Origin of the sequence: Xanthocytophaga flava (assembly GCF_030068545.1) — a bacterium.
GTDB classification, from domain to species: domain Bacteria; phylum Bacteroidota; class Bacteroidia; order Cytophagales; family 172606-1; genus Xanthocytophaga; species Xanthocytophaga flava.
This window is the reverse complement of sequence record NZ_JASJOR010000011.1, coordinates 1-57,671: the sequence shown is the minus strand read 5'-3', so window position 1 is coordinate 57,671 and position 57,671 is coordinate 1. Positions and strand designations below refer to the sequence as shown.

General features: G+C 39.7%; 56 protein-coding genes and 1 pseudogene (1 of these 57 running past the window's edge). 31 read left to right on the top strand and 26 right to left on the bottom strand.

Features of this window, described 5'->3' with window-relative positions; genetic code table 11:
* From QNI15_RS17080 to QNI15_RS17070, 3 genes are all read left to right on the top strand, one after another.
* A protein-coding gene (locus QNI15_RS17080) for an isoaspartyl peptidase/L-asparaginase family protein (RefSeq protein WP_314032722.1) crosses the window boundary here: on the top strand, positions 1 to 343 show its final stretch. Its footprint begins 569 nt before the window's first position; the window shows 343 of its 912 coding nt (coding positions 570-912); the start codon falls outside the window, past its left edge; the stop codon is at positions 341 to 343.
* 187 nt (positions 344 to 530) lie between these two features.
* Positions 531 to 1,460, top strand: a complete 930-nt coding sequence (locus tag QNI15_RS17075; RefSeq protein WP_314032721.1) for an LEA type 2 family protein — start codon at positions 531 to 533, stop codon at positions 1,458 to 1,460.
* Positions 1,461 to 2,158: 698 nt separating this feature from the next.
* Complete coding sequence (locus tag QNI15_RS17070; protein ID WP_314032719.1) at positions 2,159 to 2,479, top strand: hypothetical protein; 321 nt, start codon at positions 2,159 to 2,161, stop codon at positions 2,477 to 2,479.
* 553 nt (positions 2,480 to 3,032) lie between these two features.
* On the opposite strand, the gene QNI15_RS17065 is transcribed toward QNI15_RS17070, so the two are convergent.
* From QNI15_RS17065 to QNI15_RS17040, 6 genes are all read right to left on the bottom strand, one after another.
* A complete protein-coding gene (locus tag QNI15_RS17065) occupies positions 3,033 to 3,437 on the bottom strand; it encodes a hypothetical protein (protein WP_314032718.1) in 405 nt (134 codons plus the stop codon).
* Positions 3,438 to 3,503: 66 nt separating this feature from the next.
* Positions 3,504 to 3,743, bottom strand: a complete 240-nt coding sequence (locus tag QNI15_RS17060; protein WP_313977754.1) for a hypothetical protein — start codon at positions 3,741 to 3,743, stop codon at positions 3,504 to 3,506.
* 135 nt (positions 3,744 to 3,878) lie between these two features.
* Positions 3,879 to 4,772, bottom strand: coding sequence for a manganese catalase family protein (locus QNI15_RS17055; RefSeq protein WP_313995744.1), 894 nt, complete (start codon positions 4,770 to 4,772; stop codon positions 3,879 to 3,881).
* A 261-nt stretch (positions 4,773 to 5,033) separates the two neighbouring features.
* Positions 5,034 to 5,717, bottom strand: coding sequence for a DUF421 domain-containing protein (locus QNI15_RS17050; protein WP_313995743.1), 684 nt, complete (start codon positions 5,715 to 5,717; stop codon positions 5,034 to 5,036).
* A 6-nt stretch (positions 5,718 to 5,723) separates the two neighbouring features.
* A complete protein-coding gene (locus QNI15_RS17045) occupies positions 5,724 to 6,506 on the bottom strand; it encodes a DUF421 domain-containing protein (RefSeq protein WP_313995741.1) in 783 nt (260 codons plus the stop codon).
* 293 nt (positions 6,507 to 6,799) lie between these two features.
* Entirely contained in the window at positions 6,800 to 7,243 is a 444-nt protein-coding gene (locus QNI15_RS17040) for a hypothetical protein (RefSeq protein ID WP_313995740.1), read from the bottom strand.
* 601 nt (positions 7,244 to 7,844) lie between these two features.
* Between QNI15_RS17040 and QNI15_RS17035 the strand changes: the two genes are divergently transcribed.
* Positions 7,845 to 8,042 (top strand): hypothetical protein, encoded by a 198-nt coding sequence (locus QNI15_RS17035; RefSeq protein WP_313977764.1) that lies wholly within the window; start codon positions 7,845 to 7,847, stop codon positions 8,040 to 8,042.
* A 95-nt stretch (positions 8,043 to 8,137) separates the two neighbouring features.
* Complete coding sequence (locus QNI15_RS17030) at positions 8,138 to 8,620, top strand: hypothetical protein (protein ID WP_314032717.1); 483 nt, start codon at positions 8,138 to 8,140, stop codon at positions 8,618 to 8,620.
* Positions 8,621 to 8,667: 47 nt separating this feature from the next.
* Here the strand turns inward: QNI15_RS17030 and QNI15_RS17025 are convergent, their stop codons facing one another.
* On the bottom strand, positions 8,668 to 8,901 hold the full coding sequence (locus QNI15_RS17025) for a copper chaperone (protein WP_314032716.1): 234 nt from the start codon (positions 8,899 to 8,901) through the stop codon (positions 8,668 to 8,670).
* 1,134 nt (positions 8,902 to 10,035) lie between these two features.
* Here QNI15_RS17025 and QNI15_RS17020 point away from each other — a divergent pair.
* Both QNI15_RS17020 and QNI15_RS17015 read left to right on the top strand, forming a co-directional pair.
* The gene (locus tag QNI15_RS17020) at positions 10,036 to 10,548 is read left to right on the top strand and encodes a hypothetical protein (RefSeq protein ID WP_314032715.1); all 513 of its coding nucleotides are present in this window, start codon (positions 10,036 to 10,038) and stop codon (positions 10,546 to 10,548) included.
* Between the two features lie 178 nt (positions 10,549 to 10,726).
* Positions 10,727 to 11,173, top strand: coding sequence for a DUF305 domain-containing protein (locus QNI15_RS17015; RefSeq protein WP_313977772.1), 447 nt, complete (start codon positions 10,727 to 10,729; stop codon positions 11,171 to 11,173).
* A gap of 423 nt (positions 11,174 to 11,596) precedes the next feature.
* On the opposite strand, the gene QNI15_RS17010 is transcribed toward QNI15_RS17015, so the two are convergent.
* From QNI15_RS17010 to QNI15_RS16995, 4 genes are all read right to left on the bottom strand, one after another.
* Positions 11,597 to 13,771, bottom strand: coding sequence for a family 1 glycosylhydrolase (locus QNI15_RS17010; protein ID WP_314032713.1), 2,175 nt, complete (start codon positions 13,769 to 13,771; stop codon positions 11,597 to 11,599).
* Positions 13,713 to 14,903, bottom strand: a complete 1,191-nt coding sequence (gene glf, locus QNI15_RS17005) for a UDP-galactopyranose mutase (RefSeq protein WP_314032712.1) — start codon at positions 14,901 to 14,903, stop codon at positions 13,713 to 13,715. The genes QNI15_RS17010 and glf overlap by 59 nt, the downstream gene beginning before the upstream one ends.
* A 113-nt stretch (positions 14,904 to 15,016) precedes the next feature.
* Entirely contained in the window at positions 15,017 to 16,291 is a 1,275-nt protein-coding gene (locus QNI15_RS17000; RefSeq protein WP_314032710.1) for a glycosyltransferase family 1 protein, read from the bottom strand.
* Positions 16,292 to 16,496: 205 nt separating this feature from the next.
* Positions 16,497 to 17,180, bottom strand: coding sequence for a DUF4142 domain-containing protein (locus tag QNI15_RS16995; protein WP_313977778.1), 684 nt, complete (start codon positions 17,178 to 17,180; stop codon positions 16,497 to 16,499).
* 1,091 nt (positions 17,181 to 18,271) lie between these two features.
* On the opposite strand from QNI15_RS16995, the gene QNI15_RS16990 reads away from it, so the two are divergent.
* The 5 genes from QNI15_RS16990 (at position 18,272) to QNI15_RS16970 (ending at position 22,989) form a co-directional block, all read left to right on the top strand.
* A complete protein-coding gene (locus tag QNI15_RS16990) occupies positions 18,272 to 20,110 on the top strand; it encodes a glycoside hydrolase family 2 protein (RefSeq protein ID WP_314032709.1) in 1,839 nt (612 codons plus the stop codon).
* A 194-nt stretch (positions 20,111 to 20,304) separates the two neighbouring features.
* Positions 20,305 to 21,087 (top strand): SDR family oxidoreductase, encoded by a 783-nt coding sequence (locus QNI15_RS16985; RefSeq protein ID WP_314032708.1) that lies wholly within the window; start codon positions 20,305 to 20,307, stop codon positions 21,085 to 21,087.
* Positions 21,088 to 21,098: 11 nt separating this feature from the next.
* Positions 21,099 to 21,536: a DUF2147 domain-containing protein gene (locus tag QNI15_RS16980; protein ID WP_314032706.1), complete on the top strand. Its 438-nt coding sequence runs from the start codon at positions 21,099 to 21,101 to the stop codon at positions 21,534 to 21,536.
* 187 nt (positions 21,537 to 21,723) lie between these two features.
* Positions 21,724 to 22,077 (top strand): hypothetical protein, encoded by a 354-nt coding sequence (locus QNI15_RS16975; RefSeq protein ID WP_314032705.1) that lies wholly within the window; start codon positions 21,724 to 21,726, stop codon positions 22,075 to 22,077.
* 12 nt (positions 22,078 to 22,089) lie between these two features.
* Positions 22,090 to 22,989, top strand: a complete 900-nt coding sequence (locus tag QNI15_RS16970) for a helix-turn-helix domain-containing protein (protein ID WP_313977787.1) — start codon at positions 22,090 to 22,092, stop codon at positions 22,987 to 22,989.
* A 127-nt stretch (positions 22,990 to 23,116) separates the two neighbouring features.
* Here QNI15_RS16970 and QNI15_RS16965 read toward each other — a convergent pair whose 3' ends face one another.
* The 3 genes from QNI15_RS16965 to QNI15_RS16955 all read right to left on the bottom strand — a co-directional run bounded on the left by QNI15_RS16965 (position 23,117) and on the right by QNI15_RS16955 (position 25,956).
* Positions 23,117 to 23,548, bottom strand: a complete 432-nt coding sequence (locus tag QNI15_RS16965) for a DUF1810 domain-containing protein (RefSeq protein ID WP_314032704.1) — start codon at positions 23,546 to 23,548, stop codon at positions 23,117 to 23,119.
* Between the two features lie 263 nt (positions 23,549 to 23,811).
* A complete protein-coding gene (locus tag QNI15_RS16960) occupies positions 23,812 to 24,678 on the bottom strand; it encodes an SDR family oxidoreductase (RefSeq protein ID WP_313995717.1) in 867 nt (288 codons plus the stop codon).
* A gap of 75 nt (positions 24,679 to 24,753) precedes the next feature.
* Positions 24,754 to 25,956 carry a PQQ-dependent sugar dehydrogenase gene (locus QNI15_RS16955; protein ID WP_314032702.1) on the bottom strand — a complete coding sequence of 401 codons (1,203 nt, stop codon included), beginning with the start codon at positions 25,954 to 25,956 and terminating at the stop codon, positions 24,754 to 24,756.
* 959 nt (positions 25,957 to 26,915) lie between these two features.
* On the opposite strand from QNI15_RS16955, the gene QNI15_RS16950 reads away from it, so the two are divergent.
* Entirely contained in the window at positions 26,916 to 27,137 is a 222-nt protein-coding gene (locus QNI15_RS16950) for a hypothetical protein (RefSeq protein WP_314032701.1), read from the top strand.
* Between the two features lie 3 nt (positions 27,138 to 27,140).
* Here QNI15_RS16950 and QNI15_RS16945 read toward each other — a convergent pair whose 3' ends face one another.
* Positions 27,141 to 27,815: a hypothetical protein gene (locus QNI15_RS16945; RefSeq protein WP_314032700.1), complete on the bottom strand. Its 675-nt coding sequence runs from the start codon at positions 27,813 to 27,815 to the stop codon at positions 27,141 to 27,143.
* Positions 27,816 to 28,898: 1,083 nt separating this feature from the next.
* On the opposite strand from QNI15_RS16945, the gene treZ reads away from it, so the two are divergent.
* Entirely contained in the window at positions 28,899 to 30,803 is a 1,905-nt protein-coding gene (gene treZ, locus QNI15_RS16940) for a malto-oligosyltrehalose trehalohydrolase (RefSeq protein WP_314032699.1), read from the top strand.
* 696 nt (positions 30,804 to 31,499) lie between these two features.
* Here treZ and QNI15_RS16935 read toward each other — a convergent pair.
* From QNI15_RS16935 to QNI15_RS16920, 4 genes are all read right to left on the bottom strand, one after another.
* On the bottom strand, positions 31,500 to 31,997 hold the full coding sequence (locus tag QNI15_RS16935; RefSeq protein ID WP_313977801.1) for a YciE/YciF ferroxidase family protein: 498 nt from the start codon (positions 31,995 to 31,997) through the stop codon (positions 31,500 to 31,502).
* 223 nt (positions 31,998 to 32,220) lie between these two features.
* Positions 32,221 to 32,889 carry a DUF6766 family protein gene (locus QNI15_RS16930; RefSeq protein WP_314032698.1) on the bottom strand — a complete coding sequence of 223 codons (669 nt, stop codon included), beginning with the start codon at positions 32,887 to 32,889 and terminating at the stop codon, positions 32,221 to 32,223.
* Positions 32,890 to 33,063: 174 nt separating this feature from the next.
* Positions 33,064 to 33,501, bottom strand: coding sequence for a response regulator (locus tag QNI15_RS16925; protein ID WP_314032696.1), 438 nt, complete (start codon positions 33,499 to 33,501; stop codon positions 33,064 to 33,066).
* Between the two features lie 118 nt (positions 33,502 to 33,619).
* Positions 33,620 to 34,045 (bottom strand): response regulator, encoded by a 426-nt coding sequence (locus QNI15_RS16920; protein ID WP_314032695.1) that lies wholly within the window; start codon positions 34,043 to 34,045, stop codon positions 33,620 to 33,622.
* 512 nt (positions 34,046 to 34,557) lie between these two features.
* On the opposite strand from QNI15_RS16920, the gene QNI15_RS16915 reads away from it, so the two are divergent.
* Both QNI15_RS16915 and QNI15_RS16910 read left to right on the top strand, forming a co-directional pair.
* Positions 34,558 to 34,998: a response regulator gene (locus tag QNI15_RS16915; RefSeq protein WP_314032694.1), complete on the top strand. Its 441-nt coding sequence runs from the start codon at positions 34,558 to 34,560 to the stop codon at positions 34,996 to 34,998.
* A gap of 718 nt (positions 34,999 to 35,716) precedes the next feature.
* Positions 35,717 to 39,952 (top strand): PAS domain-containing protein, encoded by a 4,236-nt coding sequence (locus tag QNI15_RS16910; RefSeq protein ID WP_314032693.1) that lies wholly within the window; start codon positions 35,717 to 35,719, stop codon positions 39,950 to 39,952.
* Positions 39,953 to 40,024: 72 nt separating this feature from the next.
* Here QNI15_RS16910 and QNI15_RS16905 read toward each other — a convergent pair whose 3' ends face one another.
* The 4 genes from QNI15_RS16905 to QNI15_RS16890 form a co-directional block, all read right to left on the bottom strand.
* Positions 40,025 to 40,507, bottom strand: a complete 483-nt coding sequence (locus tag QNI15_RS16905; protein WP_314032691.1) for a hypothetical protein — start codon at positions 40,505 to 40,507, stop codon at positions 40,025 to 40,027.
* 312 nt (positions 40,508 to 40,819) lie between these two features.
* Entirely contained in the window at positions 40,820 to 41,122 is a 303-nt protein-coding gene (locus tag QNI15_RS16900; protein ID WP_314032690.1) for a hypothetical protein, read from the bottom strand.
* Between the two features lie 53 nt (positions 41,123 to 41,175).
* Complete coding sequence (locus QNI15_RS16895) at positions 41,176 to 41,592, bottom strand: hypothetical protein (RefSeq protein ID WP_313977816.1); 417 nt, start codon at positions 41,590 to 41,592, stop codon at positions 41,176 to 41,178.
* Between the two features lie 100 nt (positions 41,593 to 41,692).
* Entirely contained in the window at positions 41,693 to 41,884 is a 192-nt protein-coding gene (locus QNI15_RS16890; protein ID WP_313978522.1) for a cold-shock protein, read from the bottom strand.
* A 395-nt stretch (positions 41,885 to 42,279) separates the two neighbouring features.
* On the opposite strand from QNI15_RS16890, the gene QNI15_RS16885 reads away from it, so the two are divergent.
* A complete protein-coding gene (locus QNI15_RS16885) occupies positions 42,280 to 42,732 on the top strand; it encodes a cold-shock protein (protein WP_314032688.1) in 453 nt (150 codons plus the stop codon).
* A gap of 44 nt (positions 42,733 to 42,776) precedes the next feature.
* On the opposite strand, the gene QNI15_RS16880 is transcribed toward QNI15_RS16885, so the two are convergent.
* Positions 42,777 to 43,868 (bottom strand): 3-oxoacyl-ACP synthase III family protein, encoded by a 1,092-nt coding sequence (locus QNI15_RS16880; RefSeq protein WP_314032687.1) that lies wholly within the window; start codon positions 43,866 to 43,868, stop codon positions 42,777 to 42,779.
* A gap of 573 nt (positions 43,869 to 44,441) precedes the next feature.
* On the opposite strand from QNI15_RS16880, the gene QNI15_RS16875 reads away from it, so the two are divergent.
* The 10 genes from QNI15_RS16875 (at position 44,442) to QNI15_RS16830 (ending at position 52,888) form a co-directional block, all read left to right on the top strand.
* Complete coding sequence (locus tag QNI15_RS16875; RefSeq protein WP_314032686.1) at positions 44,442 to 44,810, top strand: hypothetical protein; 369 nt, start codon at positions 44,442 to 44,444, stop codon at positions 44,808 to 44,810.
* Positions 44,811 to 45,848: 1,038 nt separating this feature from the next.
* A complete protein-coding gene (locus QNI15_RS16870; protein WP_314032685.1) occupies positions 45,849 to 46,025 on the top strand; it encodes a hypothetical protein in 177 nt (58 codons plus the stop codon).
* 61 nt (positions 46,026 to 46,086) lie between these two features.
* Complete coding sequence (locus QNI15_RS16865) at positions 46,087 to 46,344, top strand: hypothetical protein (protein ID WP_314032684.1); 258 nt, start codon at positions 46,087 to 46,089, stop codon at positions 46,342 to 46,344.
* Positions 46,345 to 46,700: 356 nt separating this feature from the next.
* Entirely contained in the window at positions 46,701 to 48,200 is a 1,500-nt protein-coding gene (locus QNI15_RS16860) for an acyl-CoA dehydrogenase family protein (protein WP_314032683.1), read from the top strand.
* Positions 48,201 to 48,358: 158 nt separating this feature from the next.
* Complete coding sequence (locus tag QNI15_RS16855; RefSeq protein WP_314032682.1) at positions 48,359 to 49,702, top strand: hypothetical protein; 1,344 nt, start codon at positions 48,359 to 48,361, stop codon at positions 49,700 to 49,702.
* Between the two features lie 89 nt (positions 49,703 to 49,791).
* A complete protein-coding gene (locus QNI15_RS16850; RefSeq protein ID WP_314032681.1) occupies positions 49,792 to 50,502 on the top strand; it encodes a hypothetical protein in 711 nt (236 codons plus the stop codon).
* 41 nt (positions 50,503 to 50,543) lie between these two features.
* Positions 50,544 to 51,425, top strand: coding sequence for an alpha/beta hydrolase (locus tag QNI15_RS16845; RefSeq protein ID WP_314032680.1), 882 nt, complete (start codon positions 50,544 to 50,546; stop codon positions 51,423 to 51,425).
* 271 nt (positions 51,426 to 51,696) lie between these two features.
* Positions 51,697 to 52,095, top strand: coding sequence for a hypothetical protein (locus QNI15_RS16840; protein ID WP_313995683.1), 399 nt, complete (start codon positions 51,697 to 51,699; stop codon positions 52,093 to 52,095).
* Between the two features lie 44 nt (positions 52,096 to 52,139).
* Positions 52,140 to 52,358 carry a hypothetical protein gene (locus tag QNI15_RS16835; protein WP_313977837.1) on the top strand — a complete coding sequence of 73 codons (219 nt, stop codon included), beginning with the start codon at positions 52,140 to 52,142 and terminating at the stop codon, positions 52,356 to 52,358.
* A 155-nt stretch (positions 52,359 to 52,513) separates the two neighbouring features.
* On the top strand, positions 52,514 to 52,888 hold the full coding sequence (locus tag QNI15_RS16830) for a hypothetical protein (protein WP_313977839.1): 375 nt from the start codon (positions 52,514 to 52,516) through the stop codon (positions 52,886 to 52,888).
* Between the two features lie 259 nt (positions 52,889 to 53,147).
* On the opposite strand, the gene mreB is transcribed toward QNI15_RS16830, so the two are convergent.
* Positions 53,148 to 54,170 carry a rod shape-determining protein gene (gene mreB, locus QNI15_RS16825; protein WP_314032679.1) on the bottom strand — a complete coding sequence of 341 codons (1,023 nt, stop codon included), beginning with the start codon at positions 54,168 to 54,170 and terminating at the stop codon, positions 53,148 to 53,150.
* Positions 54,171 to 54,485: 315 nt separating this feature from the next.
* Complete coding sequence (locus QNI15_RS16820) at positions 54,486 to 54,728, bottom strand: hypothetical protein (protein ID WP_313995678.1); 243 nt, start codon at positions 54,726 to 54,728, stop codon at positions 54,486 to 54,488.
* Positions 54,729 to 55,228: 500 nt separating this feature from the next.
* On the opposite strand from QNI15_RS16820, the gene QNI15_RS16815 reads away from it, so the two are divergent.
* From QNI15_RS16815 to QNI15_RS16800, 4 genes and pseudogenes are all read left to right on the top strand, one after another.
* The gene (locus QNI15_RS16815; protein ID WP_313977847.1) at positions 55,229 to 55,789 is read left to right on the top strand and encodes a helix-turn-helix domain-containing protein; all 561 of its coding nucleotides are present in this window, start codon (positions 55,229 to 55,231) and stop codon (positions 55,787 to 55,789) included.
* 606 nt (positions 55,790 to 56,395) lie between these two features.
* On the top strand, positions 56,396 to 56,728 hold the full coding sequence (locus tag QNI15_RS16810) for a hypothetical protein (protein WP_313977849.1): 333 nt from the start codon (positions 56,396 to 56,398) through the stop codon (positions 56,726 to 56,728).
* An 83-nt stretch (positions 56,729 to 56,811) separates the two neighbouring features.
* The gene (locus QNI15_RS16805; protein ID WP_313977851.1) at positions 56,812 to 57,141 is read left to right on the top strand and encodes a hypothetical protein; all 330 of its coding nucleotides are present in this window, start codon (positions 56,812 to 56,814) and stop codon (positions 57,139 to 57,141) included.
* A gap of 111 nt (positions 57,142 to 57,252) precedes the next feature.
* Positions 57,253 to 57,671 (top strand): annotated as a pseudogene (locus QNI15_RS16800) (hypothetical protein); the annotation flags it as partial.

Here is a 57,671-nt window from a genome sequence, read left to right as displayed (position 1 = left end):
TACGAATCAGATGAAGGGCCGTATTGGTGATAGTTGTATGATTGGAGCAGGTTGCTATGCCAACAATATCACTTGCGCAGTTTCAGGAACTGGTGACGGAGAGTGTTTGATGCGCAAGGTAGCTGGCTATTCTGTTTCCGCGTTGATGGAATTTGCAGGGAAAGAACTACAGGAAGCGTGTGATTTTGTAGTATTTAAGAAAGATAAACATGTCCTGGGTGACATAGGTCTTATCTCGATGGATGCTTGTGGCAAAGTGGTATTCTCCTTTAATACAGAATGTATGTTTCGGGGATGGATAAGTAGTGATCTGGACTTTACACAGGTTGCTATTACCAAATAACTATTTTTTGCAATCCGGAAGCATTTCTCCTTCCCTATCTGTTTACCGCCAATTCTTATTTCTTTAACGCTGGTGCGTGCCTGATCTATCAATCTTCAATGTGATAACGGGCAGGTATAGGTGGTCTATTGCCATCTGTGTAGGTATATATTGATCCATTTAAAAGAAAAATTTAACTATATTTTATATGAAAAGAACAGGTTGGATAGTACTGGTATTGATACTGGTACTGGCAGGGGGCTATCTGGTTTTCCGCTGGCAACAGCGGTCTCAGAAAGATCCTGAGGCAACATTTATTAAGCCTAGGATCGAAATGGTTGGTATGCAAATCCTTCATATAGACAAAGACTATACGAAAGGAAATATGAAAATACTGATTGACAATCCAGCCCCGGTGGGCTTTGAAGCTGATAGCCTGGCTTATCAGTTGTACATTGCAGGCGTAAAAGTAGTGCAGAGCTCCTATCCCAAACATGTCGATATCAATAGCAATGACAGTAGCCTGATAATTCTGCCGGTGACTATTAAAAATGAGGAACTGATCCAGACATTGAAACAACTGGAACAGAAGGGACTGGATAGCACAGAATACACGGCAAAAGCAAACATTTATACAGACTTACCCTTTCTAAAAAAGAAACCTGTTGAACTGGAAGTCTCAAAAAAGCTTCCTCTTTTACGGCTTCCGGAGCTAAAACTTGTTGACGCAGATCTGGATAAGCTTGGATTCAAACAGACTAAATATTCTGTTCGTACGGAAATTACCAATAAAAACGTATTTCACTTCGTACTACATAATGCCCGCTTTCAGGTGAATCTGAATGGGGAAAAATTTACCGAAGGAACCATGCCAGAAGTAGTTAATATTCCAGCTAAGGGTAAGGCAACAATAGAAGTACCGATGAGTATAAAACCCAACCAGCTGATGGAAACTGGAATAGACTTGTTGAAGAAAGATAAAAAGAACACCTATCTATTTGTCTTTGAAGCCAATCTGGTAGACAAAGAGGACAATAAAATGTTTGATAATAGTAAATTAAAGATGGAGAGTTCGGGTGATCTGCGTGAACTAATAAAAAATACCCGTGAGGTTATAAAAGAGAATAAGAAAAAATAGCATAGGAAGATTCAGAATGAATGTTCCAAATATTACCAGTGGTATTCTTTTTTATAGAATATTTACTAGCTGACCTTCATAAAAAAGCCTTTCTGAATCAGGAAGGCTTTTTTGCGGTAGAATGTATTATCAACTTAAAATAATAGCTTAAGAAAGCCAACGTAATTGTATAGTATGCGTTTCAGGAATAAATCAGTAATAAGTGGGGTAGTTATCGTATTCCTGCGAAAAATAATTACAGTTTATTCCTGAAAGTTTTTAGTATCTGGTTTGGATAACCTACCTTCAATTTGTTGTTGATACATACTCCGAACCTGATTTTGTAAGTCTATTAGCTAGTAACAGATTTATTATCTGAGAAGCAGAAGCAACACCTACAAATCGGCTATCTATGCGAAGAATGTTCCGGTTTATTCATAAAATTTTAAAAGGTTGCTCGTAAATCACTTGTATTCATTTATTAATCAGAACAATATAAAGTTGCACAAGAAAATAAAATTCTAAAAGAGGATAAATACCTGTTTTGTAAATTGCGTATTTATCCTCTTCTCTAAAAAGTATTCATTTCAGATTTTTGTTGTAAATCAGGAAACCACACGAAAACAAGAGAAAAATAAAACCCTATTCCATCTAACCCCACTCAGTTTAGATGTACTAATTGATTCTTTCCTGTTTTTATACATTTTTTTACCTTTATTATGTATCAAAAATTAATAGACCGCACCTTATTCCAATCCGTTAAACTACTTGTTCAGGACCCGGAAGTGCATTTTTTGTTCTGTGATTATTTGCGACATGTTGTTATCTATAAGCAATTTTTCTTTTTCCCAGTACCTGCAAGCCGGATAGCAGATCTTGAGAATGCAAAAGAGGAGTTGATGATAAGCCGATACATACTTCGCCTCCATCTGAAACTGTATTCGAAGCTTCGATCACAGGGGGTGTTCATCCGGAAACTGACCCGGCTTCCTGTTTCAGAAATCGAAAAGCTTCTGGACATTTTTGACACGACCCGATAAATTTTTCGATTGCTGACATTGTTTTTAGACAAGTATCACTGTAAAGACACATAGTCTGATATCTACAAGATAGACACCTGTCATTCAAACGGTTATACACAAAATACTCATTTATAATATATAATAATGAGTATTTTGTCTCTTTTTCGGGTAAAAGTCTTTTCCAACCTTTATGGGCTGCCTATTAATTTTTACGGGCTATGGTTTCTGTCAGTATTTCAAAAGATCAACTCAAAATACCGGAAGTAACTCGGAAAATGGATTTAGCAACAGCGTATGTATATAATCTCTATTACAGTTTACATCCTTTGAAGGCAAGCCCTCTGTGGATCTTTAATTGTTTTCAGTTAAACTTCATTCAGAATTGCAATACATCAGGAGAAAAGTAAGATACATTCTTAAGCTGTCAGGCTTAAGCAGATACTTATGCGAGCCAAGATCTTTCTTACCAAAAAAGCCACTCTTAAAAAGAATGGCTTTTACTACATAACGAGTTAATTAGTACACTAAATCATATCATTCCTTCTTTTATGGCGAAGATCTTGAAACTATCTTATTCTGTATGTATAAAGGGTGTCGGCGACGGGGCTTTGAACTTGTGATACTCCCGGACAAAAATATAGATCCACGTCAACAGAAACAGTACCTGTACCCATCCATCTACTATATAGATATCCGAAATGACATCACGTAACGGATAATAGAAGTCCACAAAGGCAAACGCCAAAGCTGTACTTCCTCCAAGTACAAAAGCAGGTCGGGAGTCGGTACGGATAAAAAGATAACTCAGCAGAGTCAAGGCAACAGGTATGCCCAACGCCCCTACCGTTTTGACTAGCCATATATCTGTCTTGTAGCCTGTTACCTTCATAAAGCTATCTATATGTACAAGCGGCCATATGGCTATGATCAGTATATACAGGCCTTGTATCCATAGGAGTGATCTAAAAACTTTCATATCTATCTAGCCGTAATAAAGAGAACTTACATCAGGTTCTACAGACCTTTCATTTGACAACATTAATTATTTACTAGTATCTGCAAGCAAGACAGAAGTCTGCTGTTCTGTTTGCTTTGAGTTATTAATTAACAAACTGAAAGAACGTTTTTCTAGTCTCTCCTCCTCCAGTAATATGTCTAGTTCTTTGCGGCACTGACCTTGTATCTGAATCAGTTCACTGATGACATTACTCTGGGCTGCAATTTGTTTTCTCTTTTCCTGAATCCGCACCCGGATTGGCTTGATAGCAGTTTTTGAGATCATGACAACTCTTAATTAAAACGTGAAAGGGCACCTGGCAATTAGTAAAGTCGTATAGTATCTGTATAGCCATGAACTAACCTTCCGGATTGAAAGATTTTAATTCATGGCTACCTGTCAACTTTTACTTTTAAAGCCTTAAAGCTTTTTACCTACCTCACTAATAAATTCACTAATCTTTCCACCTATTCCCGTTGATCCTTCCATTTGCTCTACCTGAGCATGTCCTTCCGGTTTGGGTGGATTTAATACAGGTTCTTCTCCATACGGTTGTGCCTTTTCAAAGATAAACTGGCCTTTGCCGTCTATAGAGGTTCCTGAAGACCAACGCTGTCCCTGCTGAGAAGCTCCATCCGCAATGTTTGTTGAAACAAACGTATAGCTGAACTCCTGTTTTTCCTGCGTTTGCCGGAAGCTGTTTGGAATCGGATGTACATTCTGTACGCCTCCCAAATCCTCTAATACTGCCAGCCACTGATTCTGGTGCATTGTATCACGGGCAATCAGAAAGGATAACATATCTTTCATACCTGGATCGTCGGTTAATTCCCAAAGGCGGGTAGCCAATAATCGCCCTGTTGACTCAGCCATTACGTTGGCATACATATCTGCAGCCAGATTGCCGCTGCCTACCACCCAGGAACCGTTGAAAGGTACGCCATTGGCATCTGTTGCCATGGCTGCCATACCCGACGAAAGAATATGGCGAACATCCATTCCACCCATAGCTGCACCTACCAGTGGGTTATCGCGTGCAATCTGATCTTTCAGCTCATTGGATGCTGTATCCAGATTCATCGCTACTGCAGTGCAAAGCATTTCAATGTGAGAGATTTCTTCTGTACCAGTCTCCAGAAGCATATCTCTGTATTTAGCTGGACCACGTGCTCCCCACGCCTGAAACAAATATTGCAAACATACACGGATCTCACCTTCGATGCCTCCAATTGCCTGTTGAAGCATTCTGGCAAACAAAGGGTTGGGCTTTTCTACCCGAACGGTAAACTGGAGCTTTTTATCATGATAAAACATAGCTGTAAGGGTTTAGGGAAGTGAACAAAAAGCACTGCAGCAGCCAGTTTTTGAAGTTATACTATCTCTACTCTTTCACTTCTCAAACTGGCTTGCCCGTGCAAATCAACCTGTTACAAAAGTGGCTATCAGAATCTGACCATAAAAGAGAGTAAATACCCAATTTTAAAAATAAGTGTTTGCCACATAAAAGGTATGAGAGTCATTGTTTGAACCGAACCCATCACCCACTTCTTCCCTCCGTTCGGTTCTTATTAGTCCTTACGAAACTATCGCTTCCTCCCACTTGTTGTGACTACAAACCGGACAAGTTTGTTTGCCAGCTGGTTGTGGACTTCCGCACTGAGAGCAGACTTGTACATTGGGTGCTTTTTTTTGCTGATCCCGAAACTCTCGATCCCATATAGGTATCATTGACAGGCCTGGCTTAGCCTGTTTGTTTTCTATAATGGTAAAAGTGCCATCGGCTTCCATATAGAGTCGTTCAATCGTACCCAGATGTGCAATCCCACTCTGACGAATAGACGCCACAATCCGTTCTTTGGGAAGTCCGATTTTACGTAAAGCTTTCAACTGCAATACGCCATCTTCGACCAATGTTGAATACTTGCCATTCACTACATTAGAAAACTTTTCATTGGAAAAAGCCCAGAGAGAGACCAGTCGTTGAATACCTACAATGACAATTGCCACTATCAAGGCAGGTATAAGTCCACGGGAAGGTTGTTGCAACGGAACCCCAATGGCAGCTGCCAGCGATACCAGGGCTGCCAGTTCTGAACGATTGCGAGACAACACCTGCGACTTACCCGATAAACGCAAAGCCACAACCAGAATAATAAAGATAATCAGGAAGCGAATGATTACCTCTATCAGAAAAACAGGAGGCGCATCGCCAAAAAAGATCCGGGTAAAGTCGTCGATTTTAATATCTTCAGCTTTCATACTAGCTTAGTGTTTATACGATGAAAAAATAATTTTCTGAGAATCCTCATTGGCTTCTTCAAAGACAGGACTTCCATCCTTAGATGGTGGAACTTCAGTAATTAAGGCCTTTGTCCAACTATTAGCCTGACAATTGGGACAAGATACCTGTTGATCCGTGTCCTTTTCTCTGATTACCCAGCCGCAACTATGACATGCCAATAACGCATCTGAACTGGATTGACGGTCAACAATTACTTGATCAGTGAAGGGTAAAAGAGAAAGTCCAGGCTTGGGCTTGTCACTGTGATAAATACTCACTATTCCACAAGCTTCCAGATATACCCGTGAAAGCTGGCCCAGATGAGTTATTTTTTTTGAACGCAGATGAGCAAAGATCTGCTCCCGTTCAAAGCCTTCCTGACGTATCTGATTGAGCTGGAGAACACCATTTTTTACAAACAGACGGACATCTCCTTGTACCAACCGTTCCACTTTTGCATAGGCAACAGAAAGTCGGTTCACTCCTCTTAGTGCAACAAACACACAAAGTAAAATCACAACTCCTGGCAAAAGACCTCGTATCGGATCTTGCATTGGAGCGGAAACAATAGCACCTAGCATGATCATAATCGACATCTCGGTAAGGCTTAACTGGGCGTTCATCCTCTTTCCAAGCAATCGGACAATCACCAGCAGAAACAGAAAAATAAATACCGACCGTAAAAAGACCTCTACCAGAAACACTACCGGTGCGTCACCCAGCAGGATGCGCTGTATATCCCAGAGATGAATATCTTCTTTTTTCATATAGTTCTTGTATTGGAGTTTAGTTGCAGAATGATTTGGTTGTAAGTCAACTTCTTTCTATTGATAATTACTGTTTATAGAAGGGTACGGTAGTAGAGGATGCCACAATGGATCGAACAAATGATTAATTTTAGACACTGATCTGGCTCTATCCTCTTAGTTGTAAAAATTGAATCCAGTAGCTGTTCCTGATTTACACTTTCAGTCAGAATGATACATGGCAATGTACTAGCACATAGTAATCGTATCGAATCGAAAAAGCCAACCTCCCAGTCATGGCGGGAAAAAAGTAGTTACTTACTATCCTCATTCAGTTTTTGTTCAGCACAAACCAGTGTTAACCCCAACAAAATGATTTGAATAATGTCATTACAGCAAGAAGCCTGACCTATCTGAGATCGAAGATAAACCCATTGTTCTTGCAGAAACTGAACTGCGGTATCTCTACTCTCACCATCCAGAATCAATAGGTCTGTATCAGGCATGTCCACATTGTGGTGACGCATAGTATAGGAATAGTTCCCAGACAATTCATCCCAGGCATTTTCTGTATCAGATTTGATAATGGTCAGCAACTTGTCAAATAGCTCTCTATCCTCTTTCCAGTCCTCTACCACAATCAGTTCCATCATCCGACCCGGATTATAGTTTTGTAGCTGATGCGGTTTATCAGCAAAGGCACAATGAATGAAGTGTTCATACATTCTGCCGCAAGCAAGCTGAAAGTGATTAATCATACTTTTGTCTCTTTTATACCAGAATCTGTTTTTGTTACTCTCTAGCATATAGTTTTCTGCCGGTTCGCTTTCAGACTTACAAAAAAACCTTCCTGAAACAGAAAGGTTTTTGCTCCTAAGTTCTCGGCTCGCTAAAGCCAGTAATATGAAACAGCCAATATGATCAAAGACCATATATATTTTTTCCCAGAAGTTACTCTACATTGGCTAACTCTCTAGGGTTATGAAGTAAGATGTTACAAAGTTTGTCAACAGAATATTCTTATAAAAGAGGGTTAATACGCAATTTAACAATCGCGTATTTGACGCATACAGGTACATAAATGTTCTCAAAAACAGAAGAGATACATCCATTTTCGGGCCTATTGAGCCATTTGCATAGTATAGCTTCCGTAAAAGAACCTTCCACCTCAGAATAGAATCAGGATTAACACCCATATAATCTACTGAATACCAACAAATTGTACTAAATACTTATTTTAACAATTAGGTATTAACTCTCTTTTGCAGCGCAATCAGATTGGTAATCTTTGTATTCTGTTGACACTTTATTCACAAGCAAAGTAAGTCCGTCTCCAGATTTACATAACTCCTCCAATCAATGAAAAAGACAATTAACCATTCAACTGTACTCCAAATGTCTACAGAACGAAAGCATACGATAACTGTATTACGTGCTCTTTTGGATAGACAACAAGACCTTATCCGTCAGATTCGCCTAGAACAGAATCAGATTCGAGTCAAACTACAACGGTTACTGGAAGAAGAAAAGCATGGGTATATAAAAAGAAGGTCCTGATTATACCATCCTGGACAACCCTATAGTATAACTACCATTAGTACGAGCAACTTAATACTACAAACCAAACAATTTCCCGCCCTGATATGAAAATTATGAGAGACTTTGAAGAATTTACCATTTTCAGTCCCGGAGACATTGCAACTCGCTGGAATCTTTGTTCCAGCGTTGTTTCTTTATTATATGCAACTGCATTTCCGGCAGCCGGACGAGACTATAAGTTTGGACTTAAATTCTATCAGGGTACTCCTATATACTATGCGCTAATTGACTGGAAACTCAAGAAAATTGCACGGGTAGCTCCTATTGGACAAGTAGATGAGCTTTATCAGATGGTAGAAAAAGAAAGAAAATATAGGCGCTATCAATCAGCTGTTGCGAAAGCACTGGAAGAGATAAAAGCGGACAAGATAGAGACCCAGTTTTCTGAAGATGTGTATATCACAGTGAACCGTGTTATTGCCTATTCCCGCATTTGTGAAAGTTCAACTCTCCCTTCTTCGCTTTGTGTTGAATTTATGTACTATCCCTATTACGGATGGCAGTCAGAATCCATTGATCAGCTCATACCCCTCTAAAAAAATCTATCTGACAAGTAAAGACAGAAAGTGTACTTGTTTTTTTTTCACAAGCTACTTCCACTGGCGCCAAATACTTCAATTAGTTTTGCCTGGAAACCAGCCTGTGCCACCAGCTTTTTTACATGCTCCGGATCAAGCTCATTACCCGAAACGGTAAGCGTCTGATCATCACTGTTAATATGCCAGTGCGCGATTTTTGCATCTTCATTGAGCAAAGGGGTAATACCTGCCTGACTTTCTATGGAATAGATATCGGTTTTAAATTTGAATATCTCCATGTTGAATTTAGTTGGGAATGAGAAGATAAATAAAATAGAGGCTACCTGCATGGTAGCCTCTTGTTAGTCTTTGATTCTGCTGCTGGTTTTGTCCAGATCAGTCAGTGAGCTAAATCTCTGCGGTCTGACTTAAGACAATAAAAAACCATCCAACTGAAAATGAATGGATACATCCGGATTCATTCTCTGGTTTAGATGAATTACCTTAAACCAGTTATTTTCGAGTTTATCACTCCTTTCGCAGACTAATACGCTTATATTTTAAAACACTATGCCATACCTTGCCAGGTTAAAAAGCTCTGTTTACTGGCTGCCATTGTAGCTTTCTGCTTTTGCTGAGGAATTAATTCCTTACTATAAATCAACACTTTTCGCCATCTCTATACCATAAAATTCGTACCTCAAAATAAGAAAGTTACAATGGACGGTATTCAAAACAAGGTATCGCAGGAAAATGCTAAACCAAACACGTATTTACCACAGTCACTTGCTACCTATTGATTTCTACAGATTTGTATAAAAAAATCAGTGTATACACTTTCTACACCTATATCTGAAAGAGTGCTGATTTGTGTTAAACACCTTATTTTGAAATTAAGTAGTTGACACATAGATAGTAACACCTGCCAAACAAAGTTAAGAAGATGGCATTATTTTATCCTATGTATGATCAAAACTGAGGGAGAGAGTTTTCAGAAAAACAACTAACAACCTCACATTTTTTTGCTTGTTCTTTATCAGAATATATTCTTTTGACTACGGCTCTCTCATGAACCCTGGAGCGATAGAAGTCAAGAATCAGAAAGACTGTAGACGATAAGAATAGATGATGAAGTGATTTAAGCAATTGTAAAGCAGTTCAGAGGTCAGATAGTGGAGTGAGGCTATTTTATTTATAGTGGTTAAGTAACAGAATAGATTACAAAACCCATTTTTTCAACTCTTATAGCTCTTTAACCACTATCTGACTTTGCTGCTTTATCGAATTTGTTATTCGAGAAGAATAAATGTACTACATACACACTAGAGCTGATAAATACAAAGAAGACTTACTGTGCAATACTCTTTTTATATTCTTTTTTTCTAAAGAAAGGTTGCACAAACTGATTTAATCCAAATACCAAACTCATTGTTATGCAGCAATTCACAGATTTTATACTCATCGAGCCGTCTGACCGGCTGCCATGGGATTTAGGAAAAAGAATGAAGTCGTTGCTTTCTGCTGATGTATTTTCAGCAGGTGGAATACACTATAGATATGGGCTTAAGCTATATAAAAACGAGCCACTGTATTATGTTTTGGTAGAATGGAGCAAAAAACAAATTGTTCGGGTCTGTGAAATGGGGCCTTCGGATAACCTGTATGAAATGGTTGAAAAACAGAAAAAGTATCTGACTGCAAAAGAGTTTATTGACAGAGGATTGGTACAGCTAAGGGCCACCAAGATATATGAAAGGCCAGTTACTGATATTCCGCTAGTTGTTAGAAAACTATTTCCAGATCCGGAATCCAAATCAATGGATGGTTTACTCATTGGTAAGAAGATAGAATATCAGTACTATCCCCTGTTTGGATGGCAGTTTGAAAGAGTGACTGAGACTATTTGTTTGGTCGATACTGAGCTAGAAAGCTATTCTATTGATTAGTATCTATCTAAGACACACATCAGTAGATAGTAAGAAATTTGCGCCTCTTTTGATTGACATTGACTAGGACAAAGTAACAGGATAAGACTAACACAATTCGAATCAAGTCTTGAGATTAAGTATAAAAATGTTTAGAGATAACCTAAAAGATGTATCAATCAACAAACCTACAAATACAATGACAACCTATCAGAGATTTTTATTAATGCTGGCAATAGCCTTTTGTGTTGTGTACATGGTGCTGTATTTAGACCTAGACAATACAGACCATATTTTTCTGAGTATGCCTTATTTCTATAAGACACTTTTAATAGTATCTCCTATGGCAATCCTGGTATTGCTGATGGTACCAAAGACATATACCAGCATGAAAATGAATAATATAATTATGGGAACAAGTGGAGTAGTATTTCTTGTGTCATTGATCTTTTTACAGAATCATACATTCATGAAAGATACCCAATACCTGAAAGCCATGATTCCACACCACTCAGTGGCTATAATGACAAGCAAGACTGTAACTATCAAAGATCCCAGAGTCATAAAGCTCTCACAACAGATTCTTCATTCACAGGAAGACCAATTAGACCAGATGAAAAAACTCCTCAAGGAAATGGAGCAATAGTACAAAAGGACTAGAACATCAACAACTAGTACAAACAATCATTCGCTCTTTAAAATTGCAGCAGACAATGTTATAATCATATTTGACTTTTATCAAAGGCACTCAAAATATTCGTTACGAAAGTATTCGAACACATTCATTGACTCATCCATCATAATTATACTATGTGCCTGTTTGTGATCTTTTCATAATACATTTTTGAGAAAAATGCCGAAAGGTCTGGTTATATTAACCAGACCTTTCTTATTACTTTTCAGAAAAGTACTCATACTATATCCCGACCAGAGGCCAAAATTGTTATAAGCCACAAGTTAACCTGCTATTGAACAAAAGCTGAGAGTGAAAGATCTTGTGGCTATATGATACTTCCACCAGAGTATGTATTCTGAGAAAACAACTAAATTTTATTGAGAAAAACGTATATTAAACCGATAAGTAACGATGAGATGAAGCCTGCCAGAAAGAAGCAAGAGCATGGTCTATGTCAGTCATCAAGGATGCTTTGGTACTGGTGAGTGCCGTTGATCGGGGTGTCAGCTCTGCAAACGTTTCTTTTTGGCGTAAATACCAGTAATCAACCGATTTTTTATCAAATCCAGCCTGAAAGGCAATGCCTTTCGTAAACTCAGCCCAGCTAATCTCTCCCCTATTGGACAGATGCCAGATACCATATGCCTGATCCAGAAATAAGTCGAGGCTCTGGTGTATAAGCTCTGGCAGATAAGAAGGCGAGAAACGTAGGTGATCAGGGATAGAAAAACTTTCCTGACGAGTAAACTTTTCAAATGTGAGTTGAATAAAGTCCTTCGCATGCCAGGGATTTAACAAGGCACCTGTACGTACAACTAAGGCCTGAGAGAGATTTTGCAGGATCAGGTTTTCAGCGGCTACCTTACTAATACCACTATCACAGGCAGGTGATACAGGGTCCTGTTCATGGTAAGGAGCCCCTTTGGTGCCATCAAAGACAAAATCATTTGAAAACGCCAGTAAAGGAATTGCATTCTCCTGACAGGCTTTTACCAGAAGCGAAATATCATGTAAATGGAAATTAGTACCTGATGAGAGCAAATTCAGGTGAGTTTGGCTTTTTTCTTCTGTAGCAAGAATAACTCCCCAGGGTTTATACAGCTGAAATAACTCCCAAAGCTGGTTACTATCCATAACCAATTGCGAAGACAGAATATGATTGGCGAGTCCACGTTCCTCACATATAGTTGCAAAAGCAACCTGCATGGCCTGGCTATTAGTAAATATAAGCAAGGGCTTACAAGTCATCGAATGCGATAGGGCATCCGGTGACCTTTGCCACCAGCCTGGCTCATGAACAACGGAAGGTACAGCAGTCTGGTCTGTTAGTAACTGCTTGACCAGAAACGAAAGTGCCGTTGGACGTGGTTCTGACGAACGTACATCAAACAGTCCTGGTTCATAATAGCCTACCTCTCTGGTAAGTAAGGTATTCCAGTCAAAAGACCCCAAAGAGGCCCAGGCAGTAATGGCTCTGAAGTCTACACCTTTTGCAATAAGCCTCTGTCCGGTTTGCCAGGCCTGATAAAACCAGCGCATTTGTTCTTCACGAGTACACCCCAGATGCACTTCCGTTACAGCCAAGGGAATAGCATACCGTTCCCAGGCTTCTAACAACAGCTTTTCTCCTCCAGCCATTTCTACAGGTGCTCGTACAGCCTCTATGTCCACATACTGGTGTCTGCCGTTGCCTCCGACCAGAAAAGAAGGATATTTATTGATCTCATGATCCAGATATCGCTCACTGGTAAGGTAATAATCAAGGCCTAAGATATCCGGAGGACACGTGTTTTCAAGAAAGAAGTATAACTCCTCCGGCGGAATCTCAGAGTCAAGTAAATAATTCCAAAGCGGGTGTTTATCATCTACAAACCCACAAAGTAAATCATATCCCAACCACCTGCGTGCATTATCAAAGTCAGCTTGGTACTGGAGTTCTTTTGTGCTGTATGTAATACCTAAATCTTCAGTTTGTACCAGCTTCGCTGCAGGCTGTATCTGCCTGATTTGTTGCATAGCCAATACTATCCCTTTGCATTGATTGATCAGGATGCGACAGAATCCTGCATCATCACGTCGGTGTGGATACCAATGTCCATACAAACCCGCAAAACGAGCAGTTGTAAGCGGTTCGTTGATGGGATTATAGAGCGTCACCCACGGATAGCGTTCGGCTACATTTCTGGCAAAACGGGCAAACTGTTCCGGAAAATGAAGCTGATCAAAGGTACAGTAGGCCGGACCACTTCCATGATGAAGCAGTCCGACAATCGGATTCATCCCAATATCCTTTAAAAACTGCAATCTTTCGTCAGTCCACGACCAGTCCTGCTGGCTCGGATCGGTAGGGGCAATTCGCTCCCATAGGACCGGATAGCGGATGGTCTGAATACCCAGTTGAGCAATCTTTTCCAGATCCTGAATACGCGTTTGATGCCCGTTTTTGAGTAACTGGTCAAAATATCGGTCTTCAATGCGGTTCACAGAACATTCGATTCCTCCCCAAATCTCAGGATTCGGGAGCGGCAGGGATGGCATTGGGTGAGTAAACTCCGGGGCTCGGAACATGTCTTTTTACAGTTTGTGGATCAAGAACTTCGTTTACAGATTTTTTACCGGATAGTTTGTCATACAGTGTTAGTGCCTGAGCAACCACCTGATCCATGTTGTAATACCGGTATGTACCCAGACGACCTACAAAATGCACGTTGGGCAGCGTTTCTGTTAACAACTTGTACTGTTGATATAATGCTGCGTTTTCAGGCTTGGGTACCGGATAGTACGGATCGCCGTTCCAGCTTGGATACTCATAGGTGATACTGGTTTTGGCATGTTCCTGTCCGGTTAAATGCTTGTATTCTGTGATACGGGTATAGTCCTGGTCGTTGGGGTAGTTTACCACAGCTACCGACTGGAATTGAGGCTGATCTACTGTCTTATGCACGAATTGCAGGGAGCGGTAAGGAAGATGCCCGTAACAATAGTCGAAATACTCATCCACAGGTCCGGTGAAGATTAAATTTTTAAATCCGACATATTTCTTAATTTCTGTATAGGACGTATTGAGTGCAATATGAATATTGGGATGATCCAGCATATTTTCAAACATACGGGTATAACCATGTAAAGGCATATACTGGAATGTATCTGTAAAATACCGGTCATCACAGTCAATGCGGGTTGGAATACGCGAGGTTACCATTTTATCCAGTTCCGAAGGGTCCATTCCCCACTGTTTACGGGTATACCCTCTGAAGAAGGTTTCATACAAATCTCTTCCTACCTGGCTCAGCACTACATCTTCGGATGTACGAATAGTTTCTATCGGCTCTTTGATCTGATCAAAATAAGCAACGAGTTGTGCGGAATCAAAATTATGTCCATATAACCCATTCACCGTATTCAGGTTAATAGGAATGGGTAGCAATTTGTTCCTGACAGAAGCCAGTACTTTGTGTTCATAAGGCCTCCATAGCGTAAATTCAGACAAATAGGCAAATACCTTTGGTGAATTGGTATGAAAGATATGGGGTCCGTATTTATGAATCAGTATACCCGATTCGTTGTAGTAATCATAGGCATTACCGCCTATATGCTTACGTTTATCAATAATAAGGACTTTTTTGTTGCTCTTTTTCGCTAAGCGTTCTGCTAGTACAGCGCCAGCAAAGCCAGCACCTACAATAAGGTAATCAAACATATACAGGTATAGTTAAAAAGTGATCAATAGGTATATGTCAGGGAATTACAACTGATTGGCAAAAAATAGAATTAGGGTAATGCAGGAGGACTAGTTACTACCAGGCCAAAGTACTAAGCCATATGCCTTGTTTTCGTTTCAGCCAGCTTTGTTATCAATTGCTGCATTTGTTGCCAGGTGTAATCCCATGAATTATTTGCGAGGAACTCATCTACTCTTTGTTGCCATTGTGTATTTCCTGCTTCGTCAAGTGCCTTCTCTATCGCCTGCTCAAACTCCTCTGCTGATTCAGCAATATGAACCAGACCCACTTCTCCATAAGGACGAATCACATCTGTAATGGGAGTAGAGACAACTGGCCTGTGAGCTGCCAGATATTCCGGTGTTTTGGTTGGACTAATAAAACGGGTAGATTCATTGCGGGCAAAAAGCAGCAGGGCCACATCCCAACCTGCCAGATAGGCAGGCAACTGTTCATACGATTTCATACCCAGATAGTGAATATTCGGATTCTGAGGCAAGGTAGCAGGATCAATCTTTACGACCGGACCTATAATGATAAAATGCCAGTCCGGACGACGTTCAGCTAGATCGCGCAGCAAGTCAATATCAAATCGTTCGTCAATCACTCCATAAAACCCAAATTTTGGTGCTTCAATGGTTGCCTGGCCTGCTGGTTCAACAGCTGTATGTGCTTTAGCAAAATGATCTTTATCAATGCTGCTGGGGAACGCACGAACAAACGGATGCCGATCTCTTTTGGCTTCATACAAACTCAACCCTCCTGTATAAACAATATCTGCTTTTTGAAGTAATTGTTGTTCCCATTCCAGCAGTTCGAAAGGAGCCCCTTTAAAGGCAGAAAGTTCATCCATACAATCATAGATAGTCACTTTTGGCGTCAGATTTTGACTGAATGCCAATGCCATTGGCGTATAATACCAGGCTACATAGTCTTCAATCCGGTATTTTTCTATCAGGGTCTTCAGTATATCTTCTTGTTCTTGTCTGGCTTCTGTATGTGAAAGTGTAGCTGGAAATTGTGGAGTGATTACCCAGAGATTATTTTCGTTTCGTTCATTAAAACTGACAATCTCCTGTGTATCAGAAAATACAGGTTCTTCTACAAAGAAAACCCTCCATTGCCTTGCTGCCCGTGTCATCAAATGCTGAGGACGTTGAAAAACAAAGTCCCAGCGCAAATGGGAGAAACAGATCAGGTTTTGAACAGATATTTCTGCTGGTGTGTCTATATCTTTTTCAGTTAGCTGAGTATCAGACATATTACCAATATTACCTTGTATAGAGGTTGTGCTTTGCAATGGATCTGTAATTTGTACAACAGTAGAGGCTAGTAGACTAGATTGATCTTTCGAAACGGTCTTCATACTATGTAATGGGAGATTAAGTGAAGTATGCTGAAAAGAAGTAAGGTTAAATCAGACGCAGGATATACTAACCTTAGTATAGCAGTTGATTGCTTGCATATACTAAGGTTAGCAGATCTGACAAATCAGATAGACTCTCTCTGCATCACCATTTCCTTTGAGCTTATATCTATCTGCTACTGTGCAGATCTTTTTCCTGATTCCTTTATTTATTGCCTACCGGATTACTCATAGAATTGAGTACTTCCCGGGATACTTTCAAATGGGTACGTACAAGTGGATGGGCTGCAGCTGCCAGACTCTTCAAATTTGAATCACTGGCCTCAGACTCAACCATACTCATTACCTTGTCCAGCTTTTCATGACCATTTACGCCACTCTCTTGCATATAAAAGCGGTCTAATTCACTACCTGTTAGTTTGCCAAGCTTAGAAAGCATTTCCTGTGTTTGAGAATCTATTTCTCTGGGAAGATTAACACCTTTAGCCGAAGCTATTTCGGTTAGCTTGGCTGCCAGACCATTTTGTTCTTCTACCTCTGCCTGCGCTATTTGACGTATCTGATCATTGCTAGCTTTTTGAACAGCCAGCTGGCTGAGCATTAATTGTTGCATGCCCCCTTTGGCTACCTCCATAAATAAGGTCTGATCTTTTTGAGAAAGTGCTTTCTTATCTGCCGTAACAGCAGCTACTTTGGCAGCGCCTTCCTTGTTGATACGCTCTAGCTCTGTTCGGCTCATTCCGCCTATCATAGCAGAGGCGTCCGTCTTATTGCCAGATGCTTGATTTCCTGATTGCTGAGCAAAGCTTGTCAGAGGGATCAGTGATGTGACTGCCAGTAACATAGCACCAGCCAGGATGCAACGTAGTTTGATATTGTAGGTTGTCATAAGGGTTGTTTTGATTAAGTGATTTTTATGTCTCTCACATAGCAGAGAATTTCTGCCGGATGTAAGTGTATACCATCTGAAGATCCGTTTATCTGAACCTAGGTATGAACAGAATTTTATATTATCTGCAGGAATACTTATACAAAACAGTGCCTTGTCTAAAGAGTAGATTGATATAGGGTGCGTTAAATACCTGTTTTTAAAAAGGAGTATTTGACGCACATTGGAGTGGTGGCAGATACCCAGGTGTGAAGTTTATGAAACGAAATAGTGTGTTCTAATAGGCATAAGCCTAGCTTTTGTATACCAGGCTATGGATTGAGCCGACTGCATAAAATACTTATTTTCAATATTTTATAGCATGTATTTGTAGTTAGACTGCTGGCCGGGGCAAGAACAGGACGGCGGGGCATGGTTTTTATCATCCCTCCCCAATCTGTACAAAGCCGAGCCAGCTGAGATAAGGTGTCTACATAAATGATAGAAAAGTCCGGAATAGGATTTAAGATATATACGAGATAAGCACACCAGGAACTCTGCCGTTTCCTGCTACATTGACAAACTTTATCAGATACTATCTCAACAGTTTTTACAGGATTTGGCAAGCACCCAACATCTGTTTACAATACGACTATTTTGTATGCTGAAAATAGAAGCTGAGCAGTTCCTGCTAAAACAGAAGCCAGTAACAACAATTTGGTCATTCAGGAAAACGTACTGTGTTGCTTCCCTATAATCTATTCTAGCTGCACATAAAAGTAGCAGCTTACCACTAGGTAAACTTGCCTCAGAAGAAAAACAAAACATCAGAGCAGGAATGTTTTTTTTACTGCTATCCAGCTATCTCGTATGACTGGTCATCGGTAGATAGCAGTTGGAAACCCTATACACAACACGTTTGGCTTTCCTGGCTTGTTTGCCCAGTAAATGTCTGATCTGAATTGTATTTACTCAGAACATGTATACCAGGTATACCTTTACAAACAGGTAAAGACACTTTTTAAACTGGAATTTACAATATGTGAGCATCTGAATAGTAATAAAGACAATATCCTATTAGAATCAATATAGCTTTTACCCAATCAACTCTCATGGAAACCAATCACCCAAACTACGGACTTACAGAAATTCAGGAAGAATCAGCAGAGGAGGTACACTTTGTGAACCCTTTGCCACGGGCAGTACTTCGGCACACCCGATTTGCTCTTCTGGATGGCGAATGGAAATTTTCATTGGACAATGAAGACCAGGGGTTGGCCAACAAGTGGTATCTTGCCCATACTTATCAACATACTGCTCACTGGCCGGGTGCAGTAGAATCTCACATGGCAGAAGCAAAAGATTCCCACCCTTCCTCTTCCTGGCAGGATAAGGTGATTGTGTGGTATGAACGGGAATTTTCCTTTCATGCTACCATCGAAGAATCTATTCACTCTATGCTACAGATCACATTTGGTGCCTGTGGGTATGAGACCAGAGTCTGGCTGAATGGACTGCCTCTGCAAACCATTGATGGGGAAGAGATCCATTATGGCGAGTACACTTCTTTTTCCTATGAATTAAACCAGGAAATGCTGCGTCCTGTCAATCGGCTTACTGTCCGGATTGCAGATACAATGGATGCCGAAATTCCAAGAGGCAAACAGGAATCGCATGTGTACAAACGGGGAGGTATCTGGTATCAGACCTATACAGGTGCAGTACGCAGTATCTGGCTGGAAACGGTAGAACGCAATCGGCTTCGTTCACGAGTTGGGGTGATTAGTATAATAGAAGACAAGCTTGTTCAGTTTAATCTTACCACCCGGATTCATGATCCTGGTTGTTATACCTTACGATTAAAAGTCTACGAACGAAGCCGCAAGTCAACCGAACCCCTGGCTACATCCGACTTTCCGTTACGTCTGGAAGTTGGTCAGAAACGCCAACGCGTAGCTATTGAAGTTCCCGGAGCTGAGCTTTGGTCACCGGAATCTCCCCATCTGTATCGACTTGTTGCACAACTGATTGATCCCAGTGGCTACGCAGCCGAAATTGAGACGTTATTTGGTTTGCGTAAAATAGAATCCCGCAGTTCTAAAATATATTTGAACCATACCCCTGTCTATCTGGATGGTATCCTTTATCAACCCGGTACGGCTACTTACGAAGAAATGCAACGTCATATGCAGGCGATGAAGGAGTTGGGCTGCAACCTGGTGCGGATTCATATTACAGGCGTTGATCCAAGGATTTATAATTTAGCAGACGAAATGGGTATGCTTTTATGGGTTGAGGTACCCAGTCCACATAGTTCCAGCCAGGTAAGTCGTCAGAATCACCGGACCGAATTGCTTCGAATGCTCACACTCATTGAAACCCATCCGTCCATCATAATCTGGAGTCTGTACAATGAAGATTGGGGCGCTCAGGATATTGCTATCAATCCGGAAACCCGTCAATACATCATGGATATGTATCATTATATGCAGATTCACCATCCTCAGTTTTTGGTTGTTGATAATGATGGATGGCACCACGTTTCCTCAGAGGGACGTTTGAAATCCGATTTACTGACTGCCCATTTGTATACACCTGATCTGGACCGATGGAAACAGTTGCTGGACCGATTAGTAGCTGGTGAAATGGAAGGGGTAGCTGCGTTTCCCCTAGTGGTAGGTGATCCGTTCTTTTATCGCAAACAAAAACCATTGCTGGTGAGTGAATGGGGTGGTTTTGGCTTTGTAGATTATGGAGGGCCCAATGATGCAGAAAGCCGGACAGAGCAAATCCGACTGTTCAAACAGGAATTGCGAAAACATCCTATAGCGGGAGATGTGTATACACAGGCCATTAATATCGAAGATGAACGAAATGGCATTATCGATGCACATACCGGAGAATTACAGGTTCCTGCCAATGTGTTATCTTCCAAAGATATACAACTATAAAATATCGAACGAATATCTAGTATATGGAACAGGTTACCAGGATAGTATCGCGTTAAGAAAGTTAACACTTTTAAACGCGACTACCTGTCATAAACTTTTTATCCAATACTCCCTTTCAACTACAACAATACGACTTTTGACTAATTCCGTTTTCTGGCCTCTGTTTACCTTTGCTTAAACAAAAAATCAGAAAAATGGAATTAAAAAACAGCACCATTCTAATCACCGGCGGAACAAGCGGGATTGGCTTAGAGTTTGTCAGACAACTTACCCAACAAGGAGCTACAATCATCGTTACAGGACGTAACCTGGAGGCATTGGAGAAAACAAAAACGGCGTTTCCAAAAATTCACCCCTTCCAAAGCGATGTGAGCAAACCACAGGACATTGAAAAGTTGTACAAAGATGTTACCCGACAATTTCCTGAGTTGAATATCATCATCAACAACGCTGGCATTATGCGTTTGATTGATGTAGAGGATACTCGATTGGATCTGGAAAATATTAACCGTGAAATTGTCACCAATCTTTCGGGTACTATCCAGATGGTGCATCAGTTTTTACCGCATTTACGAACAAAAAAGTCGGCTGCAATTGTCAACGTTTCATCGGCAATTGCCTTTACGGCCTATTCTTCTGCACCTGTGTATAGTGCGTCAAAAGCAGGAGTTCACGCCTATACACAGGCATTGCGCTTGCAACTGGAAGAAACAAACGTAAAAGTATTCGAAGTAGTGCCTCCGGGTGTGAATACCAATCTTCAAAATGATTGGGTGCTACAACCAAACCCCTCTATGATGATGAATGTAGACAAAATGGTAAACATTGCCATTAAAGGACTCTTGAATGACAAACCAGAGATTAAACCTTTCCTCATTAGTATAATAAAAACGGTGAGCAGACTTATGCCCAATCTCCTGCTCAGGTTCGGACATGGCGAATTTAAAAAATTTAAACAACTGACTGCTAACTACTAAATATGGTAGAGATGAAAAAATCACTTTTAGTAGTCATCATGCTGTTTGTATCAATAGGCACTTTTGCACAGAAATTATCACCAGACCAGATAGTAGGAATATGGCAATGTGATGACTTTAAAATAGAGATCTTCAAGTCAGGTACTACTTACTTCGGTAAACTGTTATGGGCAAAAGATATGTTTGAAGCTGACGGAAAAACGTCTAAGAAAGATAGCAATAACCCCAACGAAAAACTAAGAAACCGATCCAGACAGGGTATTGTACATATTACAGAACTGGTTTACAAAGACGGCGAGTATAGAGATGGAAAGCTATATAGTGTACAGGATGGAAATACCTATAGTCTAAAAGGTGTACTTAAAAATGCGGACAACCTTGAAACCAGAGGGTATAAAGGTGTTCCAATGATAGGTAAAACGTTCACATGGAAACGTGTTCAAAATTGAGATTCAGGCAACATTTTGTTTTTCTTTCCAATGTGACTTCCCTAGGTTATTCTATCTGTTTTTTCTGTAGTTCAAGCATAGGCAGCAATACCTCAACAAATCCAAAAGAGGGTTAACAAGGTCGATCATTATTGTCCAGATCTCATTCTTGGCCAGTTATATAATCAAAAGTAGATTCTTACCTAAAATGATAAAAAACATTCTTTCCTTAGTATTATTGATCGTTAGCGTATCACTAAGTTTCAAACACGGCTGGGATACATTTCACTATAAAAACAATCCCGAATCAGTCAAAATGATGAATGACTTAGGTATCAGTGAATCGATTATTCCATTCCTTGGCTTTTTAACTATAGCTGTGGGGGTTCTGTTACTGATTCCCAAGACATTTTTCCTTGGCAATATGCTCAATGCTATCTCAATTCTTTTTATTATGGGATTGGCATTACGAGCCGGAAATGGTCGAATGGCGTTAATAGAGATTCCGTTTCTGGTAATGCCCTTACTGCTGATATGGCTGAAATATCCATTTAAAAAGTAAACTACCTCTACTATGAAACCCTATAGAATACAATCCATATCGGAAATACATCGATTGATGAATCTTCCCAAACCCCATCATCCGCTGATTGGTATAATAGATTTGAAAGGACTGAAAAATGACCCAAATATCAATGCCGTTATTTTTGACTTCTATGTAGTATCCCTCAAGAGAGGTTGTAACAACTTGTTATATGGGCAACAGAAATACGATTTTGACGAAGGATTAATGGCGTTTTTGTCGCCTGGACAGGTGTTGCGGGGTGAAGAAAGTGGTGTACCTGCAAACATTGAAGGTTGGATGCTGTTTATTCATCCTGATTTTCTATGGAATACCTCTCTTGCAAAAAAGATAAAGCAATATGAATATTTTGGGTATGCTGCCAATGAAGCTCTGTTTCTTTCAGACAAAGAAGAGACCCTTATCAATGGGATTATTGACAATATCAAACAGGAGTACCATTCAAACATTGATAAATTCAGTCAGGATGTAATCATTGCACAACTGGAAGTGTTGTTTACCTATGCCCAACGGTTTTACGAACGCCAGTTCATTACCCGCAAAATCACCAATCACAAAATTTTAGAGCGGATGGAAGATGTATTGGCAGACTATTTTGGTAATGAAGACTTGATGATAAAAGGATTACCCAGCGTTCAATACATTGCCGACAAACTGAATATTTCAACCAAATATCTGAGCAGTTTATTGAAACAACTTACTGGGCAAACTACCCAGCAGATCATTCATGAAAAGCTGATTGACAAAGCAAAGGAGAAACTATCTACCACTGAATTATCCGTAAGTGAAATTGCCTACGGACTTGGTTTTGAGCATCCTCAGTCATTTAGTAAATTATTCAAAGCAAAAACTAATCTTTCTCCTTTAGAATTCAGACAATCGTTTAATTAATTGTTTCAACTGACATCTTCCCTCCTTTTATTTTATACTCTCCTACTCGTTCATAAAAGATAGATGAGGATAAAATAAAGCATATAAATAGATACTAACCAATGATTGAAAAATAAATACAGGCGTGTTATAGATGCTCTTTTTGCAGGATGTCTAAGGTCTTCTGATCCTGTATTCCTTTAAAAAAAGTGTTAATAACATTCTTAAAAACAGGATCGGAATCTTTTACATTGGCAAATAAGGTCATGCAGGAACATAGCTTCAAATCATCCGGAGAGCCAAATATCTGGTTGGCTGTTTTTCCCTCCAGTTGTAAAACTGCCTGTGAAATTTCGATCAGATTTTTACCCAGCACCGGATGAAGCAGATAGGCTCTGGCTTGATCAATGTCCTCAATAGCATAAAATTTTGCTGTGTCACTCTTCCCCAACCCCTTAATCTGAGGGAAGACGTACCACATCCAATGGGAAGTTTTGCGGCCAGTTCTGATTTCTTGTAGTGCTTTCAGATACACCTGGTTTTGTGCATCCAGAAATCTGCTCAATGTGTCTGTTGACATGATTATGTTTTTTAGTGAACAATAAGGCGTTGTCTTTCTTTGATACCATAAAAACAGTACTTCCCCCTATTGGGCTGGATCAGACAAAGATCCTGTGCTGCTGGTAAAACGGATAGCCAGAGTCTATACAGGGATTGAAAGTTTTGCTATGAATATATGACTAATTGGTTCTAAAATAAGTTAACGCATGTGTCAACTTATTTTAGAACCAACTAAGTACTCTGCAAAACTATGAGTATTCAGCAAACTTTTCAGGTCTGATTTTATCCATTAACAACAGAGCCACCATTGACATGGATAACCTGTCCGGTAATATAACTGCTATCTTTGGATGCCAGAAACACATAGGCTGGTGCTACTTCGGATGGCTGACCTGCTCTGCCTAATGGAGTATCTTTACCAAATTTACTCACCTTCTCCGCTTCAAAGGTAGCAGGAATGAGAGGCGTCCAGATAGGTCCTGGCGCTACCGCATTGACCCGGATTCCTTTGGATGCCAGATTCTGTGATAACGCTCTGGTAAAAGCAACAATGGCACCTTTGGTAGAAGAATAATCCAGCAGCGTAGGATTGCCTTTATAAGCAGTTACAGAGCTGGTGTTTATAATGACTCCATCTTCAGGCAACAGACTCAACGCAGCTTTGGCGAAATAGAACATGGAAAATATATTGGTCTCAAAAGTTGTTTCCAGCTGTTCTTTGCTAATGGTCTGAATATCATCTTGAGGATGTTGTTCAGCCGCATTATTAACCAGTACATCAAACCGTCCCAGACGTTGCTTCGTCTGCTGTACAGCATTCTGGCAGAAGCTTTCATCCCGGATATCGCCCTGGATCAGCAGACACTGCCGACCTTCGTCTTCAATCAGTTGTTTTGTTATCTGTGCATCTTCATTTTCATTCAGATATACAATGGCAACATTGGCCCCTTCTCTGGCAAAATGTACAGCTACTGCACGTCCAATGCCGCTGTCACCACCTGTAATCAGGGCGACTTTACCTTCTAGTTTACCGCTTCCACGGTAGTCTTCCCGAATAACTTCCGGTTGTGGCGTCATTTCAGTTTCCATTCCCGGTTGGCCGTCTTGTGTTTGCGCAGGGAAATTATTTGGATATTGATCAGTTGGCATAGCATTAGATTGTTAAGGTAAAAGAATAGAAATCAAAAAATGTTTTGTTGGTATGTCTCTGTTCAAAGTATGCATTTACGGAGTATACGAAACCCGGTAAATAACTCCATTAGTATCATCTGAGACTAATAGTGATCCATCGGTATGCACAGTTAGTCCGGCTAAACGTCCAAAATGACTCGTATTATTATTGATCAAAAATCCTGTCAGAAAGTCCTCAAAACGGGTAGGTTGTCCATTTTCAAAATGCAATCGTACCACTTTGTACCCTACAGGGTCCCGGCGATTCCAGGAACCTCTCATGGCAACAAAAGCATCTGTTTGATACTCAGATGGAAATTGTGAGCCAGTATAAAATACCATTGCCAGTGGGGCACTATGTGCTTCATACTGTAGGAGAGGTAGTGTAGTTTTGGCCAGGTATTGCTCATAGGTAGAATCTTCAGGCGGAGGCTGCGGATTAAATTTTCCATCGCCGTAGATATAAGGCCAGCCATAAAATTTACCTTGTTCCAAAAGATTCACTTCTTCCTGCTGTTCTCTGTCTCCTAGCCAGTCGATGCCATGATCCATGCCATACATCTTCTGGGTTTGAGGATGCCATCCAAATCCGATTGTGTTACGTAATCCGGAAGCAAATATTTTTCGGTTAGAACCATCTGCGTTGGCTTGCAAAATGGTAGCGTTTTCAGCATTCGGTTCTGCACAGGCATTACAGGTACTACCTACAGTGATGTACATTTTACCATCTGGCCCAAATGCAATGGTGCGATTGGGATGCTGACCTGCGTCGGGCAAATCTGAAATAAGCATTTTTAACGTTCCCAGTGTCCCATCATTGTTAATAGCAGCAGAGAACACTTCATGAACCGTAACCAGATACATCTGATTGTTGTGAATAGTGATTCCATGCATATTGGGTTTATTGGCAACCACCTGTGACTGATCTGATTTTCCATCGGAATTGGTGTCACGCAAAAGGGTTACGGTGCCTGCATCTCTGTCTGTAAAATATACCTGCCCGTCAGAGCCTACTGCCAGCATACGAGGCTTACCAAGATTTTCTGCAAACTTGCTGACTGTGAAGTTTGCAGGTACCTTGAGCTGAGCGACATTCTGATCTGTGGCCTGCTCCTGTACCGGATGGAAAACATGGCCTTCTACACTGGTAAGGCCATCAGGATCATCCTCATCATTTGAATCGCAACCTGTAAGCATCATGCCTAGTAGTGTTGCTGCAAAAACCATTTTTACCGGGTGTAGAAAATTAAATTGCATGATTATAAGCGATTTGAAAAGAAATAAGTTAAAAAGTATTATCTGCATTGAATACATAAAATGCTTCTACAGTCATGTTTTACTAGAAGGTTGTAAAAACCATACCCGTTTATCCTACTATCTGTTAACCTCACATTTTGAACAGATCGGTAGCTATATATCCCCACAATACACAAAGCACTCAACTACCTAAATATCAAGCAGTTACTTATAAAGCTATTTATATTCTTTTATAGTCATTGTTTGCAGAGGTACACCTATTGCGTTAAATACCTATTTTAAAAAATGAGTATTTATTCATACTAACTAACAGACATTCAGAGGGATTACCCAATAAATGTGAGAGATTACTTCAACAATCCAGAGGTGCAGCCTATAGAATAAGAATATAAAGTCAATTCTATTTGTAAGAACAAAATACAGGTTGGGATCAGTACTGTAATGCCAGATGGTGGAGCTACTCATCAGAGGGATGAACAACAAAAACCTGCCTCATAATCCTTAAAACACTGCGCTTCTTTTGGAAGAATAAGGAACATTGTCTATGCAGTTATCATGAGCATTCTATAAGAAGATATTTTGATCAAAATCCAATTGAGTAGCTAAAAAACTTTATTTATTCAGGAATCAGGCTGTAATAAATACGCGTTTTTACAAATAAGTATTTACACTCTTTTGTAGATTTTTTTTATTGAAGACCTTTGTAAAAACCAAATAGATGACAAACAATATTGGAGGTGAAAGGTATTGTATTACTGAATCAACAATAAATTAGACAGTAACATCCTTTCTAACTTTTATTAATAGTTACGAATAGTGTATATATAGTTTAAGTGTATTCGTTTTGTATGAAATACGATGTGAAAAGCCTTCCTGATTCAGAAAGGTTTTTTTCTGTTACGTTCTGAGAGTTGTGTAGAACCCATTTAATGTAGTGTCCGGAATTAATAAATTGCCTTATGCATAAATCAGTTAATAAGTCTATCAGAGTACGAATCGAAGAAAAACGTAAACAAATAGCCACCCAGACACAACTCATCTGTCAGTTGATCAAGCTTCAGAATCAAAACCGGGCTGAGCTGGAAGAATTATTACAGGAAGAACGAACACAAAAAGCTCTGACAAAGCTTCCCTGCCCGGATGGTACTGCAACTGTTCCTGTAAATGGCAAGGAAGCTTAGGTATCACTTCTGAGAAATACCTGCTACATAGTCTGTTAAAGTTTGCCACTGGTGTGGCTGAAAGAGCAACCAACCACTCTCTGCCACTAATGTATTGAGTAGAGCCTTATTGCCTGCTTCTTCTGTAGAGTTGTTTATCTTTTCATGTAAGCCTATCTGAGTAGCAGTAAGTTGTTTGCCCTTTCTTTCAACCCGGAAAATGCTTAATGCGTCTGATGTAAAAAAGTGATCAGTTACTTGATCTTCCCCTACTACATCCCCCCCGGAGAAGTCTTGATCTGAATCTACTGTTTTAGTTGGATCTGAAGTCGGACAAACAATAAATTCTGCCTTTTCTGGCTCGTCTGTAATCTGAACTACTTCTACCCAGTTCAAGGGAAGTGGGCCAGGAAGATCAATACTGATTTTGTCGCCTACCTGTGGTATTTTTCTCGTTACACGGTTGCCCATGGAATCATGTAATAAGAATGAGGCAGTAGAAATGCCCCCTACATCACTCCATCTGTCTACATCAAAAAGTCTCTGCTGTGCTTTGCTCCACTCTTGTTCCCCATTTTCCTGATCAGTCAACTGCCGGACACTTTCGAATACTTTGCTTTTGCTTTCTTTTCCACTCAGTATATCAGCCTCTGTTTTCAGTTTGTTTTTTATCTGATCAATTTTACTTTTTAAATCCATAGTCTTCAAAAAAGTTTACATGTAGTTCGTTGGTAACTCAACAGTAAATTACCAAGCTTCAGTCAACAGTCAAAGCCCGTGTAAGAGTCAGAGGCTTTGAAAAGAAATACTCCATCGATTATCTGTATTCGTATTTTCAGATCTTTATTCCTATTTTTTTAGTAATATCTGCAAACATCCAGGGATCAATTTCTTCTGAGCCAGGTGAGTTTAGCGGAGGCTCTTCATTAAGATCCGGAAGAGTAAACCCTTCTCTGCCACCTTGTATAAATTCCAGAGGTTGACCATCTTCCGGATGTGTGCCATTCCAGATTAGTCCTGTCTGAGAATACTCTTTTTAGATAAAATTTTATTCCTTTCTGAGTAACAGTAGCTTTGTACTAGTTTTATCGTAACCGTTTCCAGGCTTTGTAAGTGCATAAGCGTTTCTGTAGTACACTGATTTTATCTTTTTACTAGAGTAGATACAGCAAAAAGGCAGGCTTTGAGAACTTATATATCCTATTGAATGAAGAAAACAGTGTTAGGATATTATTTTCAAAAGCCAGAAGTCCTAAAACAATAGAGTATAGTCACATTGTAGAGAATTAATACCGGGAAAATACAATCTGTGGAGTAGTAATTTCTGCTAAAAAGTATGCCTGTTAGTAGTATAATTTGAGGTATAATAGGAGGAAAATTAATTAATTTACAACCATATAGGTATTTACCGTTCTTTACAGATGTAATAGGTATTAATCTATTCCATATTTTAATTGACTAATATTCAATCCATTATTAATTAAAAAGGAAGTAACATACTATTATTCATAGTAATTTCAAGTTATAACATTGATTCTCCTGCGACAAATACTCATTTTTTAAAACAAGTATTTTCCACTTCTTTACTACATACAACACTGGTTATTTATTTTTTAAAGGCATTATTTTATACAATTTTATTACCCGGAAGGCGTCTTTTGTATTCTGCAGTTGTCTGGTCTGACTATGTCATTCATTGAGTAATTGCTCTGACTTGACATCCGCTGTAAATCGCCTTTACTCTTTATGTAGATAAATCAATTTAATTCTCGGTTAACTTTTATGAGAAACGCTTCGGAAAATGTAGCTGGTCTGATAGCTATTCCTGATTTGATGGGCTTTAACGGTCTGGGACAGGGATCAGTGCCAACAGCCAGAGTAACCCAGCCAGTAGGTGCATTTCTAGTAGATTCCCACACTCGGTTTGTAGTATGGGCCCCTAACGCTGAAAAAGTAGAGCTTCAGTTGCGTCAGGCTGACAAAGAGGAACAAATAGCTATGCAGCGAAATGAGTGGGGATACTGGTCGGTAGAAATTGAGAAAACAGATATAGAGTACCGATATGGATATTGCCTGGATGATAAAGGCCCTATGCCGGACCCTGCCTCTCGTTTTCAGCCTGAAGGAACCGCCCATCTGTCAGCTGTTGTGTCAACGGATTACCCATGGACAGATCAAAACTGGAAAGCTCCTTCACTGAAAGAGATGATTATTTATGAACTGCATGTGGGAACATTTACTAATCAGAGTTCGCTGGAGGCTATTATTGACAAGCTGGATTATTTGCTTGACCTGGGCATAAATGCTATTGAACTTCTGCCACTGTCTCAGTTTTCAGGCTCCAGAGGATGGGGATATGATGGTGTATTTCCATATGCAGTTCAACATTCTTATGGTGGACCACAGGCATTGCGAAGGCTGGTCGATGCCTGCCACAGCAAAGGTATGGCTGTTATTCTGGATGTAGTTTACAATCACTTGGGGCCTGAAGGTAACTGTTTACCTTGTTTTGGCCCTTATCTGCACAAACGATATCAGCAAGGCTGGGGAGATGCTATTAACTTTGATAACAAGCAAGCAGATCATGTACGAAGTTATTTCATCGGCAATGCCCTGATGTGGCTGAATGAATATCATATCGACGGGCTACGTCTGGATGCAGTGCATAGTATCTGGGATTTTGGCGCCACACATTTTCTGGCTGAGCTTACACAGGCAGTAAGAACACTCAGCATGCAGACTGGGCATGAATATATTCTCATTGCCGAGTCAGATCTGAATGATTCCAAACTACTTTTACCGTATGCTGAGAGAGGTTTTGGACTGGATGCACAATGGCTAGATGATTTTCATCATTCATTGCATACATTAGCTACGGGGGAGAAAGATCACTATTACGCGGACTTTGGTACGCTGAGTCATTTGCAGAAGGCATTTGAGCATAGTTATGTATACAATGGTACATATTCTCCATTTAGGGAAAAGACCTTTGGCAATTCTGCTCAACACACCTATTTCGATCAGTTTGTAGTTTATATTCAGAACCACGACCAGATTGGAAATCGTTTAGGCAATGACCGGATGGCAAGTCTGGTGAGCAAGCCCATGTTAAAAGCAATAGCAGGGACTTATTTGCTGTCTCCTTATGTACCTATGTTGTTTATGGGTGAAGAGTATGGAGAGACAAATCCCTTCTTCTATTTTATTGATTATTCGGATGATGAACTGGTAGAGGCCGTTCGGAAGGGACGCAAAGAGGAGTTTGAAGGATTTCAGAAAGATGAACTGGAATACGAAGATCCACAGGATGTTCAGACGTTTGCCAGATCTCGTTTGTCCTGGGACTTACAGGTGGATGGAAGAGCTGAGATATTGGATTTTTATAAACAGTTGATTCGGATTCGGAAAACACATCCTGCCTTTCAAAATGTCATGCGGACAGCGGTACAGTCCTGGATTGAAGGAGACAAGGTGTTAATGTGGTTGCAGCAGGCCGAGAATCCTAAGGATTCAATGCTTTTGTGTGCTGTAGCTTTTGAAGAAGGTGAATGGAGATTTCAGTTGCCGGGAAACAAAAGATGGAAACGTTTGATTGATTCATCTTATTCTGATAGCACCGAACAAGTAGAAACAGAAATTACGCTGTCAGGTCCTCATTTCATGGCATGGACTTCAGTAGAAGAATAAGCTACAATCAGAATAAGAGAGAACAACAGTTTTACTACTGTGTTGTACCCTCCTTTTTTCAGTCTATTGCTTCATATATACTCTGACTAATTGTATTATAATGTCTACATGAGTCATCCCGAATTTTGGATGAGAGCAAAACCCAAGTCTATTACTTTTATAAGTGTGGGCTTGGGTTTATTTTTGAGAGATGTTTCTTTCTGAATCGGTTTATATTCCCTTACATTCTTCTACTTGCAGCTTCGTCATTTTTTGCTTGCTTGTGTACATCCGTGTTTATAATCCAGAACATCTCTCTTTTTTATCGCCTTGTCACTTTTTTGCTTGCCCAAAAAAGTAACCAAAAAAGGGCACCTTTTCCCGATCCTTCCGCCCGCAAGGCCAAAGGCCAACCTCGCGGGAAAAGGATTGCCAGCGCACCTACACTTCCGCACATGATTGAAGTCATCTTTGCTCTCTTTGTAGCATATTTTATTACTTTCTCAATCACATCTTTTTATTCAAAATTCGGGATGAATCATGTAGTCGTTATTTTTCAGAAAAGTATTCATTGTCAGAACTTTTTATTTTAAGGTATCTAACCAATCCCTAATGGTTATCTGCAAAAAATATCCGCAGACTGGCTATTCAATGGCCAATCTGCGGATAAATCAAAGCTATATCGTATAGATATTAGGTGGCAACACATTAATTGCCTTATTGGTCCATTGCTTTCTGATTAATATAGCTTTTAGCCAGATCATTGAGTAGTGTATCTGCTTTTTGCTCTTCTTTCAGTGTTTGCTCCAGCAACTTTACCGCTTCGGTTTTTCCCAATCTTTCGGCAAAGTGACGTGCTGTTCCATACCCTGAAATCTCATAGTGCTCAATACGCTGGGCAGAAGCAATTAAACCGGCATCTTTCACTTCATCAGTTGCTTTCTCATCAATCATGCTCTGACCTTCTTCGATAAGCCCTTCCATCGCCTCACATTTTTTGCGTCCGGCAGACAAACCACAGATTTCGAATACTTTCTCCAGGCGTTCTTTCTGGATTTGCGTTTCTTTCAGGTGATTTTCGAATACCTTTTTCAAACGTGAATCAGTGGCGGTCTCTGCCATTTTAGGAAGTGCTTCCAATAGTTGTTTTTCTGCACTGTACAGATCTTTTACTTCATGCTCAAACAGATCTTCTAAACTTTTTAACTTAGTCATAACAAAAGGTGTTTTAAATTATCCGAAAAAATTATTGTAAATGGATATCTCATAGATATAAAAAATGATACCATCACTCAGACTCATGATCTTGTGTTGACAGAAACGAAAAATTGTAGAAGTGCAGAATCTCTTGTTGTACTTTCTTTACAAGTAAGATTTCACAACAGATAAAATCCTATACATATTCGGCTTAGTCTCCTGGAAAAATTTCTATACACCATTAGTCTTTACCTGTCTGGCTATGAGGTGCGTCTACAGGTTTTGATTCAGGTGATCCGTATTGGCGAAGATAAATACTCAATACTACAATCGATAAAACGGCAAGGAATTCACTTTGCCAGTTTTGGAATGACTCAAACCAGAACTGACTATCAAAACAATAACTGCGTAAGGGTTCTATCGGAAGTCCTTTTCTAATCTGTTCATCTTTGTAATCCAGATAGCTCCCATGCAAATGGAGTATAAAAGAACATACAAATAAAAGGAAGAATGTTATGCTCAAAGAGTTCTTATAGAGTTTAAGCCAGATTCTGCCTTTTCGCACAGGCCAGGGTGCATCCGGAGAGGATTGTGGCTGGCGATCTACATCTTCTTCTTCGTCTAGTTTCTTAGACTCTGAAGATCCCCTTTGCCGCAAAGATACAGTGAGCAATACATACGCAGCCATTTGTAAGAACTCACTTTCCCAGTTCTCAAATGTGGCTGAAATAAAATGACCACTCGATAGATAGGAAATAAGAGTTAGTGGATCAGAACCATCTTCTATCAACTGTTGGTTATTAGAATGCCAACCTGTATAAGCTTGTCCCAGCCAAAAAAGTAAAAATAGTATTGTTAAAGTAAGTGATAGCCCATTCCGGTACCAGAATGAATAGTTGTTAGTGCTCATACAAAAACAGATAAGGTATATATTTCTTCTACTTAAATAGAATTAAAAGAAAAATACCTTGCCATGATAACATAACAGAGGCAGATAGCTTGTCCATACTGTATAGCTACTATCTCTGATCCAAATACTAAAACTGAGAGACAGAAGTGATAACCTTCTACTATTTTTCCCCTACTATGAATTTGGATGCTGGCAATGGTGCCAGTAATCTAAGATAGAGTAGAGTCGTCGCTTCAGATCTTCGTAATCATCACTTTTTTGAAAGAAGCCTTGAATAGTCAACTCTTTATAGGCTTTATCCACCATTTTTTGAGCAATAGAAGTTGAAAGAAAAACAAAAGGAATGCTTTTGGTTCTAAGCATTGGGTCTCGATCAATTGCTGTTTTAAATTCAAGTCCACTCATTACTGGTAAGTTAATATCACAAATAATCAGGAAAGGCTGGCTGGGATCTTCTCTTAAAAAGGCCAGCGCTTTAGCAGGATTCGAAAAGTATTTTATTTTATCCGCTATCTGTAATTCACTGAAGATCTTACTAAAAATAAATTGATCGTCCACATCATCTTCTATAATAAGAATGGGGCCATTCATAGAAAGTGCAGGATAATTCATAAGCAGGATATAATCTTAACAAAGATTTACTTGTACAAAGGAAACGGGTAAAAATCTATACCTCACAAAAGTATACTGTGAAAAGATCGTTACTATACCATTATAACAAACACTACCTTTACTTTTCTCTTAGGGCTACAGGCAATAAAGTCATTTGTACCCAAAATGCACATATACGACTAACCAGGGCAACCAATGCATTGTATTCTGAAGGCTTCACTATATAGCCATTGGCTCCAAGCTGGTAGCATTCACCCACTTCCTGTGCATTGTCAGAGGTAGAGTAAATCAGTACAGGAATACACCGTAACCGGGAGTCAGACTTGATCCACTGCAATGCTTGTTTGCCATTCATACGGGGCATGTTCAGATCCATCAGAATGAAGGCGGGGATATTTGTATCCATTTTTGTATCGATATATTGCATCAGCTCGATACCATCTTTCAGAAACACCAACGGATTGGCAATTGTATTTTCGGAGAAGGCAATTTCCAAAAGAAACCGATCTTCCGGATCATCATCTATAATCAGGATAGTACGCATGTACTCAGTAAATAATGATAATTATTAGCCATACCAATAACCGTGTAGCAATACACCAGTTCTTAATATATGTGAAGGGTGAAGTATAACCTTGTAATTAGGTACTGAAGGATAGTAACTGAAACAGATAACTTTTGGGACAACTACAAACGAAGAAATAGGTAGTAGTTACACAGAGTTATCAGTATAGTACCTGACTTGACAAGGGATGATCTCATGAGGTGTAAAGATAACACGTATTATCTGAATTATTTACTTTTTAGTAAAATAAACTTGTAACTCACCAGCTTAGTCATATTATTTCGAATAAAAGACATATTCTGTTTATGTAGTGAATATCTGGTTCTATGATAGTTGAGAGGGCTCTGTTCTGGGTGATACTTAGTAGATCTTCTGTCCTTATTTTATTTCAGGCGTGATTTTTTATACTTATTTGTTAAGATGCCACAAGAGTGTAGTTTGTTCAGATAGAGACACTTTTGATGGCTTTTTGTGTCATAAACCTTTTACCTATGAAGTTTGCGCAAACTTTACCACCAGGTCCTATTGTGATTGTCGATGATGACGATGATGAACAGTTTATACTGGAAAAGATCTTTCAGGAGTTAAATACTCCTCGTGAAAGAGTATATTTTACCAATGCTGCTGCTGCATTTGAGTATCTGACTAGTGGCACCCCTACACCATTTTTGATTATTTGTGATATGATACTGCCCGCCGAAAATGGTGTAGAATTCAAAAAGCGGATAGATACTCATCCCCAGCTTAAACTTAAAAGTATTCCATTTATTTTTATGTCTAATGCTATTTCGAATACTGCCCTCATAGATAGTTATGCCGATCTTGCTCTTCAGGGTATATTTGAGAAACCTTTTGACTATACAGACCTGAAAGACCTGATAGAGATAATTCTTAACTATTGGTCTATCTGCAAACAACCTGCAGCAGGTTAAAACCTTAACATACTAGTGGATTAAAGATACAACTGGCTAAGAAACTTATATAACATAACAACATTGCAGGTTCTTTATCTGAGTCAGGAAAATTTTTCTGTCTTTGTTGCTATGAGATAGAGAGCACTCTGGCCACTATTCAAAGAGGTAACACCCTAAACATAACCCAAAAACCGGTAAGAAGCCATACACAAAGAAATGGCAGGTACTGACTATGTATGAAATACTTAATTATGAAAATGGGTATTTCACGCATAGCTACATTTTCTTTGCTGGCAGAAAGCGCATAGGAGTTATAAAAAAAAATACAAAATTTACTTGACTACAGATATTTTACAACTCTCCCTAAAGGGGTTATATACTTGCAGCCAGCTATCTCTGGCAGATTTTAAAGCTGTATAGAAATATTGATCCAGTGCAGATACTGCCTGAAGTTATAAACCGAAAAGTTATATTCCTCCACCTACTTACCCAATGAGTAGTTAACGCAATTTATTTACCGCAAAAGAGTTCTTTCTGCAAAAAGTTAGGATATAACGTTATTTTCAATAAATTTGTACATATATCTTACTGAAATACAGCCTGGTGCATCATTAGTCAGGCATATCGCTCTACGGTAAAATATCCGTTTCGAAAGGTTATTCGGTCTCACAAAGCAATCTGTCTCTCCGTCCTCCCTCTCGCTTTGACCGTTACCTTACTTTTTACTTCTTTTATTATGTATTCACAAGCTGGCCTTCCTGAAAGTAATGCGGATTTTACCCGTCTTATACAAGCCGAACAAATTCTCAATACCTTACCTATTGGGTGTTATGAGCTCAATGCGCAAAACCAATTTATCTATATAAATCATCAGGCGGAAGTTTTCTTTTCGCTTACCAAAGAAAAGATGCTGCAAAAAAACATATGGGAGGTATTTCCACAACTGGTATCCACCTCTTGTTTTTCAGCTATTCAGAAAGCCTTAATTGAGAAAGAAATATTTACCTGTGAGTCTGTTTCTCTTCTGAACAAACCACCCATTACACTGAAGGCAACTCCCAGCGAGCAGGGCGTTATCGTTTCTTTTGCAGAGACGCAGGAAACAGCATATAAACAATCACAAACTCGTAGCGGACAGCATCGTTTGCAAATAATTCAACGTCTGAGCCGTATTGGATATTTTGAACATTCTGTTCCGGACATGTCCTGGTATTGGAGTGAAGAATTATATCGCATGCATGGGATGGCACCACAGAGTGAATGGATTACACAGGAAAAACTTCTATCTCTGATCGATCTTTCACTGATTCACCCACAGGATCAATCACATTTCCGTCAACTGTTGGCAGAGATCCATAAACCTGAATTTGCTGTAATGCAGTACCGTATCCTTCAGGATAATGGAGAAGAAAGAGTGTTGTACTGGCAAAGAGAACTAGCAACTACTACACCTGAAGAAAACATCTATTACTGCGGCATTGTCCAGGATATCACCCAGCAGAAAAGAGCCGAAGCAGAACAAAGTCAGCAATCTAACCTTATCCGGCAGATAGCAGATGCCGTACCCGGTACTGTTAGTATTTACGATCTGGTTACCAAACGTATTGTATACAAAAACCGGAAGCAGTTTACCCGTCTGGGATACTCCGAAGAAGAGCTTGAACAAATGGATAATATGCAATGGGTTAATACCATTGTGCATCCTGAAGATGTACCTTTACTCAGACAGTTGTTAGATACAGTGGCTGATTCTGACACAGACAAATTACAATGCTTGGACTACCGCATTCTGCACAAAGATGGTACCCTTGAGTGGCGCAGAATCCGGGCCAAGCCCTTCAAACGGGATCAATCCGGAAAGCCACTGCAATACATCAGCCTGATTCATAATACTACTATCGAAAAAAAGGCACAGCAACACCTACAGGAAAACAAAGATCTTCTCCAGTCTGTCTTTGATTCTTCCAGCAATGGGATCAGTGTACTAAAGGCTGTACGGGATGCGGAAGATGCCATCATAGACTTTGACTATCTGCTGGTAAACAAAACTATTGAAAACTTTCATAACCGATATGATCTGGTTGGAAAGCCCTACTCAAGCATTCATAAAGGATTTCAGCGAACAAAACTTTTTAGTGCACTCAAAGGTGTAGTGGATTCGGGTACACCACAAAAAGTAGAACTCTTTACCCGACAGAAACGTATCCATCGCTGGTTTAGCGTTACCGCTGTCAGATTTGAAGATGGAGCTGTCGTGTCTTTTGAAGATGTAACCGAGCGCAAGCAGGCTGAACAAAAACTAAGAGCACAATACGAACAACTTAGTGAAGCCGAGTCCATCGGACGCATTGGCAGCTTTCAATACTACACGGCCCATGATAGAGTTATCTGGAGCAGACAGATGTATGAAATTATGGGGGTGGATCAGGGAGAGGAAATGAATTTTGAGAAAGCCATCTCTTTTTACACAGAAGAAAGCCAGACACAATTGAAGCAACTGTCGGCAAAGGCCCTGCAAACCAAACAGGGATTTGAAATGGAGGGTATATTGATCCGTAGCAACGACCAGCAACTCAGGCATGTACTGATTCGGGCACAGGTCATGCATAGTCCATTATCCGGTGTCACTGGCCTGCGGGGAGTAGTACAGGATATTACTCAGCAAATACAGAAAGAGCAGGCACTGGCTGAGAGCAGGGATCTGTTACAATCGGTATTTGACACCAATCTGATGAGTATGTCAGTAATGAAGGCTGTTCGGGATGAAGAGGGAAATATCCTCGATTTCCGGATTCAAATGGCAAACAAAGAGCTTAAGCGGGAAACAGGCCGTACAGATCTGGAAGGTAGTTTGTATGCACAGACCTATCCGGGCATTAAACAAACCGGAATTTTTGACCTGATGCTCCGGGTGATTGAGACAGGCAAAGCCGAAGGAATGGAATACTACTATCCGTATGACGGGTTTACTAAGTGGTTCTCGTGTATGTTTGTGAAACTAGAGGATGGTGTGGTAGCTACCAATCTGGATATTACCAAACGCAAGCAAGCCGAACAGCGACAAGCTTTTGTACTAAATTTGACTGATGCGTTAAGATCCTTAACAGATACGGCTCAGATTATGGCTACAGTTAGTGAATCTGTTGGATCTCATTTTAAGGTTAGCCGCTGCGGGTATGCCCAGCTTCCGCCACCTTATGACCATTTGGTAGTAGAGCGAGACTGGACCAAGGGTGTGATGCAAAATTTGCAGGGAATAGATCCTCTTTCCGGTTTCGGAGATCAGATCCTAAGAGAGTGCCGTAGTGGGAAAACCATTGTGGTGGAAGATGTCCTGGAAGATCCTCGAACTAAGGAAAAGGAAGAAGGAATTAAAGCTCTGGGGAATATTCGCTCCACCCTATCGGTCCAACTGATGAAAAAAGGAATCTGGGTGGCTTCATTCTATATTCAGGATATGGTCAAACGTATCTGGAGACAAGACGAAGTGGACTTGATGGAAGAAATTGCTGAGCTTACCTGGGCAGCCGTAGAAAGAGCAAAAGCTGAAGAAGCATTGCGAGAGTCGCAAAAACGTTTCCAATCGATTGCCAATCTGGTGCCCGACCTGCTTTGGGATAGTGAACCGGATGGCTCAACCAACTGGTATAACCAGCGTTGGCTGGAATATACCGGACAGAGTCTCGAACAGGCTATCGGCTGGGGCTGGACAGACGCCATTCACCCTGACGATAAAGAAGGTTCTGCACAGAGCTATGGTGAGGCAGTTGAAGCTGGCAGGCCTTTGCAACAGGAGCACCGGATACGGCGCTACGACGGCGAGTATCGCTGGTTTGTTATCAGTGCGTTGCCACTCAAAGATGAGAACGGCCATGTGTTCAAAATGTATGGCGCCGCTACTGACATCCACGACCGCAAGCAAGCAGAAATCCAGTTTAAAAAACAGCTTACTATTTTGCAGCAATCCGAACAGGTGGCCTCAATTGGAAGCTGGGAATATGAATTAGCAACTGAAGAATTTCGATGGTCAGAGGGTATGTATCGTTTGTTTAGCTTGCCACTCAATAGTCACATTAGCCCTGAAGTGTATCTGGACTATGTTAGTGAGCAAGATTATCCGATGGCAGAGAAAGTAGTAGAATACATCCGAAGTGGAAAAGGACCGTTTGAGGAAATGTTGCAGTTGGTGATTAATCAAAAGCAAATAACGCTTAAGGTTAAAGGTGTACTTATGTATGATACAACAGGATTACCTATACGGGTAGTTGGTGTAGACCTGGATCTTTCAGAAATCAAACAACTGGAAGAAGAAAATATGCGTATACGAGTAGAGCAGCAGAATCAGCTTTTGCTGGCTATTCTGGAGGCGCAGGAAGAAGAACGCAGACGGATATCAGAGTCGTTGCACAATGGAGTAGGTCAGATCTTGTATGCAACACAACTGAACCTGAATCTACTTGCCCAGCTATTAACACAACCTGAATACCAAAACAGGTCTATACAGGAAGCTTTGAAAAGTACTGAGTCTATGTTAACCCAAGGCATAGCTGAAACGCGCAGGGTATCACACGAAATGGTGTCGGTTCTGTTAAAAGAGTATGGATTAAACTATGCCATTGCAGACATTTGCCGACGCTTTCAAAACAGTGGCATTACGTTTACTTACAGCAGCATAGAAGATCGGTTAAAACCCTATCAGGAAACAGCTATCTTCCGGATTGTACAGGAACTTGTCAACAACATTGTCAGACATTCAAAAGCTAGCCGTGCCCGTATCGAAGTAACCAAAGAACAAAACAATATCTATATCGAAGCTCAGGACGATGGAAAGGGAATGGATGAAAACCAGACATCTACTGGCATTGGTATGAAGTCGATTCGGGATAGGTTAGCTCTGCTCAGAGGAACGATAGAAATTGAGTCAACACCTGGTAAAGGGACGCTGATTATTATCTGTTTTCCTGTTCATTAATAGTATCATTATCATTGGAAGGCAACCCGTTAAAAAACTCAGTAGGCCAGATTGCCACATCCACTCTGTTGTTTAACTGCTAAGCTTTAGTTTTTTCAACGAAGCAAATGCGTTACTCGTATTTATATCAGGTAGTATCTCCAGTTCAAGAATCTGTACATTGGTTAGGTCTACCTGATATACTTCAAGCTGGTTTGTGGTATGTGGTGGACTAAAGGTATATTGCTGCAGAACAATAGTGTGAAAGGACTCTTTTCCGGCAGACGAATAACGTAGGACAAACTCTTGTGTGCGGGCCTGAACGTTTTCTTCAAAAAGCAGAAAAACCTTGTGAATGGTTTGTGGTATATCAAATACAATACGAATGAATTGTTTTCCAGGCAAAGCAGAACGCCATCCTTTTCCTCCTTCTACTTCCAGAGCCTCTTCAATAGGATACTCCGGTGATTCGGACGAAAACTCTACCTGTGCTAGTGTACTCAGATTCAACCATTCAAACTGAGCGGCAGCCTGACTGCCCTGCGATGTATCCAGGATTTGTTTTTTGCGCATCATTTGTTTCCTTTTCTAATTTAAATAACTCAATTCAATGAATCTCTTTTAGTAGCTGATGAGATAGATAAGCTATATAGATATGCTCTTACTAGAAGTATCTCTCAGTATAAGGCAATCCGGCATAGCCGTAAAAAGTACGCAACAGGTATAAAGAGAAATGCCCTATCTGTGTATTTAATCTGGGAGAGTAGTGTAGGAAGTGAAATTTCTGGTATGGATGAATAGTCTACAACGCCACTGCCTGAGTACGATACTTTTAAGCAAGGCAGGAAGTTCAGCATGGATTATTGCCTGTGTTGAGCAAGAATGTAATTAATTGTCTTTAAAGATTACAAAAGGCCCGTCATTTTTCAGAACGAAAGCCGCGCCTCGTGCCATATCTTCCATCTTTACAATATAAAACAATCCACTATATCTGCCTGTAACTTTGACCCGCATGGATTGACGGGCCTGGAGACATTTATTCATTTTGTCCCAGGTATGGTGATCTTCCACTACTATCCATAAAGTCAGTTTGCGTTCATAAGGTTGCGTGCCCAGATCTGCATGTGTTGTCAGGCCCATGTAGGTTTCGCCATCTATGCGTATTGTGGTTTGTTGGGTGAGGGTTTCCATTTTTGTTGGGATAAAAGGTTGTTGGTGTGATACGTGTATTACTGATAGGTATATTACCGAAGGGAAGCAAAAATAGATAGCTCCTGTCCGGTAATAGCAAAAAAGACATTCTGTAACTGATGAAAGTATTCAATGCGATAGTTGACTACAAACACTGGAACTGAGGGAGAACTGATAGGCTGAAGCTGCGCATTCAGGTATAGGCACTGGGCGCCCTGCCGTAAAATAAAATAGTTGGTAAGTGACAAATGGCTATGCTTTTCCATGGTAAATCCAAAGTTTTCCAACAACGGACTTGTTATCGGAATAGGTTGTAAAATCCGATAGGAAGCAATCCTTGATTCAGCTTTAACCGTTGGCGAAACAGAACATTCTTCAGAATATAATTCCAGTACATTAAAAAACTGATTTTCCCATAGCTCCGGAACCAGTACCAGATTGCCAATTCGTAATTCGCGGGATACTATCATGAGACAACTGGGGACAGATTGGTGGAATGGAGACTGCTAAAAACACAAAAGTCTCTTTGGCAGAGACTTTTGTTTAAAGGGATTATATATATCAGATATATTAAACCAACTGAACATTAACCGCATTCAGACCTTTTTTACCTCTTTCTACTTCAAAAGTTACCTGATCATTTTCATTGATTTGATCAATCAGGCCTGAAACGTGAACAAAAATATCTTCGTTTGAAGAGTTGGATTTAATGAATCCGAACCCTTTCGCTTCATTAAAAAATTTTACTGTACCTTGTTGCATTAAATTATTGTTTTTAAGATGTTCTATAAAGGTAGCCTTATTCATTGGTAATAAAAAATATAATCCAATAAATATTTCATTATCAGTTAAATATATTTCATTATCTCTATTCTGAAGCTATATAAGCTGTTTTGCAGGAAAAAAATAATAAAGAGAAGTAGTATCAGGAATTTATCGTAACTTGCTCCCCGTTTTACCGGGCTTTTAGCGCTACTCAATCAATACCCTCTGCTTGCGTATCCTCTTTTCCAATCCCTCTAAAATGCAGTATAGCAGGTAGTCCGGAATATACTTTATAGGGTAAAAGTGTCTCTGTGCATTCTTTTGTAACAGCTTTTCAACGTCTGCCTGTTCTTTTCTCACCTAATCCCTTTATCTTATAAACCCATTATCTTATGGCAAGATCCAGTGAAACATTCAGTAAAAAAGAGAACATAGCTAAAAAACTAAAGAGAAAAAAAGAAAAAGCAGAAAGAAAGGCCGAACGAAAAACACACTCTGACAAAGGAAAAGATATGGAGGCAATGTTTGTCTATGTAGATGCAGATGGTTACCTGTCTTCTACCCCACCCGATCCCAAACAAAAAAGAGTGATTAAAAATGAAGAGATCAGCATTGGAGTAAGTCGTCAGAGTACTAATCCGCAAGACAATATCCGTACAGGCAAGGTTACTTTCTACAATGAAACCAAAGGGTATGGATTTATCAAAGATTCACAAAGTCAGCAAAGTGTATTTGTCCATGCCAATGGATTGTCACAACCGATCAAAGAAAATGATAGGGTTACCTTCCTGATTGAGAAAAATGAAAAAGGTCCTAGTGCCATACGGGTAAAGCTGGCAAGTTAGATCAGTGCTGACACCCACCCACATGCCCTAGCTTATCAGATAGATTAAAACTGATAAACCAGGGCATTGATATTCATACCAGCCCCCACAGAGGCCATAACCACCTTATCTCCAGGCAGAAACTGCTGACCTTCCAAATGTCCTTTACAAATCAGGTCAAGCAAAGTAGGTATGGTGGCTACAGATGAATTACCCAAAGTGGCAATGGTCATAGGCATCAGATCTTCCAGAGACGCATGGTCTGGCTGAGGCATTCCATAGAGTTGAAACAACCGTTGCACAATGGCGGTATCCATTTTTTCATTGGCCTGGTGAATTAAAACTTTTCTGATCTGTGAAAGATGAAGACCTGCTTTGTGCAGGGTAGTTTCAATAACCCTAGGCACATGAGTAAGGGCAAACTCATATAATTTCCGCCCATTCATCTTTAGAAAAACATCTTCCTGCCCGGTATAGTCAGGATTGTAGGAATGGGACATTTGTAACAATTGAGCATACTCATGAGCATACGTTTGTGTATTATGGCTGATAATACCTGAACCATTATATGGAGAGGCACTTAAGATAGCTGCCCCACTTCCATCCCCAAATAACATCGAATTTCGGTCGTGTGGATCAATTACACGTGATAAAGTCTCAGTACCAATCACCAGACAGTGGCGCGCCTCTCCCGATTGAAGGTAATAATGTGCCTGAATCAAGGCCTGTAACCATCCCGGACATCCAAAAGCAATATCATAAGCAACACAATCCGGGTTGGTAATTTCCAGATGTTGCTTGATCCGTGAGGCAAGTGAGGGAACCATCCGGCTACGATTGCTGTGATAGGTAATATCTCCAAAATTGTGCGCCACAATAATATAGTCCAGTGTTTCTTTATCAATACCCGAACTTTTAAGCGCATCCTTAGCTGCCAGATAACCTAAATCGGAAGCCATCTGTTCGGGCTGTGCATATCTGCGTTCACCAATGCCTGTGATTTCTTTAAACTTATTGATAACACGACTATTCTCGCTTTGTAAGCTTATTCCTTCTTTCTCAAAGAAGGTGTGATCAAGAAAATAATCATTAGCAATCTGGATAGTGGGGATATGAGAGCCTGTTGCAGACAGTATGGAGGAAAATACGGGATTCATATAATGTAGTAGTAATTATTTTTCATCCATACGAAAAGCTGTAAAGATAAAACAGGTGAAAGAAGTAATAAATTTGGTAGTAAATAATAGGCAGGAGCAGATAGACAGGATAAGAGCTTTTGTTACTGACTATAAAAACAAGCCGAGAAGGAAATGGGTAAAATGACTACATGAAGATTCTTTAAAGTATAGAAAGGCAAAAAAGGAAGCGAGTAAAAGTCATTAAATAGCAAGGCGGGTCCCTTTAAAAGCTGTAGACAGATTGTTATCCGTAAACTAGCACTTAATATATTTTTGCTACCATGCTTGTGAGAACTCACATTTTTTAAGCGGAATCATATAAAGGTAACCTGATAAATCGAGTATAAAAAGCTTTTGTTAGTAAATATGTAAAATCAGATAAATAACTCTAGTTATATAGCCTCTCTTTCCTAAAAGGAGTAGACAAGAAATGATCTAATCTGCAGAAGATAGCAGGTGATTATAAAGAAAAACCTATAATTGAATGGATTGTCAGGTAATACTCCTATCTTTAAGAAGTTGGCATGCTAACATATAATAAACAGGCACAGAATGAGGGGACATGATTCAGTTATAGAGTTTAAATGTGAACTAGCTTGCCTGCGCATAAAGCTTCTGCATTGCAGAAGACAAACCTATGGACAGCAAGACCTTGCTTCCATTCAGGTTGGTGAGCACATTCTCACTTGTCTTCAGTATTATGAAAGGCCACAATCTGATCTTTTCCTGTATCAGCTTCAGATCCACACCTGTATCGAACAAATTGATGACAATCTGATTTGGGCCAGATCTCAATTGCTATACATCATTGATTTTGATAGTTCTCTCAATAGCCCAAATATATATCGGAATGATTGCAATGAGCAACTCATTCAATGCAACCGAAAAGCACTTCTGAACCTGTCTGAGACCATTGTTTGACATCATGTGTAGTATCTTCGGTTAGTAAGCAGTATACATGTGAATAATATAACAAATGAGTAAACATATGTAATAGTTGAAGCTAAATTCCTTTGTACCTTTACCTGACGCGGATTGGTGCTCACTAGCAAATCATTATGTGTATTGAAGAAAAATATAGGCTAAAAGAGGATATGGTACTAAGACAATTGGTTGATAGAAGTTTAGTATATTTTTGTTTATGTGAAAAGGTGCAGTGCAATTTTTAAACGATAGATATTCTATAATAAAAGAATAAAACAGAGCCTGTTACTCATACCTGGTGTATTAGTACGAAGGGTATCCTGTTTGTAGAAAATCTTTTTTAGTTGCACATGCTGACTAGGTTTCCGCAAAACACAGGCAGATTTTCTGTCTGTGTTTTTTTGTATTAACCAAACTCAAACCAGGTAAATCAAAAAGCCTGGTTAAACTAGCCAGGCTTTAAGCAGCTTTCATACTACATATGTGTATCTGGTCAACTGCGCACCAGACAACACGGCATTTTATATTGTGGACCAAATACAAAATACTAGTTCAATCAGGAATTATCTTTGTCGGCAGGTTTGTCTGGAATGCTTTTTTCGGCTGTATAGTAACATCTGTCAAATCCCCAACTCGTATCCAGCCAGGATCTACTTGAAGCAGCCATAAATTAATTTACCCACGACTTTGCCCTGAAGCATCATACCATACTAGCAACAAGCCTTATTGTTTTTCACAAAGCTGGCCTGTTTTACAAGATAAAGTTTTACACATTTTTAAAAAAAGTTATATAAATCACACATTTTGTTGACGTATACATGTCCCTGTAAACAACTATATACCTAATGAAGAGTAGCCTAAAGTTTCACTAAATGCCCATTCCATGTCTGTAAGCCAGAAAATACTTTATGGAGGTAAGGATAAAGTTGAAGAAAAGTCAATGTGATTAAAAGTATGAAACAGGGCAGGGAATAATCCAGTCAGAACGAATCTGGGATAATACTGTTATAGAGTATACAGATAAACCCTACCCATATGACAATCGAACGCTATATTTCCACACGCATGTCCTGGGCCTTGGTTGATCTGGGCAAACAAGACTTTCAAATAAACCGGCTTGCCTCACAATATGGTGTGACAAAGGAATATATTGCAAATCTTATTCATCTGACGCTTACTTCACGAAAAGGAGACGACACTCTCTCTGAGTAGATCGTTTATCATGGCTTTACCTTTTCACTAGAGAAGGACTCATTTTTTACCCTCACTAATTATGCAAAATCGCCTCACAACCAAGATGCTGAACTGGGTCCATACACAGATTATTTCCTTGATAAGACAACGAATAGCTGCTATCCAAATCCGGATAGATTTTCTGGAAAATCAACTCAGGACAGGAAGAAAAGACATACTTACCCCTTATCATGGAAAAAAGGCAGAGCAACGTTTGTTGAATATGGAAGAGAAAATCTGTTCTTTAGAAACTTTGTTAGCCCATGAATATTATCTTATAGAGGAATTCGGGGAATAATCCTTCGATTATGTAACAGTATATTGACTGATTGCTGAAACTAGTTGAACCTACCTTTTATAGTCACTTCTTTCTTTAGTCTGTTCAAGCCGCTGGGGCTCAAAATAGCTTGTCAACTTGTAGTAGAGGCAATTCTTTTCCATTGCTTTTAATTCTTCCCTCATACACTGCCTGTTTGCTCTTATTGCCTTTACCTAAAGGTTTACTTATTGTTGAAGTAGGTAGTTCCCAAAATAAAGAATCATCTGATAATGCTCACTTACCTACAGGTTGGTTTTCTGTCTGTAGGTAAGCTAAGGAGCCATCAGACCCTGAAAATAGTATTATCAATCATAACCTATAAATTTTAGCCAGGCATGGATGCAGTAATCAACCACATTGAGTTTGACAGCTTCATAAAAGACTTCAAACTAACTTTACAACAGCTTTTTCGGGGAAAAGAAAGAACTACTGTTTCCAACAGAGATCTATCAGCAGAATTGATGCATACTATACTGACCGAAAATCCCCTGGCGGTTGCCATTCCAGAGCAATTTGGAGGAAGAGGAGTCATTGCAAAAGAGTGTCTGTCACTTCTGGCTGCAGCTTCTTACGAATCATTGTCTCTTTCACTGATCTTCGGAATCAATATTGCCCTCTTTCTACAACCTGTCACGAAATATGCAAATGAGCAGGTCAAAGAGGAAATCTTTGACCGGTTTCTCCAACATCAAAATATGGGAGGACTTATGATTACCGAACCTGCTTATGGCAGTGATGCATTGAATATGAAGACCCGTTACACCGAGACAGAAGATGGATACCATATCAGGGGAACCAAGCACTGGCAGGGACTAACAGGCCTGGCCAACTATTGGCTGATTGCCTGCAAGAAAGAAAGCCAAACAGGTGAACTGGGCAGAGATATTGACTTTTTCATCTGTGATAACACCCAGCCCAGACAGCATATCCATGTAAAAGAGTATTATGATAATCTGGGCCTTTCTCTTATCCCCTATGGACTCAATACATTAGACCTGCAGGTTCCTTCAACCTATAAATTACAGCCTCAGTCTACAGGCATACAGATGATGCTGGATATTCTGCATCGCAGCCGGATGCAGTTTCCAGGTATGGCGATGGGATTTATAAAACGAATGCTGGATGAAACCACAAGCCATTGCACTACCCGCAAAGTAGGAGCAGGTAGCCTTCTCATAATGGATCAGATTCAGTTTCAGATCGGGCGGATTCAATCGGCGTATACGCTATGTTCTGCGATGTGTGTACGAAGCAGCCGCATCAGTGGGATAGATCAGGATCTGGCATCCGAAGGCCTGGAAGCGAACTGTATCAAAACAGTAGTTACGGATTTGATGCAGGAGTCTGCCCAGGTGCTGGTTCAACTTTCAGGGGCAAGGGGGTATCGTACCAGTCATATTGGTGGAAGTGGCATTATTGACAGCCGCGCCTTTCAGATTTTTGAAGGAGCTAATGAAATGTTGTATTCACAGATCGGAGAAAGTATTATACGAATGATGAAAAAGCAAAAACAAGAAAATTTGTTTGAATTTCTGAAAGACTTCCCTCCCACAGCCCTCGCCTGCCAGTACTTCAAAAAAGAGTTAAGTTTTCAGCTTCATTGTACCTTATCACAACGGAAACAGGTAGAGCTTGGTAAGATTTTGGCCAGGATTATCTGCATGGGATATGTAATTGACCTGGGTGAAGATGGATTCAGAAAAGAACTGGCAGAAAACTGCTTATGTATGGTACAACAGGAAGTATCAGCTTTGTTTTGCTCTTTCCGGTTTGAAAATAAAGTAAAAGCTGTTGAGGAATATTCAGATGAAAGTTCCTGGATGAATTTTGTGTAAAGAAAATGGACAAACACTATTCTGGCCTTCTCGCCAAGCCTCTGATAATCTGATATTTTTAACAGATTGTCAGAGCGTCAGGTACATTTTTTTTACAGTTCTCAACGTGTAGGCAGGTATCATTTTGAGAAGGATGATCTAGTCAAAGTGAATAAGGTATGGTGATAGAGAAAAAGACAGTTAAGCGAGATTCTTCGCCGAAACCAACTTCTGAGAAGGAGATTTCTTTGCCGGAAGCTTCAAAGGATTTCTGGTTGCGACTGGATAATGCGGCTAAGATTTATCCAGCTATTCAAAGCAGAGAACTAACGACTGTCTTTCGTCTATCGGCAGTGTTGAAAGACAGAGTGAAAATCAAGCCATTTCTGGAGGCTGTACAGCGCCTGGAAGAACGGTTTCCCTATTATAAGATGAAGCCTAAAAAAGGGTTTTTCTGGTATTATCTTCAATACTATAATGAGAAGATGGCTGTCAGACCGGATTTGGGGCTGCTCTGTCGTTCGTTTGAAAAGAATGAGCTTATTTTCCGTATTCTGCTCAAAGAAAATAAAGTCAGTGTTGAGTTTTCACACATTCTTACAGACGGAAAAGGAGCATTTGAGTTTTTAAACTCACTCTTGCTGACCTATTTTGAGGTATGTTGTCTGATTGATACAGATGCGCTGTCTTATCTGAAACCTGAGGAGACCCCATCTGCGGAAGAATTTGAAGATGCCTTTTCTACTCATTTCCAGGAACGTTTACCCTTCCCACTAAAGATTCCTACAGCTTTCCATTTACCGTTTCGTCTTAAGCCTCTGCCTCGATTTGAAGTACTCTCTTTTTCTATTCCTGCAAAGGAAATCATAGCTATTGTCCGAAAATATAATGTAACCCTTACTGTTTATCTGGTTGGAGTCTATCTGTCTGCACTTCAAACCATCTATAATCAACTTTCACCAGCTAAAAAACGCAGAAGCAGAAAGGTTTTTCGCATACAGGTACCGATTAATCTACGAAAGCTTTACCACTCAAAAACAATGAGAAACTTTTCTCTGTTTGTGACTCCGGAGATTGATTTGCGCCTGGGAAAATATACATTCGAAGAAATTCTCAAAACGGTTCATCATCTGATGCAACTGGAAACAGATGTGAAGCTGATCAATAAGATTATTTCGAGAAATGTAGGAGCTGAGCGAAATGTATTGCTGAAGAATACACCTCTTTTTATCAAGTCACTCATCTTGTATTTTACCTATAGCATTGAAGGAACCCGCAAATACAGCGGGGTGATAACGAATCTGGGAAAGGTTTCATTTAGTCCGCAGGCTGACCGCCTTATTGAGTATTTCCAGTTTATTCCTCCACCACCCAACAAAGTGCTGAAAGTAAATTGTGGCGTTATTGGATTCGAAGACAAACTAATACTCAGTTTTGGCAATATCACAACTTCTCACCAGTTGGAACAAGAGTTTGTTTCCATACTGATAGGAGAAGGTATCCCCGTAAAAGTCATTAGCTAGGATCTGTCAGAAAAAGTATGAGGGATCACGGAGTAAAGATGATGAGTTACGAAGGTATGTAAGACACAGAACAACCCGACCAATACCCTATGATTAGTTGCAAACAATGTGGCGTGGAACTGGAAACTCAGATGAAAAGCTGTCCGCTTTGTGGTACAGTGGTAGGAGAATCAGGGTATAAAGGACCCACAGCCACCGAATTAAACCTGACCAATGTATTGCAATTACCTGCAGAAGATAAATATGTGCTGAAACACCTCTTGTGGCAAATCGTTGCGATTCTTTTATTCTCAGGTATACTGGCTACTTTACTCATCGATCTGATGATCAATCACCATGTTACGTGGGCGGTGTATCCGCTATGCTTCTGTACTATTTTACTTTCCTATGCAGCATTACTTGCTTTCTGGCATAAAAAAACCATGTATCAGATTCTGGTAGGCTGGCTGGCATCCACATTGGTCCTGTGGTTGTTATATTATTTGTTTCCTTTTGCCGGATGGCTTTTGTATCTGGGGATACCCATCTTGTTTTCCGTTAACTTTATCTTGCTTGCTCTTATGAGCTTATTTCACCTTGCAGGCCAAAAAGGACTGAACCTGTTGGCATACACCTTTGTTGCGATAGCTCTTCTGGGTCTGTTGCTGGAAGGAATTATCTCTTATTATGTGAGCCGCCAGATCCGTTTAAGCTGGAGTGTGATTGTTGCCGCCTGTTTGTTTCCGGTTATTACGGCATTGTTCTTTATGTTTTACCGGATGAGGAATCAGCCCGTTTTTCAAAAAATCTTTCATACCTGACTGTTTGAGGTTGGCCATGATCATTTAACTTTCTCCATTCTATGGCCAGTATAAAAAGCAAAGCTTTTATTGTCTTTCTAAGACTTATCCGTAAGAAAAGTTTCTTAAAGATGCAGTTTGACTTTGGGAAATTCGATTTCTATCAGTGTCCCAAACCTCCTAAGAAAATATATGATACCTGTCTCGTAGAACAAACCTTTATACAGGGACGTCCTGTTTTTACATTGCATCCCAAACACAGTCGGTCAGTCAAACACATTTTATACCTTCACGGTGGAGCCTATGTACAGAACTTTGTAAGACAACACTGGACTTTTATGGCATTCCTGGTACAAAATCTTCAATGCAGCATTACCACTCCTGATTACCCGCTTGCTCCCGGTTTTACTTACAAGGATGCCTTTCAAATGGTGATTCCATTGTATAAAGAACTACTTGATCGTGTACCTGCTCACAATTTGATTCTTATGGGAGATTCTGCTGGTGGAGGATTTGCCCTGGCGCTCAGTCAGCAACTGCAACAGGAAAAAGTTACCCAACCCGGTCAACTTTTTCTCTTATCTCCCTGGCTGGATATCTCTCTGACCAACCCTGCCATACAGGCTATAGATCCGCTGGACCCGTTTCTAGGCATAGAAGGATTACAAAAAGCAGGTATTAGTTACGCAGGAGATACAGATGTGCATAATCCTATGGTTAGCCCTATCAATGGTTCTTTGGCAGGGCTGCCGTCTATGTATCTATTTATTGGATCACGGGATATATTGGCCGCGGATGCGCGCAAGCTGATGGTTCTGATGCAAAAAGAGAAATCAACTATCCATTACTACGAGTATGCGGAGATGGTGCATGTATGGATGCTTATGAACTTTCCTGAGTCACGCAAAGCAAGAGACCAGATTATATCCCTGATAAAACAGTAGAAGGAGACTGTCCGGAATCAATACTCTTTCTGTGGAAAATTCTCTCGTTTTTCGAACTGTGATATATGTAAACTTACTTGAGACATATATAACACATCGTAGAATAAATGGCAGTACATTTATAGTCTATCCATTACTAGTTGTGAAGAAATATAGTTATTTAGTTAGTCAAAAAGACGATAAACAATAGCCTGACTCATCAATGAACAGAGTAGAACCTGTTAAGTAAATAAGCGGAAAAAAAAATTAAAACATACTAAACCGAGAAAGAATGGTAGTGGAGAATACAGTCAATGGATTTAAATCTGAGCTGGCTTTCTTAAGCTCCAGACTTATTCAATGCCGGAATCAAACCTGGGGCCAGGGAATAAAGCCGATCTTTGTCTGTGAACAAATTCTTGTCTTTCTGCTCAATTCAGAGCTTCTCTCTTATCAGCTTCAGATCCACACCTGTATCGAACAAATCGATGATACTATAGTCTGGACCAGATCTCAACTGATTGGGATGCCTCAAAAACCTGACTTTATGCATCCGGATAAAATAAGCACTACCTATAAGCTACTTTATAAAAAATCGACTAATGAGTTGATCAATAATACACTAAAAGCAATGATGGAATTATACGATTCCATACCGGCAGACTCTCTGGATACACCTGCCAAAAGATAATTAATTCAGGATCTCATGTTGGCAAGAATAGTAACAGGACAAAAATGGATGAGTGGAAAAAATATACAGGAAAGTGCGGAAACCAGTTTTATGATCTGAAACTAAAAAGTGGTAGGGTTATCATTCATTGCTGGCCCTGGAAAGGAAACTTTAATCTTGTAGATGGGGTGAGCAATACCTGTATCGAAGGAGACTACGTAGATTTTATCCGTGTTTGTCACCAGCAATGGGACTGGGATCAATCTGCTATCATCTTTAACTAAACGTTATGTTTATACAAAGCAGTTTCAATACTTTTTCTGTTTCATCTTTCACTCTTTCCTACTATACAGTATGGAATTATCATTTTTCATGCACACGTTTAAAAACGTATTACCATCGAAACAGATATACCTTTAAGATACATCACTATTAAAAAATGGAAACGAATAATTTTAAGTATGACCTGCAGTTGCTGAAATCTCAACTGTTGTTGCATCAGGGAAGGCCAGAAGGAGATATTTACTCTTCTATGCAGATTTGTGAGCAGATACTAGAGTACCTACAGAATACAAAGCTTCTTCTATATAATTCTCAGATACTACTCTGTATTGAGCAGATAGATGATAATCTGAAGTGGCTGGAAGGAGAGTTGGTTCATACCTGCTATAAAGAACAATCTTCTCCAGGCAATTACTCAGTTACGAATACAGTTCCTTTTTCATATGGATCGATGTCAAACGGATCATTGAATGAAAACCTGCTTTATACCAGTGTGACATCTGTGGAAAGGTTGCTTGAGTCTATTCCCTAATATTTTCTTTCTTTATTCATACATCTGTCTATTTAACTTCATTCCTATGATTTACTTCAAAAATCTGAGCACAACACATTTAGCAGCGACAAACGGAGTCGAGTTAGCCAATACTATTACTGACTTCCTGAGCTCTCATACGCACTATATCCTGGTGGACATCAAATTCGTTTCGGATACCTCGGCTTTTATTATTTATCAGATAATCTGATAAACCAGCAGAAAAAGATACAATTTGATAGCTGTTTGCCAGGATGTCTTACTTCATTAAAAAAGAGAAGTTTTTACTATTTTTTAAGGCTATTGAAGTTCCTTTCATCACTACCCGTAATGGATCATCTACCACATGAACTGGTAAATGAGTTTTGGCAGCAATTCTCTGATCTAAGCCCCGCAGCATAGCTCCACCACCAGTCAGGTAAATACCTGACTGATAAATGTCAGAAGACAGTTCAGGGGGTATATTTTCCAACACCCTCATGATAGCCTCTTCGATCTTTGAAATTGATTTTTCGAGGCAATGAGCTATTTCCTGGTAGCCAACCTGTACCTGCTGTGGCATTCCTGTGAATGAATTACGGCCTTTTACACTAAAGTTGGGCGGAGGGGTCTTTAGATCATAGCCAACAGCTCCCACAGCAATTTTAATTTGTTCAGCCGTAAATCTTCCAATCAACAGGTTATGTTTCGTTCGCATGTGATCGACAATATCTTCATCAAAATTCTCCCCAGCAACCCGTAAAGATTCGTCACAGACAATTCCACCCAGTGAAATTACAGCAATCTCCGTAGTACCTCCTCCAATATCTATAATCATATGTCCTGTTGCCCCTTTTACATCCAGTCCGATTCCAATAGCCGCCGCCATAGGTTCATGAATCAGATATAATTCTTTGGCACCTGAATATTCTGCTGAATCCTGCACAGCCCTTTTCTCTACTTCTGTAATACCGGAAGGAATACAAATGGCCATACGAAAGCTGGGAGTTGCCCATCTGTTTTTCAGAGGAATCATCCGTAACATTCCTTTGATCATCTGCTCGGCAGCTTTAAAATCAGCTATAACGCCACCCCGAAGCGGACGTATTGTTCGAATTGATTCATGGGTCTTTCCCTCCATTAAATAAGCCTGATGTCCAAACGCAATCATTTGATTGGTGCGGCTATCTACTGCTATGATTGAAGGTTGCTCTACTACTATTTTCTCATTTTGCTCTATTAAAAAATTGGCAGTACCTAAGTCAATTGCTATCTCCTGTGTAAAAAAATTAAGAAACCCCATTGTATACAATTCAGTTGAAAAAAGAGAAAAATCAGATCCATTACATTGCTGTCCGCTTCAGTGTAAACGTTTTAAAAAAAGTATTAGTATGTAGCATACTGCGGATAAATATTTTACAATGAGATAGTTATAGTGTGTCAGACTTCTGTCTTATTTCTACTTTTTTATTCTTTCAGAGATACTATTACATAAGAACCTTTACGCAAGACAATACCTGTTATGTGAATGTACAGCCTCAGGGTATAAAGGCGATGAAGTTTTGATCAGTTAGATATTGCTACTAAAAGATTCTATGGAGGGGCAAACCATTTCCTGTTATATTACTCTCTTTACTTGTCCTTTTCGAATGATCTCTATTACTTCTATTCGTTCCTTATTGAGCCGGTTCATTACTCTGGCAAGCAGGAGCTCTTCTTTGCCTGTTTGAAAATGCAGGTCAGCATTGGTCAGTTGCGGAAACATTTCCTGTAGTTTTTTTAGCTGACAATTCCAGTCACCAACAATTTTAAAAGGTTCGACTAAGGTCCTGGAGTGTTTGTTTTGGTATGAATTGTTCATAAAGTTGAGTAAAAGGAATAAACCTCATAGTAAATCCTAAAATTTATCTTTATATTCAGGGAATAGTTTTTTTAGAAGATATACTATCTGGTAAAGGTGGGTTTTCTTCTTCGGGAAAGCATTACATAGTTCTGAAAATTTCTTATATCTTTCACTGATTAGTCTGGCGGATATACTACAAACAGATATAAAAACAGGATAAACTGTAAATACTGATGACAAATCAATAATTCAAGTCATCACTATGTGTAACGATCCGTCAGAAAGAAAGAGGTATTCAACTACTCATTATTACCCAACCATTCTGATCTCCACTCTTTCCGTACAGTTAGCGTCCTTCGTTTACAGATCCTGATTTATAGAATTATAAATAGACAATCTATGGGCTTTTCTTGTATCTGATTCAGGAAATAAGATACAAATAGCATACTGTGAGAAAGGAATATAAGACAAGAAGCAGGAGAGTATACATAACAAAGGCAGGAGTTACAGAGAAACATATGAGACTTTATATTAAATACATGGTCAGTTTGAGATGCAAACTGATTGTAAAGGAAGAACTCCGGAAATTAGGGCTTGACTATACTGCACTTGAGTTGGGTATGGTCGAAGTTAGGGAAGATCTTTCTGCTAAACAACACGATCAGCTAAAGACAAATTTATTTCAGTCAGGACTGGAGTTAATGGATGACAAAAAAAGTATTCTGATTGAGAAAATCAAAAATCTTATTACCGAAATGATTCACTATTCAGTGAAGTTGCCTACTATAAATTATTCGGATTATATCAGTGAAAAACTAGGATATGACTATACCTATCTTTCCAATATCTTCTCACAGGTAAAAGGAATAACCATTCAGCAGTTTATTATTCTGCATAAAATTGAAAAAGTGAAAGAGCTTCTACTCTATAATGAGCTTACTCTTACTGAGATTTCCTACCAGTTGCATTACAGCAGTGTAGCCCATTTATCAAATCAGTTTAAGAAAATAACAGGATTCTCTCCATCTTTCTACAAAAGGCTTAAGCAAAAACGAAAAAGTAATCTGGAAGATTTGTAGTTACTAACAGCATTGGTATGATACACATACTGCCTATCAGTGTCAGTGGTGTTAACCTACTTTTGCTATTGCATTTTACCACTATCTGCAAATATTTTTTGTATTTTGTATCCTTATTGTATTTTTTTAAGTTACATTTGACAATATTAAACCAAAGCATGTGACAAAGAAGCCTTAAAAAATCAAACATGACCTCAGATGAGTCATTGGCTGTCATAACTTTTACGATACAATATCAAAAGAATTACCCGCCAAGTATAACACCCGATAGTGAGCATATCTGACAGCCATTATCCGCCTCCTTTTAGAAAATAAAACCTCTGAACAGGATCAGTAAAAGCATGGAATGAATACCTGCTACTTTCCACTTTATCATTGAGTGCTCAAGGTAGAGAAATAGGTAAGAACAACAGGAATGAGCTTGATCAGATCGTAATCCGTTCGAGTATGATACATAAAGTCATGGCTAAAGTCTATACACTAAGCTATGCCTCTTCTCTTGCAAAGGACCATAAGAAGATAACCTGTCAGTTACAGATCCGATGACTAGTACGTAAGCAATAGCGTTTTAGTGACTTCTAATCTAACGTAGGTATCGAAAGCAACATGGCTCAGGGAAAAGCAAGCAGTGCACTCAGATCAGAACTGATTACATCACTAAAAGAAATTGAGGGGCTAATCGATAAAGATGAAAGTTATGATGCATGTATTTTATATTTAAAAACAATTATTGAACATGTAGTAGAAGCGATAGGTCAATCAGATGTCTCAAAAAATGATCCTGCAGGTGGATTGAAACAAGATACTCTGACTGTTCTGCATACTATATTGGAAAATATTGAAACCGAGAACCCCTCTTCAGCTAGCGCTTCTCTCTTCTTTATCTACCTGTCAGCTAAAGCCTATACCTCAATTGTCAATTTCGTTAGAGGTCTTTAATACCTTACATACTTTGTAAATCACACAACCATTTTGCCTATTGAATCAAAGGAAGTTTACCATTAAAAAGGAGGAACCGTCAAATGTCAAAAGAGGAAAGATTCAGCACACCCAGAGCAGAGCTTGTTGAGTTATTACCCGAAGTGAAAAGTCTGATTCATAGAGCCGATGATGTGTCTGTATGTGATGAATTGCGAATGATTATGATGCATGCAACCTTGTTGATTAAAGCCCTGAAACTGGACGAAAGAGGTGCTGCTCACATACTAAAAAATAAGGCATTGTATTTCTTTGATACTGTTGAAACAGGACTTTCTTCCTATGAAAACGAACCGAATAAAGATTCCGTATTTTTGGTCGAGATGATAGCCAGAGTATATGCCTCCATTGAAAGTTTTACTTTAAGTATCTAAAACCAAGTATATAACTATACCATCAACCATACTCTACCCGAGGAAAAGTAGCAATAGAAAACAAAAAGGTTGAAATTTGGAGCGACCAAGCCACCAAACCAACCTTTGAGGATGAAAACAATCATCAGTGAGCAAGTTATTAAAATTTTAGACAAAGTTCCGTTAGCGAAGAATTTAGCCCGTAAAAAATTTATTTCTTCGTTTGTCTTAGGCTTGATAGAAAGTCGAAAAGTACAGTTTCAGGAGGTGGCTCTTCATATGGAATCCAAGTCAAAAGTTGAATCTGCTCAACGGAGAATTCAGGCTTTTTTTAAAGAGTACACATTTGATTATCAGCAAGTATGTCTCTTATTGACCTTGTTTTTACCTAGAGGCAAGATTAGTTTATCCATAGATCGAACTGAATGGGACTTTGGCTCCTATCAGTGCAATATTCTGATGATAGTGGCTTATAATGGACTACGGAAGAATGTAGCTGTGGACAAGAATGTAGCTGTGGACAAGAATGTAGCTGTGGACAAGAATGTAGC

What these genes read in the sequence shown, in the direction of transcription:
- QNI15_RS16885 (WP_314032688.1), top strand. Translation starts at nt 42,280, where the DNA reads ATGGCAAGATCCAGTGAAACATTCAGTAAAAAAGAGAACATAGCTAAA.
- QNI15_RS17060 (WP_313977754.1), bottom strand. Translation starts at nt 3,743, where the DNA reads ATGATCTCAAAAACTGCTATCAAGCCAATCCGGGTGCGGATTCAGGAA.
- QNI15_RS16910 (WP_314032693.1), top strand. Translation starts at nt 35,717, where the DNA reads ATGTATTCACAAGCTGGCCTTCCTGAAAGTAATGCGGATTTTACCCGT.
- QNI15_RS17040 (WP_313995740.1), bottom strand. Translation starts at nt 7,243, where the DNA reads ATGATTAATCACTTTCAGCTTGCTTGCGGCAGAATGTATGAACACTTC.
- QNI15_RS16955 (WP_314032702.1), bottom strand. Translation starts at nt 25,956, where the DNA reads ATGCAATTTAATTTTCTACACCCGGTAAAAATGGTTTTTGCAGCAACA.
- QNI15_RS16855 (WP_314032682.1), top strand. Translation starts at nt 48,359, where the DNA reads ATGGTGATAGAGAAAAAGACAGTTAAGCGAGATTCTTCGCCGAAACCA.
- mreB (WP_314032679.1), bottom strand. Translation starts at nt 54,170, where the DNA reads ATGGGGTTTCTTAATTTTTTTACACAGGAGATAGCAATTGACTTAGGT.
- QNI15_RS17075 (WP_314032721.1), top strand. Translation starts at nt 531, where the DNA reads ATGAAAAGAACAGGTTGGATAGTACTGGTATTGATACTGGTACTGGCA.
- QNI15_RS16845 (WP_314032680.1), top strand. Translation starts at nt 50,544, where the DNA reads ATGGCCAGTATAAAAAGCAAAGCTTTTATTGTCTTTCTAAGACTTATC.
- QNI15_RS17000 (WP_314032710.1), bottom strand. Translation starts at nt 16,291, where the DNA reads ATGAAGACCGTTTCGAAAGATCAATCTAGTCTACTAGCCTCTACTGTT.
- QNI15_RS17030 (WP_314032717.1), top strand. Translation starts at nt 8,138, where the DNA reads ATGAGAGACTTTGAAGAATTTACCATTTTCAGTCCCGGAGACATTGCA.
- QNI15_RS17010 (WP_314032713.1), bottom strand. Translation starts at nt 13,771, where the DNA reads ATGTTCCGAGCCCCGGAGTTTACTCACCCAATGCCATCCCTGCCGCTC.
- QNI15_RS16950 (WP_314032701.1), top strand. Translation starts at nt 26,916, where the DNA reads ATGCATAAATCAGTTAATAAGTCTATCAGAGTACGAATCGAAGAAAAA.
- QNI15_RS16990 (WP_314032709.1), top strand. Translation starts at nt 18,272, where the DNA reads ATGGAAACCAATCACCCAAACTACGGACTTACAGAAATTCAGGAAGAA.
- QNI15_RS16840 (WP_313995683.1), top strand. Translation starts at nt 51,697, where the DNA reads ATGGTAGTGGAGAATACAGTCAATGGATTTAAATCTGAGCTGGCTTTC.
- QNI15_RS16890 (WP_313978522.1), bottom strand. Translation starts at nt 41,884, where the DNA reads ATGCAACAAGGTACAGTAAAATTTTTTAATGAAGCGAAAGGGTTCGGA.
- QNI15_RS16935 (WP_313977801.1), bottom strand. Translation starts at nt 31,997, where the DNA reads ATGACTAAGTTAAAAAGTTTAGAAGATCTGTTTGAGCATGAAGTAAAA.
- QNI15_RS16920 (WP_314032695.1), bottom strand. Translation starts at nt 34,045, where the DNA reads ATGCGTACTATCCTGATTATAGATGATGATCCGGAAGATCGGTTTCTT.
- QNI15_RS17035 (WP_313977764.1), top strand. Translation starts at nt 7,845, where the DNA reads ATGAAAAAGACAATTAACCATTCAACTGTACTCCAAATGTCTACAGAA.
- QNI15_RS16965 (WP_314032704.1), bottom strand. Translation starts at nt 23,548, where the DNA reads ATGTCAACAGACACATTGAGCAGATTTCTGGATGCACAAAACCAGGTG.
- QNI15_RS16925 (WP_314032696.1), bottom strand. Translation starts at nt 33,501, where the DNA reads ATGAATTATCCTGCACTTTCTATGAATGGCCCCATTCTTATTATAGAA.
- QNI15_RS17045 (WP_313995741.1), bottom strand. Translation starts at nt 6,506, where the DNA reads ATGAAAAAAGAAGATATTCATCTCTGGGATATACAGCGCATCCTGCTG.
- QNI15_RS16805 (WP_313977851.1), top strand. Translation starts at nt 56,812, where the DNA reads ATGTCAAAAGAGGAAAGATTCAGCACACCCAGAGCAGAGCTTGTTGAG.
- QNI15_RS16870 (WP_314032685.1), top strand. Translation starts at nt 45,849, where the DNA reads ATGACAATCGAACGCTATATTTCCACACGCATGTCCTGGGCCTTGGTT.
- QNI15_RS16975 (WP_314032705.1), top strand. Translation starts at nt 21,724, where the DNA reads ATGATAAAAAACATTCTTTCCTTAGTATTATTGATCGTTAGCGTATCA.
- QNI15_RS16995 (WP_313977778.1), bottom strand. Translation starts at nt 17,180, where the DNA reads ATGACAACCTACAATATCAAACTACGTTGCATCCTGGCTGGTGCTATG.
- QNI15_RS16875 (WP_314032686.1), top strand. Translation starts at nt 44,442, where the DNA reads ATGAGGGGACATGATTCAGTTATAGAGTTTAAATGTGAACTAGCTTGC.
- QNI15_RS17025 (WP_314032716.1), bottom strand. Translation starts at nt 8,901, where the DNA reads ATGGAGATATTCAAATTTAAAACCGATATCTATTCCATAGAAAGTCAG.
- QNI15_RS16985 (WP_314032708.1), top strand. Translation starts at nt 20,305, where the DNA reads ATGGAATTAAAAAACAGCACCATTCTAATCACCGGCGGAACAAGCGGG.
- QNI15_RS16970 (WP_313977787.1), top strand. Translation starts at nt 22,090, where the DNA reads ATGAAACCCTATAGAATACAATCCATATCGGAAATACATCGATTGATG.
- QNI15_RS17020 (WP_314032715.1), top strand. Translation starts at nt 10,036, where the DNA reads ATGCAGCAATTCACAGATTTTATACTCATCGAGCCGTCTGACCGGCTG.
- glf (WP_314032712.1), bottom strand. Translation starts at nt 14,903, where the DNA reads ATGTTTGATTACCTTATTGTAGGTGCTGGCTTTGCTGGCGCTGTACTA.
- QNI15_RS17055 (WP_313995744.1), bottom strand. Translation starts at nt 4,772, where the DNA reads ATGTTTTATCATGATAAAAAGCTCCAGTTTACCGTTCGGGTAGAAAAG.
- QNI15_RS16815 (WP_313977847.1), top strand. Translation starts at nt 55,229, where the DNA reads ATGAGACTTTATATTAAATACATGGTCAGTTTGAGATGCAAACTGATT.
- QNI15_RS16905 (WP_314032691.1), bottom strand. Translation starts at nt 40,507, where the DNA reads ATGATGCGCAAAAAACAAATCCTGGATACATCGCAGGGCAGTCAGGCT.
- QNI15_RS17050 (WP_313995743.1), bottom strand. Translation starts at nt 5,717, where the DNA reads ATGAAAGCTGAAGATATTAAAATCGACGACTTTACCCGGATCTTTTTT.
- QNI15_RS16980 (WP_314032706.1), top strand. Translation starts at nt 21,099, where the DNA reads ATGAAAAAATCACTTTTAGTAGTCATCATGCTGTTTGTATCAATAGGC.
- QNI15_RS16895 (WP_313977816.1), bottom strand. Translation starts at nt 41,592, where the DNA reads ATGATAGTATCCCGCGAATTACGAATTGGCAATCTGGTACTGGTTCCG.
- QNI15_RS16930 (WP_314032698.1), bottom strand. Translation starts at nt 32,889, where the DNA reads ATGAGCACTAACAACTATTCATTCTGGTACCGGAATGGGCTATCACTT.
- QNI15_RS16945 (WP_314032700.1), bottom strand. Translation starts at nt 27,815, where the DNA reads ATGGATTTAAAAAGTAAAATTGATCAGATAAAAAACAAACTGAAAACA.
- QNI15_RS16860 (WP_314032683.1), top strand. Translation starts at nt 46,701, where the DNA reads ATGGATGCAGTAATCAACCACATTGAGTTTGACAGCTTCATAAAAGAC.
- QNI15_RS16810 (WP_313977849.1), top strand. Translation starts at nt 56,396, where the DNA reads ATGGCTCAGGGAAAAGCAAGCAGTGCACTCAGATCAGAACTGATTACA.
- QNI15_RS16850 (WP_314032681.1), top strand. Translation starts at nt 49,792, where the DNA reads ATGATTAGTTGCAAACAATGTGGCGTGGAACTGGAAACTCAGATGAAA.
- QNI15_RS17015 (WP_313977772.1), top strand. Translation starts at nt 10,727, where the DNA reads ATGACAACCTATCAGAGATTTTTATTAATGCTGGCAATAGCCTTTTGT.
- QNI15_RS16820 (WP_313995678.1), bottom strand. Translation starts at nt 54,728, where the DNA reads ATGAACAATTCATACCAAAACAAACACTCCAGGACCTTAGTCGAACCT.
- QNI15_RS16830 (WP_313977839.1), top strand. Translation starts at nt 52,514, where the DNA reads ATGGAAACGAATAATTTTAAGTATGACCTGCAGTTGCTGAAATCTCAA.
- QNI15_RS16960 (WP_313995717.1), bottom strand. Translation starts at nt 24,678, where the DNA reads ATGCCAACTGATCAATATCCAAATAATTTCCCTGCGCAAACACAAGAC.
- treZ (WP_314032699.1), top strand. Translation starts at nt 28,899, where the DNA reads ATGAGAAACGCTTCGGAAAATGTAGCTGGTCTGATAGCTATTCCTGAT.
- QNI15_RS17065 (WP_314032718.1), bottom strand. Translation starts at nt 3,437, where the DNA reads ATGAAAGTTTTTAGATCACTCCTATGGATACAAGGCCTGTATATACTG.
- QNI15_RS16865 (WP_314032684.1), top strand. Translation starts at nt 46,087, where the DNA reads ATGCAAAATCGCCTCACAACCAAGATGCTGAACTGGGTCCATACACAG.
- QNI15_RS17070 (WP_314032719.1), top strand. Translation starts at nt 2,159, where the DNA reads ATGTATCAAAAATTAATAGACCGCACCTTATTCCAATCCGTTAAACTA.
- QNI15_RS16915 (WP_314032694.1), top strand. Translation starts at nt 34,558, where the DNA reads ATGAAGTTTGCGCAAACTTTACCACCAGGTCCTATTGTGATTGTCGAT.
- QNI15_RS16900 (WP_314032690.1), bottom strand. Translation starts at nt 41,122, where the DNA reads ATGGAAACCCTCACCCAACAAACCACAATACGCATAGATGGCGAAACC.
- QNI15_RS16880 (WP_314032687.1), bottom strand. Translation starts at nt 43,868, where the DNA reads ATGAATCCCGTATTTTCCTCCATACTGTCTGCAACAGGCTCTCATATC.
- QNI15_RS16835 (WP_313977837.1), top strand. Translation starts at nt 52,140, where the DNA reads ATGGATGAGTGGAAAAAATATACAGGAAAGTGCGGAAACCAGTTTTAT.